Annotated in this window: 44 protein-coding genes, 3 tRNA genes and 1 pseudogene (2 of these 48 running past the window's edge); 43 read left to right on the forward strand and 5 right to left on the reverse strand. The window is 29.4% G+C overall.

Going from position 1 to position 57,671, the window contains the following annotated elements; all coding sequences use genetic code 11:
* Both BLU40_RS12085 and BLU40_RS12090 read right to left on the reverse strand, forming a co-directional pair.
* On the reverse strand, positions 1 to 780 hold the 5' portion of the coding sequence (locus BLU40_RS12085; RefSeq protein WP_090123828.1) for a bifunctional metallophosphatase/5'-nucleotidase. It extends 135 nt beyond the left edge of the window; only the first 780 of its 915 coding nucleotides appear in the window; it begins with the start codon at positions 778 to 780; its stop codon lies beyond the left edge, outside the window.
* Positions 781 to 786: 6 nt separating this feature from the next.
* Positions 787 to 1,536 (reverse strand): 5'-nucleotidase C-terminal domain-containing protein, encoded by a 750-nt coding sequence (locus tag BLU40_RS12090; protein ID WP_090123830.1) that lies wholly within the window; start codon positions 1,534 to 1,536, stop codon positions 787 to 789.
* A gap of 53 nt (positions 1,537 to 1,589) precedes the next feature.
* Here BLU40_RS12090 and BLU40_RS12095 point away from each other — a divergent pair, with 53 nt between their 5' ends.
* The 13 genes from BLU40_RS12095 (at position 1,590) to BLU40_RS12155 (ending at position 14,500) form a co-directional block, all read left to right on the forward strand.
* The gene (locus tag BLU40_RS12095; RefSeq protein ID WP_090123831.1) at positions 1,590 to 2,111 is read left to right on the forward strand and encodes a DUF6913 domain-containing protein; all 522 of its coding nucleotides are present in this window, start codon (positions 1,590 to 1,592) and stop codon (positions 2,109 to 2,111) included.
* Positions 2,111 to 2,986, forward strand: coding sequence for a 4-hydroxy-tetrahydrodipicolinate synthase (dapA, locus tag BLU40_RS12100; RefSeq protein ID WP_090123833.1), 876 nt, complete (start codon positions 2,111 to 2,113; stop codon positions 2,984 to 2,986). Before BLU40_RS12095 ends, dapA begins: the two co-directional genes overlap by 1 nt.
* Positions 2,987 to 3,029: 43 nt before the next feature.
* Positions 3,030 to 3,545 carry a ferritin gene (locus tag BLU40_RS12105; protein ID WP_090123835.1) on the forward strand — a complete coding sequence of 172 codons (516 nt, stop codon included), beginning with the start codon at positions 3,030 to 3,032 and terminating at the stop codon, positions 3,543 to 3,545.
* A gap of 110 nt (positions 3,546 to 3,655) precedes the next feature.
* Complete coding sequence (locus tag BLU40_RS12110; protein WP_090123837.1) at positions 3,656 to 4,474, forward strand: outer membrane protein assembly factor BamD; 819 nt, start codon at positions 3,656 to 3,658, stop codon at positions 4,472 to 4,474.
* Entirely contained in the window at positions 4,474 to 4,797 is a 324-nt protein-coding gene (locus BLU40_RS12115) for a DNA-directed RNA polymerase subunit omega (RefSeq protein ID WP_090123839.1), read from the forward strand. The genes BLU40_RS12110 and BLU40_RS12115 overlap by 1 nt, the downstream gene beginning before the upstream one ends.
* Before the next feature lie 3 nt (positions 4,798 to 4,800).
* The gene (coaBC, locus tag BLU40_RS12120) at positions 4,801 to 6,015 is read left to right on the forward strand and encodes a bifunctional phosphopantothenoylcysteine decarboxylase/phosphopantothenate--cysteine ligase CoaBC (RefSeq protein WP_090123841.1); all 1,215 of its coding nucleotides are present in this window, start codon (positions 4,801 to 4,803) and stop codon (positions 6,013 to 6,015) included.
* Positions 6,008 to 6,895, forward strand: coding sequence for a type IX secretion system protein PorD (gene porD, locus BLU40_RS12125; RefSeq protein WP_090123843.1), 888 nt, complete (start codon positions 6,008 to 6,010; stop codon positions 6,893 to 6,895). Before coaBC ends, porD begins: the two co-directional genes overlap by 8 nt.
* Before the next feature lie 23 nt (positions 6,896 to 6,918).
* A complete protein-coding gene (gene recN / locus BLU40_RS12130) occupies positions 6,919 to 8,571 on the forward strand; it encodes a DNA repair protein RecN (protein WP_090123845.1) in 1,653 nt (550 codons plus the stop codon).
* A gap of 45 nt (positions 8,572 to 8,616) precedes the next feature.
* Positions 8,617 to 9,456, forward strand: coding sequence for an enoyl-ACP reductase FabI (locus BLU40_RS12135; protein ID WP_090123847.1), 840 nt, complete (start codon positions 8,617 to 8,619; stop codon positions 9,454 to 9,456).
* 186 nt (positions 9,457 to 9,642) lie between these two features.
* Entirely contained in the window at positions 9,643 to 10,518 is an 876-nt protein-coding gene (locus tag BLU40_RS12140; protein ID WP_090123849.1) for an electron transfer flavoprotein subunit beta/FixA family protein, read from the forward strand.
* Positions 10,519 to 10,543: 25 nt separating this feature from the next.
* The gene (locus BLU40_RS12145; RefSeq protein ID WP_090123851.1) at positions 10,544 to 11,563 is read left to right on the forward strand and encodes an electron transfer flavoprotein subunit alpha/FixB family protein; all 1,020 of its coding nucleotides are present in this window, start codon (positions 10,544 to 10,546) and stop codon (positions 11,561 to 11,563) included.
* Between the two features lie 132 nt (positions 11,564 to 11,695).
* On the forward strand, positions 11,696 to 13,423 hold the full coding sequence (locus BLU40_RS12150; RefSeq protein WP_090123853.1) for an acyl-CoA dehydrogenase family protein: 1,728 nt from the start codon (positions 11,696 to 11,698) through the stop codon (positions 13,421 to 13,423).
* Between the two features lie 120 nt (positions 13,424 to 13,543).
* Entirely contained in the window at positions 13,544 to 14,500 is a 957-nt protein-coding gene (locus BLU40_RS12155; RefSeq protein ID WP_090123854.1) for a glycosyltransferase family 2 protein, read from the forward strand.
* Positions 14,501 to 14,559: 59 nt separating this feature from the next.
* Here the strand turns inward: BLU40_RS12155 and BLU40_RS12160 are convergent, their stop codons facing one another.
* Entirely contained in the window at positions 14,560 to 17,088 is a 2,529-nt protein-coding gene (locus BLU40_RS12160) for an ATP-dependent Clp protease ATP-binding subunit (RefSeq protein WP_175454785.1), read from the reverse strand.
* Between the two features lie 259 nt (positions 17,089 to 17,347).
* On the opposite strand from BLU40_RS12160, the gene gyrA reads away from it, so the two are divergent.
* Entirely contained in the window at positions 17,348 to 19,873 is a 2,526-nt protein-coding gene (gene gyrA / locus BLU40_RS12165; protein WP_090123858.1) for a DNA gyrase subunit A, read from the forward strand.
* Between the two features lie 11 nt (positions 19,874 to 19,884).
* Positions 19,885 to 21,162: a tetratricopeptide repeat protein gene (locus BLU40_RS12170; protein ID WP_090123861.1), complete on the forward strand. Its 1,278-nt coding sequence runs from the start codon at positions 19,885 to 19,887 to the stop codon at positions 21,160 to 21,162.
* Positions 21,163 to 21,213: 51 nt separating this feature from the next.
* Here the strand turns inward: BLU40_RS12170 and BLU40_RS12175 are convergent, their stop codons facing one another.
* Positions 21,214 to 21,984 (reverse strand): C40 family peptidase, encoded by a 771-nt coding sequence (locus BLU40_RS12175; RefSeq protein ID WP_090123863.1) that lies wholly within the window; start codon positions 21,982 to 21,984, stop codon positions 21,214 to 21,216.
* An 8-nt stretch (positions 21,985 to 21,992) separates the two neighbouring features.
* A complete protein-coding gene (locus BLU40_RS12180) occupies positions 21,993 to 23,168 on the reverse strand; it encodes an acetyl-CoA C-acyltransferase (RefSeq protein WP_090123866.1) in 1,176 nt (391 codons plus the stop codon).
* Positions 23,169 to 23,313: 145 nt separating this feature from the next.
* Between BLU40_RS12180 and BLU40_RS12185 the strand changes: the two genes are divergently transcribed.
* The 28 genes and pseudogenes from BLU40_RS12185 to BLU40_RS12315 all read left to right on the forward strand — a co-directional run.
* Complete coding sequence (locus tag BLU40_RS12185; protein WP_090123867.1) at positions 23,314 to 24,690, forward strand: NAD(P)-binding protein; 1,377 nt, start codon at positions 23,314 to 23,316, stop codon at positions 24,688 to 24,690.
* 151 nt (positions 24,691 to 24,841) lie between these two features.
* On the forward strand, positions 24,842 to 26,806 hold the full coding sequence (locus BLU40_RS12190) for an HD family phosphohydrolase (RefSeq protein WP_245729944.1): 1,965 nt from the start codon (positions 24,842 to 24,844) through the stop codon (positions 26,804 to 26,806).
* Positions 26,807 to 26,907: 101 nt separating this feature from the next.
* Positions 26,908 to 26,991: transfer RNA gene (locus BLU40_RS12195), tRNA-Ser, on the forward strand.
* Positions 26,992 to 27,012: 21 nt separating this feature from the next.
* Positions 27,013 to 27,087: transfer RNA gene (locus BLU40_RS12200), tRNA-Pro, on the forward strand.
* A gap of 11 nt (positions 27,088 to 27,098) precedes the next feature.
* Positions 27,099 to 27,172: transfer RNA gene (locus tag BLU40_RS12205), tRNA-Arg, on the forward strand.
* Between the two features lie 338 nt (positions 27,173 to 27,510).
* Positions 27,511 to 28,779, forward strand: coding sequence for a site-specific integrase (locus BLU40_RS12210; RefSeq protein ID WP_090123870.1), 1,269 nt, complete (start codon positions 27,511 to 27,513; stop codon positions 28,777 to 28,779).
* Between the two features lie 57 nt (positions 28,780 to 28,836).
* Positions 28,837 to 29,682: an RteC domain-containing protein gene (locus BLU40_RS12215; RefSeq protein WP_090123872.1), complete on the forward strand. Its 846-nt coding sequence runs from the start codon at positions 28,837 to 28,839 to the stop codon at positions 29,680 to 29,682.
* A 464-nt stretch (positions 29,683 to 30,146) separates the two neighbouring features.
* Positions 30,147 to 30,425, forward strand: a complete 279-nt coding sequence (locus tag BLU40_RS12220) for a helix-turn-helix domain-containing protein (RefSeq protein ID WP_090123874.1) — start codon at positions 30,147 to 30,149, stop codon at positions 30,423 to 30,425.
* A gap of 46 nt (positions 30,426 to 30,471) precedes the next feature.
* Positions 30,472 to 31,140, forward strand: coding sequence for a hypothetical protein (locus tag BLU40_RS12225; RefSeq protein WP_090123876.1), 669 nt, complete (start codon positions 30,472 to 30,474; stop codon positions 31,138 to 31,140).
* Between the two features lie 302 nt (positions 31,141 to 31,442).
* Positions 31,443 to 32,114: a P-loop NTPase family protein gene (locus BLU40_RS12230; protein ID WP_090123878.1), complete on the forward strand. Its 672-nt coding sequence runs from the start codon at positions 31,443 to 31,445 to the stop codon at positions 32,112 to 32,114.
* 195 nt (positions 32,115 to 32,309) lie between these two features.
* Positions 32,310 to 34,337, forward strand: coding sequence for a histidine kinase dimerization/phosphoacceptor domain -containing protein (locus BLU40_RS12235; protein ID WP_175454786.1), 2,028 nt, complete (start codon positions 32,310 to 32,312; stop codon positions 34,335 to 34,337).
* Positions 34,338 to 34,342: 5 nt separating this feature from the next.
* Positions 34,343 to 35,176: a response regulator transcription factor gene (locus BLU40_RS12240; RefSeq protein WP_090123884.1), complete on the forward strand. Its 834-nt coding sequence runs from the start codon at positions 34,343 to 34,345 to the stop codon at positions 35,174 to 35,176.
* Between the two features lie 175 nt (positions 35,177 to 35,351).
* Positions 35,352 to 36,101, forward strand: a complete 750-nt coding sequence (locus BLU40_RS12245) for a hypothetical protein (RefSeq protein WP_139170960.1) — start codon at positions 35,352 to 35,354, stop codon at positions 36,099 to 36,101.
* A gap of 196 nt (positions 36,102 to 36,297) precedes the next feature.
* A pseudogene (locus BLU40_RS17780) lies at positions 36,298 to 36,411 on the forward strand (ATPase); the annotation flags it as partial.
* A 1,417-nt stretch (positions 36,412 to 37,828) separates the two neighbouring features.
* On the forward strand, positions 37,829 to 40,747 hold the full coding sequence (locus tag BLU40_RS12250) for a type I restriction-modification system subunit M (RefSeq protein ID WP_090123889.1): 2,919 nt from the start codon (positions 37,829 to 37,831) through the stop codon (positions 40,745 to 40,747).
* Between the two features lies 1 nt (position 40,748).
* Positions 40,749 to 42,038, forward strand: a complete 1,290-nt coding sequence (locus BLU40_RS12255; RefSeq protein ID WP_090123891.1) for a restriction endonuclease subunit S — start codon at positions 40,749 to 40,751, stop codon at positions 42,036 to 42,038.
* A gap of 16 nt (positions 42,039 to 42,054) precedes the next feature.
* Positions 42,055 to 45,258 carry a type I restriction endonuclease subunit R gene (locus BLU40_RS12260; RefSeq protein WP_090123893.1) on the forward strand — a complete coding sequence of 1,068 codons (3,204 nt, stop codon included), beginning with the start codon at positions 42,055 to 42,057 and terminating at the stop codon, positions 45,256 to 45,258.
* Positions 45,258 to 45,932 carry a M48 family metallopeptidase gene (locus BLU40_RS12265; protein ID WP_090123895.1) on the forward strand — a complete coding sequence of 225 codons (675 nt, stop codon included), beginning with the start codon at positions 45,258 to 45,260 and terminating at the stop codon, positions 45,930 to 45,932. Before BLU40_RS12260 ends, BLU40_RS12265 begins: the two co-directional genes overlap by 1 nt.
* Positions 45,933 to 45,951: 19 nt before the next feature.
* On the forward strand, positions 45,952 to 46,368 hold the full coding sequence (locus BLU40_RS12270) for a KTSC domain-containing protein (protein WP_090123897.1): 417 nt from the start codon (positions 45,952 to 45,954) through the stop codon (positions 46,366 to 46,368).
* A 462-nt stretch (positions 46,369 to 46,830) separates the two neighbouring features.
* A complete protein-coding gene (locus BLU40_RS12275) occupies positions 46,831 to 48,561 on the forward strand; it encodes a DUF262 domain-containing protein (RefSeq protein WP_090123899.1) in 1,731 nt (576 codons plus the stop codon).
* Positions 48,562 to 48,564: 3 nt separating this feature from the next.
* A complete protein-coding gene (locus tag BLU40_RS12280) occupies positions 48,565 to 50,736 on the forward strand; it encodes a DUF262 domain-containing protein (RefSeq protein ID WP_090123902.1) in 2,172 nt (723 codons plus the stop codon).
* 72 nt (positions 50,737 to 50,808) lie between these two features.
* A complete protein-coding gene (locus BLU40_RS12285) occupies positions 50,809 to 51,468 on the forward strand; it encodes a uracil-DNA glycosylase family protein (protein WP_090123904.1) in 660 nt (219 codons plus the stop codon).
* A 1-nt stretch (position 51,469) separates the two neighbouring features.
* On the forward strand, positions 51,470 to 51,883 hold the full coding sequence (locus BLU40_RS12290; protein WP_090123906.1) for a GIY-YIG nuclease family protein: 414 nt from the start codon (positions 51,470 to 51,472) through the stop codon (positions 51,881 to 51,883).
* Between the two features lie 22 nt (positions 51,884 to 51,905).
* Positions 51,906 to 52,616, forward strand: a complete 711-nt coding sequence (locus tag BLU40_RS12295) for a hypothetical protein (protein ID WP_090123909.1) — start codon at positions 51,906 to 51,908, stop codon at positions 52,614 to 52,616.
* A 383-nt stretch (positions 52,617 to 52,999) separates the two neighbouring features.
* Positions 53,000 to 53,665 carry a PDDEXK-like family protein gene (locus BLU40_RS17845; RefSeq protein ID WP_262493712.1) on the forward strand — a complete coding sequence of 222 codons (666 nt, stop codon included), beginning with the start codon at positions 53,000 to 53,002 and terminating at the stop codon, positions 53,663 to 53,665.
* 159 nt (positions 53,666 to 53,824) lie between these two features.
* Positions 53,825 to 56,077, forward strand: a complete 2,253-nt coding sequence (locus tag BLU40_RS12305; RefSeq protein ID WP_090123913.1) for a hypothetical protein — start codon at positions 53,825 to 53,827, stop codon at positions 56,075 to 56,077.
* Between the two features lie 51 nt (positions 56,078 to 56,128).
* Positions 56,129 to 56,980: a viperin family antiviral radical SAM protein gene (locus BLU40_RS12310; protein WP_090123916.1), complete on the forward strand. Its 852-nt coding sequence runs from the start codon at positions 56,129 to 56,131 to the stop codon at positions 56,978 to 56,980.
* A 129-nt stretch (positions 56,981 to 57,109) separates the two neighbouring features.
* Positions 57,110 to 57,671: the 5' portion of a hypothetical protein gene (locus BLU40_RS12315; RefSeq protein ID WP_090123919.1), read on the forward strand. Its footprint extends 383 nt past the window's final position; 562 of the gene's 945 nt are visible here — the first part of the coding sequence; its start codon is at positions 57,110 to 57,112; the stop codon falls past the right edge of the window.

Here is a 57,671-nt window from a genome sequence, read left to right on the forward strand (position 1 = left end):
AGTTGGTTTAGGTAAAAACGTATGTGTATGTCCTCCAATAATTAAGTCTATGTTTTTAGTTTTAGAAGCTAGTGTTAAATCATCAATTTTAGAATGTTTTTCTGTATAGTGATATCCTAAATGCGATAAACAAATAATTAGATCACATTGTTCATCTTCTTTTAAAATTCTACTCATATCTTGAGCAATTTCAACAGGATTTAAATATTTAGTTTCCTTATATAATTTATTATCTACAAGTCCTTTTAATTCAATTCCAATTCCAAAAACTCCAATTTTAATATCGCTTTTATTGAAGATTTTATAAGGTTTTACATGTGTGTCTAGAACGGTATTTTTAAAATTGTAATTAGATGATACAAAATCGAACTTTGCATTAGGTAGTTGCGCGTATAAACCATCTATACCATTATCAAAATCGTGGTTTCCAATAGTTGCAGCATCATATTTAAGCATACTCATTAGCTTAAATTCAATTTCGCCACCGTAGTAATTAAAATAAGGTGTTCCTTGAAAAATATCACCGGCATCTAATAATAAAGTGTTTGGATTTTCTTTTCTAATATTTTCAACTAAAGTTGCTCTACGTGCTACGCCTCCCATATTTGGGTAGTTGTGGTGGTTTATATCAAACGGCTCAATATGGCTATGCGTGTCGTTTGTATGTAAAATGGTAATTTGTTTAGATGTTTTTTTAGCAAACGATTCTAACCCAAGTCCTCCAACAGTTAATAAAGCAGCAGCAGCTGATGATTTTTGAATAAAATTTCTTCTTTTCATAATATCTTATTTCATTATAAATCTACCATCAAGTTTTACCTTAACTGTATCCGTTTCTTTTAAATAATCTATAATTGCGTTTCTAACTTTGTAATCTAGTTTGTGTAATTTAATAGGGTTTTTAAAGAAAACCATATTGTCTCCACCATTTTGTAAATAATCAGATGTTAAAACAAAGTATGTTTTGGTTTTATCTATTTTTTTATTGTTTATGGTAAAAGTGTAACCACTTTTTGTGGCAACCAATTTAACTTGTTTAGATAATGGGTGTGCTGTATTGGCTTTTATAAGAAAATTGCACAGTTCAACTATTTTTTCTGAAGATAATTCTGCAACAACCAAAGTGTTTTCAAAAGGCATTAAATTAAATGCGTTTTCAGTTTTAATATTACCTTTAGTAATTCCAGCTCTTATACCTCCAAAATTGAACAAAGCAAAGTCAATATTTTTACCTGTTCTAGATTTAAAAACCGGATTTGCTCTTTCGTAACATAAATCAGCCATTAAATTTCCTAAGCTACTTTCGTTTAATGCATCTGTTCTAACCAAATCAACAGGAGTATAACTTAAAACGCTACTCATTTCGCTTTCAACCTTTTTTTTGAAAGGAGCAATGTAGTCTTCGATTTCTTTAACTGATTCAGTTTCTTTTGTAATAGGTAAAAGTTTACCTTCAATTTTAACTAATTTATTGGGTTCATTTTTACAACTAAAAAGTAGTGAAATTGCAAAAAATGATAGAATAAAATTTTTCATTGTTGAAATGCTAATGATTTTAACTAATTTTGTGAATTCAAGGGTAAATATAGATGATTTTTACAGGATTCAAACGAAAAACTAATCAAATATTTTTTAACAAGAAACTTACCGAGTTTGTTAATGAAACTAAGGAAGAATCTTCAAAAAAAATAAACAATATTATTGTAATTATTGACGCTATTAATGATGAAGAAAGTATTGTAAAGGAACTATCATCTTTGTTGAAGGTAGATAAAAGTAATATTACAACGGTAATTGCTGTAAATAAGAAGAATAAGAAAGCGCCTATAGAGAATTCATTTAGCGGTGCAGATTTTGGTTGGAGAGGAAAAGTAAAATCTGATTATTTGAAAAACATTTTAACAAAAAAATACGATTTGTTAATTAATTACAGTAAAGTTGATAATTTATATGTCAACTTGTTAATATTGCAGTGTAAATCGGTGTTTAACGCTGGTTTTACACATTTAAATAATGAATTATATCAGTTGTTGGTTGATTGTGAACCAGATGATTATACTGTTTTTAATTCTGAATTGAAAAAATACTTAACGATTTTAAAGAAATTATAATGCAAGAATTATTAGGAACCGGAGTAGCTTTAGTAACACCATTTAATAGTGATAATACTGTAGATGTTGAAGGTTTGAAGCGTTTGGTAAAATACCAAATAAACAATGGTGTAAATTATTTAGTTGTTTTAGGAACAACTGCCGAGGCAGCAACTTTAACTCTTGAAGAAAGAGAGTTAGTTAAGGCAACAATAATTAAGGCTAATAATGGTAAGCTACCTTTAGTGTTAGGTATTGGGGGTAATAATACTGTAAATGTTGTTGAAGAAATTAAGCAAACAGATTTAAGCGATTTTGATGCAATTTTATCAGTTGCACCATATTATAATAAGCCTAGTCAAGAAGGGTTGTATCAACATTTTAAAGCGGTTGCCTTAAGTACTAAAAAGCCAATAGTTTTATATAATGTGCCAAGTAGAACAGGTGTAAATATAGCTCCAGATACAATTATTAGATTGGCTAACGATTTTGAAAACGTAGTTGCTGTTAAAGAAGCAGCAGGAGATATAGTGCAGGCAATGAGCTTAATTCAGAACAAACCAAAAGATTTTATGGTAATTTCTGGAGACGATATGATTGCTTTACCAATGACATTGGCTGGAGGTTCTGGAGTTATTTCAGTAATAGGGCAAGGTTTACCAAAAGATTTTTCTCAATTAATTCAATTAGGTATAGAAGGTAAAAATACCGAAGCATTTGCTTTACATTACAAATTAGCTAATAGTATAGATCTTATTTTTGAAGAAGGAAATCCGGTAGGTATAAAAGCAATGTTACAGAAGCTAGAAATTTGTTCGGCAAATGTACGTTTACCTTTAGTTGAAGCCACACCTCAATTACAAGAAAAAATTAATAGTTTTATTGATAATTATTAGTAATTTTACTTTTTAAATCAAGTGAAATTTTAAATAAAGAATTATGTTATCAGAAAGTATGCAAGCGGCTTTAAATAAGCAAATTAGAATTGAAGCTGAATCTTCTCAAATATATTTAGCAATGGCTTCTTATTCAGAAGATAAAGGGTTAGAAGGAGTTTCTCAATTTATGTATGATGCTTCAGATGAAGAACGCCAGCACATGTTAAAAATGTTTAAGTACGTAAATGAACGTGGAGGACATGCAAAAGTTTCTGAACTAAGTCAACCAGCTTTAGAGTTTGGTTCAATAAAAGAAATGTTTGAAACACTATTTAATCACGAAGTGTTTGTTTCTAAAAGCATAAATGAATTGGTACATATAGCATTAGAAGAAAAAGATTATGCTACTCATAACTTTTTACAATGGTATGTTGCAGAACAAATTGAAGAAGAAGCACAAGCGAGAACTATTCTTGATAAAATAAACCTAATTGGAGACGATAAAGGTGGCTTATATTTATTTGATAATGATGTTAAACAACTTACTGTTGTAAGCTCTGTTATGCCAGGCGCATAATTAACAAACAATTAAGAGCTTTAAGCAATATTTATTTCCTGAGAAAGTTAAATTTGTGGACTATTAATAAAACATTTTAATAATCCATAATTAATAACTAATTTTGCCAAATGCAAAAAAATAAAATTTACATTTTAATTATTTGTGTCGCTGCTACATTTATGTCTTGTGGCGAATACCAAAAAGTATTAAACAAAGGTGCTGTAGGTGACCAATATAAAATGGCTACTGAAATGTATGAGAACCAAAAGTTCAATAAAGCAATTCAGTTATTTGAAAAAGTAACGCCATCATATAGAGGAAAACCTCAAATGGAACGTATTCAATATATGATTGCGCAAGCCCATTACAATACCAAACAATATAGCTTAGCAGCTTATTATTTCGATAAGTTTGCAAAAAACTATCCTAAAAGTTCTAAGTTAGAGGAAGCAGCATATTTATCTGCACACAGCTATTATTTAGCTTCTCCAGTATTTAGTTTAGATCAAAAAGATACAAATGAAGCTATTAATGCTTTACAAAACTTTATTTATAAATATCCAGATTCTAAAAGATTGACAGATGCTAATAAATATATTAAAGAATTAAACCATAAATTAGAGAAAAAATCTTTCGAAATTGCCAAACAATATTACTTAACAGAAGATTATATTGCTTCAATTGTAGCTTTTGATAATTTATTAGCAGACCATTTAGGTACTAGTTATAAAGAAGAAGCGTTATATACTAAGTTTTTAGCATCATACAAATTAGGTATGAAAAGTATATATAGAAAGAAAGAAGAAAGAATAAAAAATGCACTTAAATTTCAAGAGCGTTTTAAAAAGAATTTTTCTGAATCTAAATATTTAAAAGAAACAGAAAAACTGGTAAAAGAATTGAACAAGGAATTAAATGCGGTAGTTGCGCTAAAAACTGAAATATAATGGATTATAAAAATACGAAAGCTGCGAGTAGCACTATTACTTACAATAGAGATAAAATTGAAGCTCCTACAGAAAATTTGTACGAAGCAATTACAATTTTAGCTAAAAGAGCTCAGCAAATTAATGGAGATTTAAAATCTGAATTAATTGATAAGCTAGAAGAATTTGCTACTTATACAGATAGTTTAGACGAGGTTTTCGAAAATAAAGAACAAATTGAAGTTTCTAAATTTTACGAAAAATTACCAAAACCAACTGCAATAGCTGTTGAAGAATGGTTAGAAGGTAAAATTTATCATAGAAACCCAGAAGATAAAGAATAATAAATGTCTATTTTAAGCGGTAAAAAAATTCTTTTAGGCGTTACCGCCGGTATTGCTGCTTATAAAACAGCACATTTAGTACGACTATTTATAAAAGCAGGTGCACAAGTTAAAGTTGTAATGACACCTGCTTCTAAAGAGTTCGTAACTCCACTTACACTATCAACATTATCAAATAACCCAGTATATTCTTCTTTTTTTGAAAAAGGTGAAGAAGATACTGAAGAATGGAACAGCCACGTAGAACTAGGTTTATGGGCTGATTATATGTTGGTAGCACCTGCAACAGCAAATACATTGGCTAAAATGGCTAGTGGTGTTTGTGATAACTTGTTAATGGCAGTATATTTATCGGCAAAATGTAAGGTGTATTTTGCACCTGCAATGGATTTGGATATGTATAAACATCCAACCACAACAGAAAGCGTAGAGAAATTACAAACATTTGGCAACGTTTTTATTCCACCATCTAGTGGTTTTTTAGCGAGTGGTTTAATTGGTGAAGGTAGAATGGAAGAGCCAGAAAATATTGTTTCATTTATTGAAAACGATATTATTAAAGGTATGCCATTGTATAATAAACAAGTTGTAATTACAGCTGGTCCAACTTACGAAGCAATTGACCCTGTCCGTTTTATTGGAAATCATTCTTCAGGGAAAATGGGATTTGAATTAGCTAAAACAGCAGCTAGTTTAGGAGCAAACGTTAAATTAATAACTGGCCCATCTAACGAGCAAGTATCATCTAACTTAATTGAGAGAATTAATGTTGTTAGTGCTGAAGAAATGTATAACGAAGTTCATGGAAATTATGAGCAATCAACAATTGCAATTTTATCTGCTGCAGTTGCAGATTACAGACCAAAAGAAATTTCTGAACAAAAAATAAAAAAATCAACAGATGTAATGTCTATTGATTTGGTAAAAACAAAAGACATATTAGCATCGTTAGGAAAAGCCAAAAAAGACCAGTTTCTAGTTGGTTTTGCTTTAGAAACTAATAATGAATTAGAAAACGCAACGGCTAAATTAACTAAGAAAAACTTAGATTTAATTGTGTTAAATTCTCTGCAAGATAAAGGAGCAGGATTTAAAAAGCCAACAAATAAAGTAACTATAATTGATAAATTCGAAAATATTTCAGAATTTAGTCTAAAATCTAAAGCTGAGGTAGCTGAAGATATATTTAATGAAATTTTGAAACGAATTTATGCGTAAACTACTTTTTATATTTGCTTTGTTATTGGTCGCTTTTCAAGTAAAAGCACAAGAATTAAATTGTACAATTTCAGTAAATTCAGATAAAATTCCTGGTTCAAATAAGCAGGTTTTTAAAACGTTAGAAACTTCGTTAAACGAGTTTATAAATCAAAAGCGTTGGACAAATTTAAATTATAAACCTCAAGAACGTATTGGGTGTAATTTAACCTTAACATTACTAGAACGTGATGGTGATACTTTTAAAGGTCATATTCAAATTCAATCTTCTAGACCAGTATTTAATTCAACATATTTAACACCGGTTTTTAACTTTAAGGATAGTAATTTTACTTTTAATTATACTGAATACGCGCCTTTGTTATACAATGCAACAGCTTTTGAATCGAATTTAGTTTCTGTAATATCATTCTATGTGTATACTGTTTTAGGTATGGATGCAGATACGTTTACCCTAAATGGAGGAACAAGTTATTACACACAAGCACAAGATATTGTTGTACAAGCACAACAAAGTGGTTATTTAGGGTGGAATCAAAATGATGGAACAAATACAAGGTTTACTTTGATTGATAATTTACTATCACCAACATATAGTTTGTTTAGATCTACCATGTATAATTACCATATAAAAGGTTTAGATTACTTAATAAAAGATAAAAAATCTGGTAAAAACGAAATTGCTAAATCAATTTTAGATTTAAAATCTATTTACGATAATCGTCCAAATGCTTTTTTATTACGTGTATTTATGGATTCTAAAGCAGATGAAATTGTACAAACATTTTCTGATGGACCATATATGGATGTATTTAAATTAAAAGAAGACTTGTTAAAAATGTCTCCATTAAATTCATCAAAATGGAATAGCATTAAATAATTTTTTAAGATTATAACCAACAAATGCTTACAAACCTTTCTATAAAAAATTACGCGTTAATTGAAAATCTATCAGTTAGTTTTAGGGATAACTTGTCTATAATTACTGGAGAAACAGGTGCAGGTAAATCTATTTTACTTGGCGCGTTAGGTTTGGTGTTAGGAAAAAGAGCAGATTCTTCAACCTTAAAAAATCCTGAAGTTAAATGTATAATTGAAGCTGAATTTTCAATTTCTAAATATAATTTAGAACCTTATTTTAGAGATAATGATCTAGATTTTGAAGGAGAAACAATTATTAGAAGAGAAATTTTACCTAGTGGTAAATCAAGAGCTTTTATAAATGATACGCCAACAACACTTTCTGTATTACAAGGTTTAAGTGAAAAAATTATTGATGTTCATTCTCAGCATCAAACAATGCAACTTTCTACAAGTAGTTTTCAGTTTAAAGTATTAGATGCATTAGCAAAAACTGCAGCAAAAATAGAATCATACAAAAGAGGTTTAAAGTTATTTAATAAGTTAAACAAGGAGCTTACCGATTTAAAAAGTAATCAGCAAGCTGCAAAAGAACAATACGAGTATAATTTGCATTTGTTTAAAGAGTTAGATGAAGCTAAAATAGTTGTAGATGAACAAGAAAGTATTGAACAAAAGTTAGATAAATTAAATAATATTGAAGAAATAAAAACAAACCTTTTAGAAATTCAAGAAGTATCTTTTGCTGAAGAAATAGGTTTGCAATCTTTATTAAATTCAATAACATCAAAATTAGCCAACATATCTTCATATTCTAAAGAGTATCAAGAGCTTTATGAAAGATTAAATAGTGTAAAAATTGAATTTGATGATGTAGCTAATGAAGTTGAATTAGCTAATGAAAATATTCAATTGGATGCTGGTGAAATTGAAAAGTTAAACGATAGATTACAGCTAATATATAATTTACAAAAAAAGCATACAGTTGGTTCTAATAAAGAACTAATTGAAGTTTATAATAATTTATCTTTAAAAGTGGAGGCTGTTGAAAACTCTTCAGGTCAATTAACTGCTAAAGAAAATGAAGTAAATGAAGTTGCAGCAAAAATTGATGTTTTAGCACAAAAAATAAGTAACGATAGATTAAAAGCAATTCCAAAGTTGGTTAAAAAGTTAGAAAATTTACTTGCAACTTTAGGTATGGAAAATACAAGGTTTAAGTTTAACTTAAAACATACAAAACAGTATTTTCAAAATGGAAAGGATGAGTTGGAGTTATTAATTTCGGCAAATAAAGGAGCCAATTTTGGTGAATTAAAAAAGGTTGCTTCTGGTGGAGAATTATCTAGGATAATGTTATCTGTTAAAGCAATATTATCGGAGTATTTAAGTTTACCAACTATTATTTTTGATGAGATTGATACAGGAGTTTCTGGAGACGTTTCGCAAAAAATGGCTGATATTATGAAACTAATGTGCGATAACATGCAGGTAATTACAATTACTCATTTACCACAAATAGCATCCAAAGGACAACAACATTATAAAGTTTATAAAGAAGATATAAATAATAATATAGTAACAAAACTTAAGCAATTATCAGATAATGAGCGAGTTAATGAGATTGCGGAAATGTTAGGAGGGAAAAATATAACTTCTACAGCAATTGAACACGCAAAAGAGCTATTAAATTAAGAATTTACTATATTTGCCACTGAAATAAAATAAAGAAGAATTAATATGTACAACCTACTAAAAGGGAAAAAGGGAATTATTTTTGGAGCATTAGATGCTAATTCTATAGCTTGGAAAGTTGCTGAAAGAGCGCATGAAGAAGGTGCAACTTTTGTATTAACAAATGCACCTGTTGCTATGAGATTAGGAACAATATCTGAATTGGCTGAAAAAACGGGTTCTCAAGTTGTACCTGCAGATGCAACTTCAATGATGGATCTTGAAAATCTTATTGATAAATCGATGGAGATTCTAGGAGGAAAAATTGATTTTGTATTACATTCAATAGGAATGTCGGTTAACGTAAGAAGAGGAAACCACTATACAAATCAAGACTATAATTTTACAAAAACAGGTTTTGATGTGTCAGCATTATCATTTCATAGAGTAATGAGTATGTTGTATAAAAAAGATGCAATGAATGAATGGGGAAGTGTAGTTGCTTTATCATATATGGCAGCTCAACGTGTATTCCCAGATTATAATGATATGGCTGATAATAAAGCATATTTAGAATCTATTGCTCGTAGTTTTGGTTATTTCTTCGGAAGAGATAAAAATGTAAGAGTAAATACTATATCTCAATCACCAACACCAACAACTGCTGGTAGTGGAGTTAAAGGGTTTGATGGTTTTATTGCGTATGCAGAAAAAATGTCTCCACTTGGTAATGCTACAGCATTAGAATGTGCTGATTATACAATTTCATTATTCTCAGATTTAACAAAAAAAGTAACTCTTCAAAATTTATTTCATGATGGTGGATTCTCAAATATGGGAGTAAGTACTGCAATTATGAGTGATTTTATGGAAAGAGAATTTCCAGAAGAAGAAAAAGGTGAGTAACACACACACTTTTAATAAAATATAAAAAAGCAGCAATTTAAAATTGCTGCTTTTTTTTTGTCTTTTTTTTAATGAAGTGGTTAATCTTTACGTGTCTTTTTTTTGAAGTATGAGTATTATCAGTATTTACGTGGTTTAATTCCTTTAATTTTAAGAAATCAAATATCTAAATAGTAAAAATATTTTATGAGACCACTTAAAATTGTTGTACTTGCAAAGCAAGTACCGGACACACGTCATGTGGGTCCTGATGCCATGAAACCAGATGGTACAGTAAATAGAGGTAAATTGGCAACTGTTTTTAACCCGGACGATTTACATGCGCTAGAACTGGCATTAAACATAAAAGATCGAATTCCAGGAACAGAAGTAACTATATTAACAATGGGGCCACAAAAAGCTGCAGATATTGTTCGTGAAGGTTATTATCGTGGAGTTGACAATGGTATTATGATCTCCGATCGAAGATTTGGAGGTGCAGATACTCTTGCAACTAGTTACACCATAGTTCAAGGAATTAAAAAAATATCTGATTATGATTTAATTGTTGGAGGAAGACAAGCCATTGATGGAGATACAGCTCAAGTAGGACCACAATGTGCAGATAAGTTAAACATTCCTCAAGTAACTTATGTTGAAGAAATTTTAGAAATCGAAGAAGATAAAATTATTGCTAGACGAAGATTGTCTAAAGGAATTGAAACAGTAGCTGCTCCATATCCTTGTTTAATGACCGTACATGGCTCTTCTCCAAAATGCAGATCTAGAATTGCAAAAAATGTAATGAAATATAAATATGCAAGAACTAAATCAGAGCTAAGATCTGCCGATGAGGTGTTACTTAATCTACATAAAAAACGCCCTTATTTAACAATTCCAGAATGGAGTGTTGAAGATATTGAGGCTGATGCTTCAAAAATTGGATTGGCAGGCTCGCCAACTAAAGTTAAAAGCGTTTCAAGTATTGTGTTAACTGCAAATGAATCTAAAATTTTAACAGATTCGGATAGTGACATTGAAGGAATGATTAAAGAATTAATTGAACATCACACCATTGGGTAGTTGATATAACTTAAAATTAGTAAAAATGAAAAGTGTTTTTGTTTATTGCGAAGTAGAAAATAAAAAAGTCGCAGAAATTAGTCAAGAGTTATTATCAGCAGGAAAACGATTAGCTCAAAAATTAGGTTGTCCATTAGAAGCAATGGTTTTTGGAAATAGTTTAAAAGGAATTGAAAGTCAAATTTCACCTTATGGAGTTGATAAATTATTTGTTGCAGATGATGCAAGATTAGAACCTTACACAACATTACCTCACGCAGCTTTGGCTTATAAAGTGTTAAAACAGCAAGATCCTCAAATTGTTTTGTTCGGCGCAACCTCAATAGGAAGAGATTTAGCACCTAGATTAGCTTCAAAATTAAATTGTGGTTTAACAGCAGATGCTACAATATTAGATATTGGAGATCATTTTGTTAAAAAAGAAAAGAAAGAATATACAGATTTGTTGTATGCAATTCGTCCTGCTTTTGGAGGAAGCATTATGGCAAATATTATAAACTGGGATATGCACCCTCAAATGGCAACGGTTAGAGAAGGTGTAATGAAAAAAGAGATTATTGATGAGAATTATAGCACAGAGGTTATTACTGTTGAAGTAAATGGTGTTGTAAAAGATGAAGACTTTGTTGTGGAAGTAATTGACCGTCATATTGAAGAATCTGGTGTAAACTTAAAAGAATCACCTATTATTGTGGCTGGTGGATACGGAGTTGGTTCAAAAGAAAACTTTGACTTACTAAAAAATCTCGCTAATATTTTAGGAGGTGAAGTTGGAGGTTCTAGAGCAGCAGTAGATGCAGGCTTTATTGATCATAACCGTCAAATTGGACAAACCGGAACTACGGTTAGACCTAAATTATATATTGCTGCAGGTATTTCAGGTGCAATCCAACATACTGCTGGTATGCAGGATGCCTCTATGATTATTTCAATAAATAATGATCCTGAAGCGCCAATAAATGATATTGCAGATTATGTAATTACGGGTGATTTAGGAGTTGTTCTTCCTAAAATGATTAAATATTATAAGGAGAACGCAAAATAGTTAAACAATAAAATAAATAGAAGTTTTGAAATAGAATGTAATCGTTATGCTGAATTTGTTTTAGCATCTCATTAAAAAAATAACGAATGGCGCATTTTTAGAATTTCTATAAATAATATAAAATAGAAAAAAATGGATAATTTTTTCAAAGATACACCGGATTTTAAGTTTCACCTTAAAGATCCAATTGTAAAAAAAGTTGTACAATTAAAAGAAGATAATTTTGAGCAATCTGAAAAGTTTGATTATGCTCCTTTGAATCATGAAGATGCAATAGATTCATATGAGAAAGTACTAGAAATAGTAGGAGATATTTGCGCAAATACAATAGCTAATAATGCAGAATCTATAGATATTGAAGGTCCACATATTGAAAATAACGAAGTAATTTATGCTAAAGGAACTACTGAAGATTATAAAGCATTGTATGATGCTGGTCTTGTTGGTATGGCATTACCTCGAGAATATGGTGGTTTAAATTTTCCTTTATTGCCATATGTAATGGCTGCGGAAATGGTAGCACGTGCTGATGCTGGGTTTGCAAATATTTGGGGACTTCAAGATTGTGCCGAAACTATTTACGAGTTTGGTTCAGAAGAACAAAAAGAAAAGTTTTTACCTAGATTTAATAGAGATGGAGCAACAGCAGCAATGGTTTTAACAGAACCAGATGCAGGATCGGATTTACAAGCAGTAAAACTAAAAGCTGTTTTTGATGAAGAAAAAAATACTTGGGTTTTAAATGGCGTTAAGCGTTTTATTACTAATGGTGATGCTGATATTTCGTTAGTGTTAGCTCGTTCTGAAGAAGGAACTAGTGATGCTCGTGGATTATCTATGTTTATTTACGATAGAAATGATCACGCAGTTGAAGTTCGACATTTAGAAAAAAAACTAGGAATTAAAGGTTCTCCAACTTGTGAATTAGTGTTTAAAGATGCTCCTGCTGAATTAGTAGGGAAAGAGCGTTTTGGTTTAATTAAATACGTAATGTCTTTAATGAACTCTGCGCGTTTAGGTGTTGGTGCGCAATCTGTAGGTATTGCAGACGCTGCTTATAGAGAAGCTTTAAAATACGCTGAAGAAAGAGCGCAGTTTGGGAAAGAAATTGTGAATTTTCCAGCGGTTTACGAAATGTTAACCAATATGAAAGTTAAAGTAGATGCACTTCGTTCTTTATTATATGAAACTACACGTTTTGTAGATCTTTTAAAAGCTTATGAGGAAGTTATGAAAGATAGAAAGCTAGAGAAAGAAGAACGTATGGAAATGAAACACTATGCTAAACTTTCTAACGTGTTTACACCTCTTATTAAATTAACTGCAAGTGAGGCTTGTAATAAAATTGCTTACGATTCTTTGCAAATTCACGGAGGTACTGGTTTTATGAAAGATTTTCCGATAGAACGTATTTATAGAGATGCTAGAATTACTTCAATTTACGAAGGAACATCTCAATTACAAGCAGTAGCTGCAATTAAAGGTGTAACTACTGGAGTTTTCTTCGATCAAATTAAAGAGTATGATGCGTTAGTATCAGATAAAAACTGTGAAGTAAGAACAAAACTTCATAAAATGGCAGAAAAATATCAAACTATTGTAAAAAGAGTTGTAGATCAAGATAGTGCTGAATTGATAGACTTTCATTCAACTAGGCTAGTAGAAATGGCCGGTAATATTATTATGGGGTATTTATTAGTATTGAATAGTCAAAAAGATGAGAAATTTGTGAAGACTGCAAGGTTGTTTGTAAATTTAGTACGATCTGAAAACAAAGAGAGATTTGATTATATGAGAGGGTTTAGTTTAGAAAATTTAGAGATGTACAAAGATGTAGATTTAGAGGTTTTACAGAACTAATTCTATTAAAATAATTATAAAAATTGTCATTTTAAGTGAGGCGAAAAATCTTTTTTTAGATGCTGAATTTCATTTAGAATGACAATTTTTTAGTTTAAATTTGCTTCAAATCAAAAAATAGTGAAGTTACTTTTTTCAATAATAATTCCAGTTTACAATAGACCTCAAGAAATTGACGAATTATTGCAAAGTTTAACAACCCAAACTTATACTAAAAAGTTTGAAGTTATTATTGTTGAAGATGGATCAGAAAATATTTCAAAAGAAATTGTTGAGAGTTACCAAGAGAAACTTCAATTAAAATATTTTTTAAAAAATAATACTGGAGCAGGAGCAAGTCGAAATTATGGAATGCAAAAGGCCTCTGGAAATTACTTTATAATTTTTGATTCAGATTGTATAATTCCGCCTAACTATTTAAATGAAGTAGAAAAAGCTTTAATTAATAATTATACAGATGCTTATGGAGGTGCAGATGCTGCGCACGAATCTTTTACAATTATTCAAAAAGCAATAAATTATAGTATGACTTCCTTTTTTACAACCGGTGGAATTCGAGGAAGTAAAAAAGCAGTAGATAAATTTCAACCAAGAAGTTTTAATTTGGGAATTTCAAAAAAGGCTTTTGAAGCAACTGAAGGTTTTTCTAAAATGAAAATAGGAGAGGATATTGACTTAACTTTTAGAATTTGGGAGCATAAATTTGATACTCAATTTATTGAAGGTGCTTTTGTGTACCATAAACGAAGATCTACTTTTAAGCAGTTTTTTAAACAAACTTTTGCCTTTGGAAAAGGAAGGCCATTTTTGAATGCAAAATTTCCTGGAACTGCCAAAATTACCTATTGGTTTCCTTCAGTTTTTTTAATAGGTTTATTATTTTCAATAGTAGCTTTTATTACAGGTATTAATTTATTTATTGGTTTGGTAGGGTTATATTTTGCCGTAATTTTTATTGATTCATTATTAAAAAATAAAAGTATTCTAGTTGCTGCGGCAAGTATTGTTACAACGCTAATTCAGTTTTGTGGTTACGGTTCTGGTTTTATAATCGGTTACTTAAAACCTAGAAGTTAAGTTTTGAGCAAAAAAAAAGGTTGATTGCTCAACCTTTCTTTAATTATGTTTTTTGTTGATTACTCAACTTTGTCTTTTTCTATACTAATTGTAAGCTCATCCTTATCTTTATCAAGTTCCATAGTTATGGTGTCGCCTTCTTTTAATTTAGAGTTTACAATTTCTTCAGCCAATGCATCTTCAATATATTTTTGAATTGCACGTTTTAAAGGTCTAGCTCCATATTGCTTATCAAAACCTTTATTGGCAATGTAATCTTTAGCTTCATCACTTAAGTTTAAGTTGTAACCTAAATCTTCAATACGAGAAACTAATTTTTTCAATTCAATATCAATAATTGAATGAATATCTTCACGCTCTAATGCATTAAACACAATTACATCATCAATTCTATTTAAAAATTCTGGAGCAAACGATTTTTTTAAGGCATTTTCAATTACACTTTTAGCATTTGCATCTGCTTGTGCTTTTTTAGATGAAGTACCAAAACCAACACCAGAACCAAAATCTTTTAATTGACGTGATCCAATATTAGATGTCATAATAATAATTGTATTTCTAAAATCTATTTTACGACCTAAACTATCTGTAATATGCCCATCATCTAAAACTTGAAGTAACATATTAAAAACATCTGGATGCGCTTTTTCAATTTCATCTAGTAAAACTACTGCGTAAGGTTTACGTCTAATTTTTTCAGTTAGCTGCCCACCTTCTTCATAGCCAACGTATCCTGGAGGTGCACCAACTAAACGAGAAATGGCAAATTTCTCCATATATTCACTCATATCAATTCTAACTAAAGAATCTTCATTGTCAAATAATTCGGTAGCTAAAACTTTGGCTAACTGTGTTTTTCCAACTCCAGTTTGCCCTAAAAATATAAATGAACCAATTGGCTTATTTGGATCTTTAAGTCCAACACGGTTACGCTGAATAGCTTTAACAACCTTTTTAACAGCTTCATCTTGACCAATAACTTTACCTTTAATTAATTCAGGTAAATCGTGTAATCTATTCGTTTCTGCTTCTGCAACTCTGTTAACAGGAATTCCTGTCATCATAGAAACTACTTCGGCAACATTATCTTCAGTTACAATTTCTCTATTTAATTTTGAAGCTTCTTCCCATTTAGTTTGTTCGGTTTGTAATTGACCTTCAACTCTTTTTTCATCATCACGTAAACGAGCGGCTTCTTCATATTTTTGACCATTTACAGCAGCTGTTTTATTAGTTTTAATTTGTTCTAATTCAGCTTCTAAATGTAAAACCTCTTTTGGAACCACAATATTTGTTATATGTATTCTAGAACCAGCTTCATCTAAAGCATCAATAGCTTTGTCTGGTAAAAAACGATCTGTCATATAACGGTTTGTTAATTTTACACAAGCTTCAATAGCTTCATTAGTAAAATCTACATTATGGTGTTCTTCATATTTTTCTTTTATATTATGAAGTATTTGTATTGTTTCTTCAACAGATGTTGGTTCTACAATTACCTTTTGAAAACGACGCTCTAAAGCTCCATCCTTTTCAATATTTGTTCTGTACTCGTCTAAAGTTGTGGCACCAATACATTGAATTTCTCCACGAGCCAATGCAGGCTTTAACATATTTGAAGCATCTAAAGATCCAGTTGCTCCACCAGCACCAACAATGGTATGAATTTCATCAATGAATAAAATAATATCTTCATTTTTCTCTAATTCATTCATTAGAGCTTTCATTCTTTCTTCAAACTGACCACGGTATTTAGTACCTGCAACTAAACTAGCAAGGTCTAATGATATTATACGCTTGTCAAATAAAATTCTAGAAACCTTACGTTGAACAATTCTTAAAGCTAAACCTTCGGCAATGGCAGATTTACCAACTCCTGGCTCACCAATAAGCATTGGATTGTTTTTCTTTCTTCTACTTAATATTTGAGAAACTCGTTCAATTTCTTTTTTACGTCCAACAACAGGGTCTAATTTGTCTTCTTCAGCCATACGAGTTAAGTCTCTACCAAAATTATCTAGAACAGGAGTTTTAGATTTTTGTTGTGGAGATTTTCCACTTTTTGGTTGCTCAAAAGGATTAGATTTTGGAGCTTCAAAATCGTCATCAGAAGGAGTGTCAGCTCTTGGAGTATCAATTTCTTCATCAGTAAATAACTGTTTAAATACAGTTTTTACATCTTCATAGTTTGCTTCGAAGTTATTTAAAAGCTTTGTGGTTGGATCATTTTCGTTTCTAAGAATGCAAAGTAACAAGTGAGCAGTATTTACAGAATCGTTTTGATACAGTTTAGCCTCTAAAAAAGTTGTCTTTAAAGCTTTTTCTGCTTGCTTTGTTAAATGCAGACTTTTTTTACCGTTAGAAAGTAACGCAGAAGGATTGCTAGGACTAAGTCCTTCAATCTTTTTTCTTAAATGATCTAGGTTAATATCTAATGAATTTAATATTTCTATTGCTTTGCCGTCTCCTTTTCGTAAAACTCCTAGCATAAGATGTTCTGTACCTATAAAATCGTGTCCCAATCTTATAGCTTCTTCCTTACTGTATGCTATTACATCTTTAACTTTTGGTGAAAAATTATCGTCCATAACTATGTGTTTATATGGTAAAATTAACTGATTTTTTTTGTTTTTTAGTACAAAAATAAAGCCACTTTAAAATATTTTGAAATTTTGTCAGTTTTAATTCTTTAAAAACAGTTGTAAATCAGCGGTTTAATAAGCTTGCTTTTCAACTAGATATTGTTAATAAGTAATATAAAAACAACGTAATTAATAATTTGTAAAAATTCGAAAAGTTGTATATTGCTTTGTTAAAATTTGACATAAAAAAATTAAAAAAAAATATATGGCAGACGGAGAAAAACTGATACCAATTAACATAGAAGATGAAATGAAATCAGCTTACATTGATTATTCAATGTCAGTGATTGTTTCAAGAGCATTACCAGATGTTCGCGATGGTTTAAAACCGGTACACAGAAGGGTTTTATACGGAATGCACGAATTAGGAATAAAAGCAACAGGGTCTTATAAAAAGTCAGCCAGAGTTGTTGGGGAAGTATTAGGTAAGTATCACCCGCACGGAGATACATCTGTATACGACTCAATGGTACGTATGGCACAAGACTGGAGTGTAAGATATATGATGGTAGATGGTCAAGGTAACTTTGGTTCTGTAGATGGTGACAGCCCGGCAGCAATGCGTTATACTGAGGTGCGTATGCAAAAAATATCAGAAGAAATGTTATCTGATATTGAAAAAGATACTGTAGATCACAAATTAAACTTTGATGATACTTTAAATGAACCAACAGTATTACCAACTCGTATACCAAACTTATTGGTAAACGGAGCTTCTGGTATTGCAGTTGGTATGGCTACAAATATGGCACCGCATAACTTAACTGAGGTTATTAACGGTACTGTAGCTTATATTGAAAATAGAGATATTGAAATATCTGAACTAATGCAGCACATTAAAGCTCCTGATTTTCCAACTGGTGGGATTATCTATGGTTATGAAGGTGTAAAAGATGCATTTGAAACAGGTAGAGGTAGAATAGTAATGCGTGCTAAAGCCACTATTGAAGAGGTAAAAGGACGTGAGTGTATTATTGTTACTGAAATTCCTTATCAAGTTAATAAAGCAGAAATGATTAAAAAAACTGCTGAATTAGTTAATGATAAAAAATTAGAAGGTATTGCAAACATTCGTGATGAATCGGATAGAAATGGTATGCGTGTAGTGTACGTTTTAAAACGTGATGCAATTCCAAACATTGTTTTAAATAAATTATTTAAATATACAGCTTTACAAACTTCTTTTAGTGTAAATAATATTGCATTAGTAAACGGAAGACCAGAGCAATTAAACTTAAAGCAATTAATTCATTATTTTGTAGAGCATAGACACGAAGTTGTTGTTAGACGTACACAATATGAATTAAAGAAAGCGGAAGCAAGAGCACATATTTTAGAAGGTTTAATTATTGCGAGTGATAATATTGATGAAGTAATCAAAATTATTAGAGCATCTTCTAATGCAGACGAAGCAAGAGAAAGTTTAATTGAGCGTTTTGGATTAACAGAAATTCAAGCAAAAGCTATTGTTGAAATGCGTCTACGTCAATTAACAGGACTAGAGCAAGATAAACTAAGAGCTGAGTATGACGAAATAATTAAACAAATTGCAGATTTAAAAGATATTTTAGATAACGAAGAACGTCGTTACCAAATTATTACTGATGAATTAGTTGCTATTAGAGATAAATATGGTGATGATCGTAGATCTGTAATTGAGTATGCTGGTGGAGACTTATCTATTGAAGATATGATTCCTAATTCAGAAGTTGTAGTAACAATTTCACACGCAGGTTACGTTAAGCGTACAAACTTAGACGAATATAAAGTTCAGAATAGAGGTGGTAGAGGACAAAAAGGAGTTGCTACTAGAAATGAAGATTTCTTAGAGCACTTGTTTGTTGCTACAAATCATCAATACATGTTATTCTTTACTCAAAAAGGAAAAGTATTCTGGATGCGTGTTTATGAAATACCAGAAGGTGGTAAAAACACAAAAGGTAGAGCAATACAGAACTTAATAAATATTGAGCAAGACGATAAAGTAAAAGCATTCTTAGTTACCGAAGACCTAAAAAATGAAGAGTATGTAAATAATCATTATGTGATTATGGCAACTAAAAGAGGTCAAGTTAAAAAAACATCTTTAGAGCAATATTCTAGACCAAGAACAAATGGTATTAATGCTATTACTATTAAAGAAGGTGATGAGTTATTAGAGGCTAAATTAACTACTGGTAACAGTCAAGTTATGATGGCGTTAAGATCTGGTAAGTCTATTCGTTTTGAAGAAAGTAAAACTAGACCAATGGGTAGAAATGCTTCAGGGGTAAGAGGTATTACTTTACAAAATCCACAAGATGAGGTTATTGGAATGATAGCTGTAAACGACCAAGAAAGCAATGTGTTAGTTGTTTCAGAAAATGGTTACGGTAAACGTTCAAGTTTAGAAGACTATAGAATTACAAATCGTGGTGGTAAAGGTGTAAAAACAATAAATGTTACTGATAAAACAGGTGGTTTAGTTGCAATTAAAAATGTAACTGACGAAAATGATTTAATGATTATTAACAAATCGGGGATTACTATTCGATTAGCTGTTGCGGATCTACGTGTTATGGGTAGAGCTACACAAGGAGTTAAGTTAATAAATATTAAGAATAACGATTCAATTGCATCTGTTGCAAAAGTAATGCATGAAGAAGAAGAGGAGATAGAAGTTAATGCTTCAGAAACGGAGAATGGCACGGATATTGAATCTAGTACAGAAGAAAATAACAATCAAGAATAAATCAATCTAAAATGAGAAAACAAATATTAGTATTGTCAGCTATAGTAATGAGTATGACAGTATTTGGACAGAAAAACGAGCTTAAAACAGCAGAAAAAGCAATTAAAGCTAATAATGTTGAAGCAGCTCTTGCAGCAATTGGTCAAGCGGAAGGTTTGATTGAAAATGCAGATCAAAAAACAAAAGCAAAATTTTATTATTTAAAAGGTAAAGCTTTATACAATAATGGAAAAGTAAAAAATATTGGTAAAACTGCTGCTGCTTTAAAAAAATTAATTTCATTTGAAAAGCAAACTAACAAGCCAAAATACTCTAAAGAGTTTAAAGAAATTCAGGGAAAACTAGTACAAAGATTTTCAACTAAAGCTAATGATAGTTATAAAAAAGCTGTTGAAACAAAGAGCCCAGATGATTATAAAGCTGCTGCAAAAGGATTTCATAACATATATGTTTTAAGTCCAAGAGATACATCTTATTTAGACAATGCTGCATTACTTTATAGTATGGCTAAAGACAATAAGAATGCTATTAAATTGTATGAGCAATTGTTAAAAAAAGGTTATACAGGAATTACAACTGTTTATACTGCAGTTAGTAAAGCTGATGGTAAAAAGGTAACTTATGCAGATAAGTCTAGTAGAGATACTCAAGTAAAATTGAAGTTGGCTTCAAACCCAGGAAAAGAGGTTAAAGAATCTAGAAAAGCAATGATTTATAAAAACTTAGCTTCTAGTTATTCTGCAGATGGTAACGCTGAAAAAGCTAAAGAAATTTTAGCTAAAGGTAGAGAAGAGTTTCCTAATGATTATATTTTGTTAATTGAGCAAGCTAACTTAGCTTTTAAAGCTGGTAATAATGCTAAATTTAAAGAGTTGTTAGAAATGGCAATTGAATTAAACCCAACAGAACCTTCTTTATACTATAATGTTGGTGTTATGAGTTTAAATCAAAAAGATGTTGAAGGGGCAATTGCAAACTTTAAAAAGGCAATTGAATTAAAGCCAGATTATGCAGATGCTTATAACAATGTTGGTGCTGCAATTTTAGAGAAAGCTGAGCCAATTATTGAAGAAATGAATAAAAGCTTAAATGACTTTGATAAGTATGATAAGTTGCAAAAAGAGCAATTTGAAGTTTATAAAGAAGCTGTACCATATTACGAAAGTGCATACAAGTATGACAAAAGTAATATCGCAATAGTTCAAACATTAATGGGGTTATATGAAAACCTTGATATGGGAGATAAATTAAATGAAATAAAAGCTGTTTACGAAGAAATGAAGCAGTAATAAATATTTACTAATATAAAAAAAAGCTCACTATTTAATAGTGAGCTTTTTTTATATTATTTTTTTAATAACTCGAAGTTTGTGAGTGTGTTTTTGATTATCTACATTAAAAATTCCGCTATGGTCAATTCTATCAATTCTAACCTTTCCGTGAGCGTGAATTATATAGTTGTCTTTCATAACAATACCAACATGAATAATATCTCCTTCAGCATTGTCGAAAAATGCTAAATCTCCAGGTTCACTTTCTTCAATAAAGCTTAAAACTTCACCTTGGGTTGCTTGTTGTGAGGCATCGCGTAACAATTTGTAGCCACAAAGTTTATAAACCATTTGAGTAAAACCAGAGCAGTCTATACCAAAAGGTGTTTTACCACCCCATAAATAAGGTGCGTTTAAAAATTTATAAGCCATTTCAACAATACTTTCTTTAGGTAGTTTAGCTCCTAAAACTTCACCTTCGTATTTGTAAGATGTATTGTTAATTTCTAATCCTTTTTCGTTGTAAAATGGTAGATTAGAACCAATAACTATAGTAGAAAAGTTATGTTTCTCATCTGTAGCAAAATCAATTAATTCAGCAGATAAATGAGGTTTTATTGTTTTAAGTTCAAAATATTTTTCTTCAGTAATTTCTTCAAACTGTTTATTGTCTATCCAGCCTTCGTAATTATCAAATGTTAATCGGATTTTACTCCATTTTTTTTGCTTATTCAATATTTTAAATTGCTCTCCAAAAAGCACTTGTGTAACCATTTCGCTGGCATCACTTGCTTCAATCCTTAATGGGACAATACTTAAATTGCAAATTCCGTATAACATAAATCTGGTTATATTCTTTCAATTACTATTGCACTTGCGCCACCACCACCATTACAAATACCTGCGGCTCCTATTTTAGCATTATTTTGTTCTAAAATACTAGTTAATGCAATAACTATTCTTGCGCCAGACATACCTAATGGATGTCCTAAAGAAACAGCACCACCATTTACATTTACTTTATTATTGTCTAAACCTAGTAGTTTAATATTTGCTAAACCAACAATTGAAAAGGCTTCATTTAGTTCAAAATAATCAACATCTTTAATATCGATTTTTGCTTTATCAAGAGCTTTAGGTAATGCTTTTGCTGGAGCAGTTGTAAACCATTTTGGTTCTTGAGCTGCATCTGCATAACTAACAATTTTAGCTAAAGGTTTTAAGTTTAATTCTTTAGCTTTATTTGAACTCATAAGTACTAACGCAGCAGCACCATCATTTAATGTTGAAGCATTTGCAGCTGTTACTGTTCCTGTTTTACTAAAAACTGGTCTTAGTGTAGGTATTTTATCTAGTTTAACATTTTTATATTCTTCATCTTCAGAAAAAATAATTGGATCTCCTTTTCTTTGAGGAATTTCAACAGGAACTATTTCGTTAGAAAAGTTTCCTTTTTTCCAAGCTTCTGCAGAACGAGAATATGACTGTATAGCATAATTATCTTGATCTTCTCTAGTAAAATTGTGTTCTTCGGCACATAAATCACCACAAGTACCCATATGTTGCTGGTCGTAAACATCTGTTAAGCCGTCAAGTAATAACCCATCTTTAACATTAAGGTTTCCTAGTTTTGTTGCTTTTCTTCCTGGAATATAATGAGGTATAGAGCTCATATTTTCCATTCCACCAGCAACAACAATATCAGCATCTCCCAATTTAATTGCTTGCGCTGCTAACATAATCGATTTCATTCCAGAAGCACAAACTTTATTAATTAAAGTACAAGGTACAGAGTCTGGAATTCCTGCAAAAATAGCGGCTTGTTTGGCTGGTGCTTGACCTAAACCTGCAGAAATTACATTACCTAAAAAAACTTCATCAACCTTATTAGGCGATAAATTAATTTTATCTAAAGCTCCTTTTATAGCTACAGCACCTAATTTTGGTGCTGGTATATTGGATAGGCTTCCAAGAAAACTTCCAATTGGAGTTCTTGCTACTGATACTATAACAACGTCTTTCATTTATAAATCAATTATTTTAAATGCGAATTTAAACATTTTTAAGTGAATTGTAGTTTTTATATGAGAGTTTAAAATATGTAATAAATGTAGCGTTGTTTGTTTTTAGTTTTCGTAAATTGTATTACGTATTTAAAACCAGGTAGTTATGAGTTTGAAAAGTGTAAGGGAAAAGCATCATATAGCTATAATTGGTGGAGCCGTTTCTGGTTCTGTTGCTGCTAATATTTTAGCAAATAATGGCTTTAGAGTTGTGGTTTTTGAAATGAATAATTTGCCTTATGGTAAAATTGAAGATGGTTTACCAAATTGGCATGTAAAATTGAGAAATAGACAAATAGAAAAGATAGATAAAAACTTAAATCATCCTAGTATTATTTATTTGCCAAATACTAAAATAGGAAAAGATATTTCTTTTTTAGAATTAATTAACAATTGGTCATTTTCAGGTGTTATTATTGCAAATGGAGCTTGGAATGATAGACAGTTTCCAATTCCTCAGATTGGAAAGTTTATTAATAAAGAATTGGTGTATCAGAATGACTTTATTTATTGGTTTAACCATAAACACGAACCTAATTATAATGGTAATAATTACTTTATTAAAAATAATGCTGTTGTTCTAGGAGGTGGATTAGCATCTTTAGATGTTATTAAAATTGTAATGATAGAGTTAGTGAGAAAGCAGTTATGGTTTAAAAAAGGTATTAAAGTAGATATGTTTACTCTAGAACATAAAGGTGTTAGATTTATATTAGAAACTTATAAAACGAGTTTAAAAGAGTTAGAAATTGAAAAAGCGAAGTTAGTTTACCGAAAAACAGCAAAAGATATGCCTTTGAAAACGGCAGTAGATAATTCTATTGAGAGTATTGAAGCTGCAAGGTTGGTTTCAGAAAAATTATTAAATAAGTATAAGAACAAATATATGTTCGAATTTATTCCTTTAAGCGTTCCTGTTAGCTTTGTTGAAAAAAATAATAAGTTAACTGGATTGATTTTGCAAAAAAGAAAGATTGATAATGGTAAAATTATTTTATTTGAAGGAGATCAATATAAAATAAATACAAGTTTTGTTATTTCATCAATAGGAAGTTTGCCAGAAAAAATTGAAGGTTTGCCATATGATAATACTTCATTAAAAATAGCAGAAGGAAGTAATTGCCTAGTAGATGGCTTTGACAATGTATTTGCAATAGGAAATGCGGTAACAGGGCGTGGTAATATTCAAGAATCGAGTAGACATAGTAAAAAAAGTGCTTTCGATATTATAGATGCGCAAGCTTCAAATGATAAGTTAGAGAAATGGTTAACTTCAATAAATATTGAAATAGAAGACAATGTAAATGAGCAATTACCACGAATTATAAATGGTTTAAAAGTAAAAGAGATAAAACCCAAAAAGCAAATTAATGATTTGTATGAAAAGGTAAATTTAATACATAAAAAGCAAAAATTTACGAGTTATTTAAATTGGGTATTTAAAAAAACTCCAATTAGATTAGAGGAAACCTTAAAAAAATAATAGAAGCTATTTAATGTAGGTAGATAATAATTGTTATTTTTGATTGGTAAATACCTTTTTAGTGAAGAAAACGATAAACAAATTACTTGTAAACCACTCCTTAATATATAAGATTTTCTTATATCTACTTGCAATATTTCTTGTAGTCTATATGTTTCCGAAAGGAGGTCATTTTAAATATGAATTTCAAAAAGGAAAACCATGGCAATATGAAAATTATTATGCTCCGTTCGATTTTGCAATTCAAAAAACTAAGGTAGAAATAGAGGCTGAAAAGAAAAAACTTCGAGAAAACTCAAAGTTATATTTAGAATATGATGAAGGTATAGCTATAGCTGTTAAAGATAATATTCAAAAAAGAGTTAATAAAGTTTTAAATGCTTCAGATTTAGACGCTTCAGAAAAAGAAAATATTTTAACTGTTGTTGATGGAATTGTTGCAGATGTATATGAATACGGACTTTTTAATGTAGTAAACTATCATAAAATTGATAAAGATATAGTTACTCTAAAAAGAGGTAATATGGTTCAAGATATTCAACCATATAAACTATTTAAAACTGACAATAATTTAAAATATATAAATTCTAAAATTGGAGTTCAGCCTTTAACAGAAGTCGAAAATACGCTTTTAAATATTTTATTTGAAGAGTTAAAGCCAAATGTAGAGTTAAATGAAGAACTTACCTTAAAAGCGTTAGAGGAAAGTTTAAGTGCTATTTCGTTAACCAAAGGTTTGGTTGCAGAAAAAGAGCGAATAATTTTTAAAGGAGATATAGTTGAAGGAGAGAAGCTAGCTGTTTTAGAATCGATAAAAAACGAATTCGAATCTCAAGTTTGGAGTAAATCTAATTATAATTGGATTGTTTTTGGTTACATACTTTTAGTAGCTTTAGCTTTTTTAATGCTATTACTGTTTCTTAGAAAGTATAGAGTAGAAATTTTTGAAAATAATAATAAAGTTACTTTTATCTTTTTTAATATTTTATTAGTTGTATTTCTAACTACACTTATTGTAAAGTTTAATGCAGAATTTGTTTACGCAGTTCCAATTGTAATACTTCCACTAGTTTTAAAAGCTTTTTTTGATGCTCGTTTAGGAATGTTTACACATGTTTTAACAGTGTTGCTTTTAGGATTTATTGTACCCAATAGTTTTGAATTTTTATTTTTACAAATTATTGCTGGAATTGTAACTATTTTAACAATATCTGAACTTTATAAGAGAGCAAACCTATTTATATCTGTATTGCAAATTACCATTGTGTATTTTGTGGTTTATTTCGCTTTTTCAATTATTCAAGAAGGAAACGCCTCCAATTTAGACTGGGCTAAATTTGGATATTTTGCTTTAAATGGAGCTGCAACATTGTTTGTAATTCCTTTAATTTATGTTTTTGAAATTCTTTTTAGTTTAGTTTCAGATGAATCTTTAAAAGAGCTATCGAATACAAATTCTAAACTTTTACGTGAATTAGCAGAAAAAGCCCCAGGAACATTTCAACATTCGTTACAAGTGGCAAATTTGGCTGAAGCTTGTGCAAACGAAGTACATGCAAATTCAATGTTAGTTAGAACAGGAGCTCTTTACCATGATATTGGTAAAATGGCAAATCCAATGTTTTTTACAGAAAACCAATCAACTAGTGTAAATCCACATGATGAGCTTACGCCGAGAGATAGTGGGCAAATAATTATTAATCATATAATTGATGGTGTAGAGTTAGCAAAAAAGAATAGACTGCCAGATAGAATTATTGATTTTATTAGAACGCACCACGGAACATCATTAGTTTATTATTTTTATAAAAAGGAAGAGGAAATTGAAGGGAGAGCTGTAGATAAGAAATATTTTCAATACCCTGGTCCAATACCTTTTTCAAAAGAAACTGCAATATTAATGATGTGTGACTCTGTAGAGGCAGCATCTAAGAGTTTAAAAGAACCATCTGCACAAGTAATTGATGGTTTGGTAGAAAAGGTTGTAAACTCTCAAATGGAGAATGGTCAATTTATGAATGCAGATATTACTTTTAAAGAACTTCAAACCATTAAAAAGGTGTTAAAGAAGAAGTTAAAGAATATTTATCACTTAAGAATTGAATATCCAGAATAGCTAAATAAAAAAAAGATAAAAAAAAGATCGAAAATTGTTGTGTAAAAGCAAATGGAGTCATACATTTGCAACCGCAAAAATAAGTTCAAGGACATATTTTAGGAGAGGTGCCAGAGTGGTAATGGAGCAGATTGCTAATCTGTCAACGCGTAAGTGTTGCCAGGGTTCGAATCCCTGTCTCTCCGCAAATTAAAAGATAGCCAATTCGGGGTGTAGCGTAGCCCGGTTATCGCGCCACGTTTGGGACGTGGAGGCCGCAGGTTCGAATCCTGCCACCCCGACAAAGCAAAATGGTCGCGTAGCTCAGCTGGATAGAGCATCTGCCTTCTAAGCAGACGGTCACAGGTTCGAATCCTGTCGCGATCACTTTTAAAGTGTTCAAAACGCTGCAAAACCTTGTAAACCTTATGTTTTACAAGGTTTTTTGTTTTTTAGACCATCATATTATTTAATATTAATTTATATATTGTGGTAGCAAAAAGGTAAACAGATTAAAAAAATGAATTTTGTTTACCAATTTAGGAGCTTAGCCCTTATAAATTAAGGATTTTAATATATTTATAGTATTAATATTAGCTAGTAAAAAAAACGTTTATAATCTATTAAATTATATAAAAAGGTAAACGTTTTTGATATTTGAAACACTAACTATAGTTGATTTGACTTTCGTCTTAATTAAAGTTTAACTTAAAAAGACGTCAACTATGAAGACTTCAGTATCCTTTTCTGTCCTAATATGGGCCAATGTAGCACGTGCCAAAAATAATGAGGCACCACTTTATGCTCGAATTACGGTAAACAAAAAACGAGTAAGTATTGGATTAAAAAGAAAAGTAAATCTCACTGTGTGGGACTCAAAAAAAGCAATGGTTACAAACCGTGACCAAAATGCAAGATTAACTAATAAATACATTGATCAAGTAAAAGCTCAATTATTCCAAGCTTTTCAAGAATTGAAAGGTGAAGGTAAAATGATAACTTCTGTTGCTATTAAGGAACGATATTTAGGTACTGACCAAGAATATCAATCTTTAGAAGATTTAATAGATTATCACAATACTACATTAAAGGATAAACTTCATAAAGATACAATGAGACATTATAAGTCAAGTCAAAGTTATTTAAGGAAGTTTATCAAGAAGAAATTTAAAACGAGCGATATTTATTTAAAAGATTTAAATTATTCATTTATTATTGGTTTTGAGAGTTTTCTACGTGCATATCAACCAACAGACCATCAACGGAGAATTGGAAATAATACAGTAATGAAGCATATTCAACGCCTACGTAAAATGGTAACAATGGCTTTTCATATGGAATGGATAATTAGAGATCCATTTGTAAAATTTAAATCTACATATATAAAGAGTGAAAGAACTTTTTTAACTGAAGAAGAATTAAAAAGTATTGAAGAATTAGATTCAGAAATAGAAAGAATAAACTTGGTAAAGGATTTATTTATTTTTAGTTGTTATACAGGAATCTCATATTCCGATATTGTTAAGTTAACTACTGATAATGTATTAATTGGTATGGATGGAGGTAATTGGATTGTTACCAAACGTCAGAAAACAGGAACACCGGTAAAAATTCCAATTTTAGAACCTGCTCAAAATCTAATTCTTAAATATAAAGATAATTTAAGAGCAGGGGTTACCGGAACACTATTTCCAACATTATCTAATCAGAAAATCAACACTTACTTAAAAGAAATAGCAGATTTGTGTGGTATAAAAAAGAATTTAACATTCCATATGGCTCGACATACATTTGCAACAACAATTACACTAACAAATGGAGTACCAATAGAGACCGTTTCAAAATTATTAGGACATACTAAGTTGGCTACTACTCAAATTTATGCAAGAGTAATAGAACAGAAAGTAAGCGATGATATGAATGTGTTGAAAACACTATTAAGTAATAAATCAAAGCAAAATTTAGAAGAGAATAAGAGTAAATCAAGCAGTTAACTATTATTTGGGTTTTTTTATTATTTTTAGGCAACTAAAAAAATTGAAAAACCCATTATGAAGAGAATTAACCCTACCTTTAATAGGTATAAGAAATCTATTGCTCTAATTGAAAAATCAAACTTAAACAGCTTAACAAATTTAAAACAAGGAATTAAACTCTCAAGAGAGTGTTTAAATGAGTTTAGCGATCTTGTAAGGCCAAAAAACTTTTCTTCAAAAAAGGATGAAATTACATTCTTTAAATATCAAAAACCTTATGTAGAAGGAAGACTTCAGTATTTTAAAAAATTACATAATTATCTACTTGAGAAACCAGTTTCTGGAATTTCAAAACAACAGAAGTTTATAAATATTGAACTTAACAAATTAGATAGTAAAAAATGTAAACAGCTTGAATTTGTGAAATACTATAGACTAGAAGAAAATAAATTAGATCATCTTTACTTTTTAAGAGGGGTTGATCAGTTGGAATTATTTGTCGACACATCTCATCATTTTAAAGACCCATTATTTACTACTAGCCGAGACTTATTAGTTTCAAAAATTATTGCTCATGATTTATTAATCAACTTTTATAATAATGAGCTGGAGTATCTTAAAAATAAAAAAATCAGGACAATTATTGAAGAGGTAAAACCTGAAATATTTAATGACTTAGAGTGGACTGGAACAAAAACTGAGTTAATAGAATTAATTATTGCCTTAAATGAATCTGGCTGCTTTAGAAATGGAAATGCAGATTTAAATAGAATTGTAAAAGTATGTGAAGAACTCTTTAATTTAGATTTAGGTAACATACGTAAAACATTTGACCAAATAAAATCTAGAAAAAAGGATTCAACAAAATTCTTAGATAAGTTAACTCTATCTCTATCTAATAAATTAGCTTTAGAAGTATAATATTTGATAGTATTTGTTGCTATTAAAGTTTTACTCCACTTTTTTAAAAGTTTTTAGTATTTCAAAAAAATGCTTTTATACTACTTTTTTCAAAAACAGAATACTAAAAGTGTGTTTTTATTGTTTTTAATGAAAATACACTTTTATTAGATTTTGAAATTCAGGTGTTTACGAGTTTTGTTTTTAGTATTTCTGAACAATACTAAAAGCTAAAAAAACACCCTTTTTTTTAAAAAAATAACCAGTATTTTAAAGAGAAAAAAAAGTCCAAAATACTAAAAAAACATACTATTTTACAGATCTTAAAACGTTATTGCTTTAGATATCAGTTACATGAAATTTAAGAAATGTTAATTTTTTTAGTATTCTTAGTATTTACTAAAAAAAATCAAGTAAACAATTCAGCTTTGTAGCACGAAAGTCAAATCGCTATAAAAATTTATTAATCTAAAAAAGCTGAAACAATGCCAACAGAAATTATTACAACAGATGATTTAAGAGAATTCAAAATTGAATTGTTGCAAGACATTAAAAGTTTACTTCAAAAAACGACAGCTGCACCACAAAAAAAATATTTAAAATCAAACGAGTTGATGGAGCTGTTAAAAGTAAGTCCGGGAACACTTCAAACATTACGAATCAATGGAACACTACCATACACAAAAATTGGAGGAATCATTTTATATGATGCAGATGAAATTGATAAAGTAATAAAAGAAAATAGCATTCATAACAAATTCTAAACGTGCGTCATTCCGCACTTGATGCGTAATCTCATCATACAAACATATGAATTACATAAAACACCTTAACGGTATCTTTAATCAATTTTCAAAAGATACACGTTTAAACCCAACACATATAAGCCTATATGTTGCTTTGTTTCAATTTTGGAATTACAACCGCTTTCCAAATGAATTTTATATTAATCGAGAAGAAGTAATGAAGTTTTCTAAAATTGGTTCTAACACAACATATCATCGTTGTATTAAAGAGTTAAGTCATTGGAAATATATTCTTTATAAGCCTTCTCACAATCCATTTAAAGGCAGTAAAGTGAAGTTGTTTAATTTCAGCACAAGTGATAAGCAAGCCTTGTATTTAGACTCTACCATAAATGGACAAGCAGTGGTATCTAATATAAACATTAATAAACATAATATAAACTTTATTAAACTAGAGGCAATTGCAAAAGAAAAATTGATTTTAGATTTTTTCAAAAAAGAAAATTATCCTGAATTGGAAGCAAAAAAATTTTTCAATCATTACCAGGGAATTGGATGGAAAGTTGGAGGAAAAGCAAAAATGGTTGATTGGCAAGCTACGGCCAGGAGTTGGATGCTAAAAGCTGAAGAAATGAATTTGTCTAAAAAAATAAACTCAAACAATTTACTACTAGACCAAAATCAAGACAACCTCCACACCAACCAAAATAAAAAGTACAATGAACCACTTTAGTTCGTCATTCCGAACTTGTTTCAGAATCTCATCAATAAGAAAATTCTAACTATGAAAACTTGACCTATTTAAATTTCTATAGTAATTCAAAATTGTGAAGCGTTTGAGTAAGCCAAAGAGCGTAGCGGTCTGGTGGCGAAAGCGAAACATTTGTAGAATTCAAAGAAATTAAAATCAGTCTTGATTTTTTGTCTTGGTTTATCCTGAGCGAAGTCGAAGGGTTTTGCATCAAGGCAAAATGAAAAGGATTAAAAAATATTTGAAAATCATCTTTAAAACACTACGATCAAAAGCCAAAAGCTATGAGCTCAACACCACACATAAAAATCGAAGGAAACTCAAAATTCCAAATAGGAGAAATAAGAAACAATACCGTTCACTACGAATTCGAAAAAATAAAAACCTACCTCAACATAAAAGGCCATTTATTATTTGGTAAAAACTTTAAAATCTACAAAGAAGACGAACCACTATTATTAAAACTTTGCTGCTACTTCATTCAAGACCATTTGAGCTGCGCTCAATTTGGTATAGACACAAACAAAGGTTTATTATTAACCGGACCAGTAGGCTGTGGTAAAACTTCATTGATGAAATTATTGGTACATTTAGCTCCGCACAAAACTAATTTTGAATTAATACCAACCAGGAGTATTGTTTTTAATTTTAATGCAAAAGGTTATGATGTTTTAGAAAAATACAACCAAACTCAAAACTATTGCTTTGATGATTTAGGCGTAGAACCAACCGGAAGTCATTATGCAAAAGAATGCAATGTATTGGGTGAAATTCTATTATCACGATATGAGCTTTTTTGCAATCCAGAACCAAAAAGAAAAATCTTTACCCATATTACGACAAACCTCAACGCAAAAGAATTAGAAAGACGGTATGGTAACAGAGTACGAAGTAGGTTAAGGCAAATGTTTAATTTAATTAGTTTTGATGAAAGCTCGATAGATAAAAGGAAATAATCCAAATAGTGATGATCTTCAATTGATTAATTAAAAACAAGAAGAAGTTGATTGTAATTGAAAATACTTCTCTTTAATGATAATAACCCTCTTTTGAGTGAAAATAAAATAAATACATATGAAAATATCTTAAATAATTGAATCTTAAAGTTTTGTTAAAATTTAACAGAAATTACTTATATTTATATGCAAAAAATGAAAAAGATTCTGTTATTCCTACTTGTAACCATTTCTTTCGTAGCTCATTGTCAACAGGCTAAGATTGATAGTTTAAAAATATGTTTAAACGAAGAAAAAAATACCGAACTTGAAAAGTTAAATTTATTAAAGAAATTAACTGAACTTATTCATTCAAATTCTAAATACAAGGAAAATTTTATTTATCTAAAAGAGTTTAAAAATTTATCTAATAAATATAATAATGATACTCTAATTTCAAAATCTAACATATATATATCTGAATATTATATTCTCAAAGAAGATCATAAAACTGCTGAAAATATTGTAAAAAAAACTCTTAAAAAGCAAGATAGTATTAAATACCCTGATAATCATTACCATTTATTAAATCAGTTAGCAAGAATAACTCACGCTCAAGGTAATTTTTTAGGAGCTAAGGATATTTATGAAAAAGCAATTTCTAAATATGAAAAAAATCCAACTACGTTAATAATCTATTTCTTATATAATAACCTTTCGGAAACATACCGTCAGTTAGGTAAAAAAAAACTATCTGAAGAAGCAGTTTTAAAATCTATCGAATATGCAGAGAAATTTGATGAAATAAATTTGGTGATAAGTTCAAATACTCAATTAGGTTGGCATTTAATGGAATTGAAAGAATATGAAAAAGCAGACAAGTATTTTTTATCATCTTTTAATTTAAATAAGATTCATAATTATGAAAATTTAGGTTATTCATATAGAAATCTAGCATTAAATTATTCAAGATGGGGAAAATATGGGAAAGCCATTACTCATAATGAAATAGCGTTGAAATTCCTCCAAGAAATAGGAGATAAGAGATTTTCTTTTGATGTAATGAATAGTTTAGCTGTTACATATAATAGAATGGGAAATGGTAGAAAAGGTGTTGACTATGGTAAAAAAACTTTAGACTTAGCCCTTGAACTTAATCATCCTATTGCTATAAGGGTTTCAAAACATACTTTAGCTGTGGCTTATAAAGAAAATAAAGATTACAGAGAGTCATTAGAATTATTTAATGAAATAGCTAAGGATACTGTGGTTAGTAGTTATAGTAATAATATTGACTTTAGAGTTTCTTTACTGTCAAATTTATCAGACATATACTTAGCTCAAAAGAATTATAAAAAATCATTAATTACGTTTAAACGTTTTACAGTGTTGAAAGATTCAATGGAAGCTAAACAAAAAGAGAATAGGATAACTGAGTTTGAAACCAAATACCAGACCCAAAAGAAAGAAAAAGAAAACGTTCAACTTAAAGCAGATAATGCAGAACAAGCATTATTAACACAAAAAGCCAATACAAGAAACTTGTTATTAGCTATTGGTTTATTATCAGTAATATGTATAGCATTCTTTATATGGAAACGTTATAAATCTGAAGCAAAAGCAAAACAAACCATAAGTAGTCAAAAAAATGTAATAGAAGAATTACAAAAAGAATTGCATCATCGTGTAAAAAACAATCTTAATATTATTGATGCATTTGTTGATGAAATAAAAGATGATTACCAAGATTCTGCCTTAGAAGATAAACTAGAAGAGCTTCAAAACCGAATAGCAAGTATTAATGAAGTTCATTCACAACTGTACCAAAGTACAGATGTTACCAATGTTAACCTAAAAAAATATATTGAAAGTTTGGCTAATAATGTAGCTTCTACTTATAGCAATAAAAATATATCAGTAAAGCAACAAATAAATGAAGATTTAAAATTACAGGCAGATAAATCTTCAGTACTAGGTTTAATTGTTAATGAATTTTTAACCAATTCTTATAAATATGCTTTCGAAAATGAAGGGGAAATTAAAGTGAATATGAATGAAACCGAAGATAGCTATATTTTAAAATTAGCTGATAACGGTAAAGGACTTCCAGATGATTTTGATATAAACACTATAGGTTCTTATGGATTGAGAATTATGAAACTCCTCTCAAGACAATTAAAAGGAACCTTTGAATTAAAAAATAAGAATGGAGTAAGGCTTAATATACAATTCCCAAAAGCATAAAAATTATGAAAGCACATATACTTATAGTAGAAGATGAGGCTATACTTTACGAAAAACTAAGAAAAAAATTAGTTAAAGAAAATTATTCGGTTTCAGATTATACACCTAGTGTAAAAGAAGCCATTGCAAGTATTAACCATAAAAGACCTGATATTGTATTGTTAGATATTAATTTACAAGGTGAACTCACAGGCTTAGATTTAGGTAAAATGCTATCTGAAGAATATAAAATTCCATTTATTTATGTTACTGAAAGAGAAGATAATGAAACTTTTTACGAAGGTTTACACACCAACCACGAAGATTTTGTAGTAAAAGTAAACAGAAAAATAGATGTTGAGGGGTTGATTAGAAAAATACAAACTGTTTTACATCGTAATAAGGCAAAAGCTAACAAACCAATTAAAGATGCTTTACTTGTTTATGTAGATTATATCTATAATTTAACAGATTTAGGAAATGTAGATGTTTCTCAAATCCCATTAAAATTTGAAGATGTAGCGGTAATAACTCGAAATACCACAGAAAGAGACGAAGATCAATCAAAACAAAAAGGAAAAGAAATATATAAAAAAGTAGATACAAATTATGCTCTTGTTGTTACTTGGGATGATCAAAAATTCTATATTAGGGGTAACTTGGCTTCCATATTAAACACCTTACCTCATTATTTTGTTAGAATTAGCGAACACTCCATTGTTAATATTAAGGATGGAATTTTAAATGGTAGAATTAATGGGAAACGATTAAAAATTAGAGATAAAGTTTATCAAATTTCAGAACGATATAAGCCAGAACTTGAAAAACGATTTGAATCATTATATCAGGAATATAAATAAAACGTAATTTTTAGTGTTTTGATAAAGTTGAAACGTATTTAGAAGACTTCACGATTAAATATGAAATTGCAACAAGTGAATTTTCATTAATAAAACAGTGATTTTCATTTTGGTTTTTTCATTAATTCCATTGGTGGTTATTTTGGCTTTATTAATTCAAAAAAAATAATTTACAATGAAAAAATTCATTCTACTTTTTACATTAGTTCTATTGTTTGTGTCATGTGGTTCAACCAAACAAATTGCCCCTTCAAAGTATAATCCAAAATTTAGTTACACTCCAGATCAAAGAACCCAAATCTCCGATAATAGTTTAACTGTAGCTGTAATCGACCCTGTCTTTTCAGATGGTGAAGATAACAATCTAGTAGAACCGTATGCATCCTTTGTTAGAAATATGGCTGATGACTTTGAAGAAACGTTAAATGCTAATGGCTTTAAAATAAAAGGGCCTTACAAGACTAGAGATGAAATGGTGTATGGCGATAAGTTAAATACTGATTTTGCTATAGAGCTTGAAGTAGAAATTTTAACTGAGCAAGGTGATTTTGGTAAAAAATCAGCAGATTTTGCAACGCAGATGATGTGTAAAACATGTTTTAAATTAGGTGGTACATTTTACCATAAAGGTAGAATTATATTAACTGCAACAGATCCAATGGATGGAGAAAAATTTTGGAAAAAAACTGTCGATTTAGATAGAGTTCCTGTATCAACAAATGGTAATTTAACATTTAATGGTTCAAAAGGAAAGGTTTCAGATGAAGTAATTTTTAGTGATACTGGAATATATAATCCTGTTGCTAAAGTTTTAGAAGCATATTATGCAGAAACTTTGAGCAACCTATCAAGACAAATTGATCCGAGAGAAATGGAGCAGATTTCAAAACAAATAAAAGCCAAACGTAAAAGAGTAGGTCAATAAAAATAATAAAATATTTGAGAAACTATTAATCAATTTAATTTTTATAAAACTCCAACAATTTTGTTGGAGTTTTTTTCTTATTTTAATAAATAATTCAGCCATCATTTATTGTGTTGTTTTTTCAGAGTAGTATAGGTTTTTTTTATAACTCTTGTTTCGATATAATTAAACAAAGTAGCGTTAATTCTATTAAGAAAATCTTAACGCGCAAGAAATAGAAAAACGGTATGGGAATAGAGTAAGAAGTAGGTTGAGACAAATTTTTAACTTAATTAGTTTTGATGAAAACTCAAAAGACAAAAGACAGTGAATTTAATTCGACCTCATAAAACTGAAGTAAGAATTCAAATTTTGCAAACGTCTGAGTAAGCCAAAGAATGAAATGGTCTGGCGGTGAAAGTTTCAAAATGTAGAATTCAATGAAGTTTTAAGAAGTCTAGATTTTTGGTTACTTTTCATCAATGGAAAAGTAATAAATAATCAACTTAATTCAAGAATTATAAAACCCTACTCATAGTAGTTTAAAAAAAATGGATAAACCAAAGTCCAAGTAGATCAATTTCAACAAAAACTCAAAAGACAAAAGACAGTGAATTAAATTCGACCTCATAAAACTGAAGTAAGAATTCAAATTTTGCAAACGTCTGAGTAAGCCAAAGAATGAAATGGTCTGGTGGTGAAAGTTTCAAAATGTAGAATTCAATGAAGTTTTAAGAAGTCTAGATTTTTGGTTACTTTTCATCAATGGAAAAGTAATAAATAATCAACTTAATTCAAGAATTATAAAACCCTACTCATAGTAGTTTAAAAAAAATGGATACAACCAAAGTCCAAGTAGATCAATTTCAACAAAAAAATCAAAAGATAAAAGAAAATAATTGGTGTTCAATATTTAACACTGTTCATTGTAACTGAACACGAATATTTAATGAACGCAACTGTAAAATTGGATAGGTTGGATATGGTTGTTGATTGTATGAAATATCTTCAAAAGCACTTAAAAGACTGTGTTTTGTAGAGATATCATACATAGTTACATAGATAAAGAAAGTTTTTCATAATAAAAAAACCCACCTTTTTCAGGTGGGGAAAATTGCTATGAAATAAGCTTGTACAAATTATCCTATGAATAATAATTAATAAAAGCTTATTCAAGCTACACCAATAAAAAAATAAAATGAGCGTAGCTTAAAAAGATTAGGTCTATGAAAACCTAACAATTCAAATATAGTAATTATACCTATTAGCTATACTCTTTTTTACAACTTTAACAATGCGTGCATAGAACTTATTAAATGATATTATAAAATTAAATATGCCATTACATTTCTTAGTGTTTAATTTTAAATGATATTCATATTTATAATTGCTTACAACTAGTTTTCTTATTTTTTTTAAAATTCAGTTACTACACTACGGATTCCCGTAATAAAATCGAATGCTATTTACTTTAATTTGTTTAATATGGAATGTTTAAAAAATGAACCTTTTAAATCTCAAGAAACAATCAATAATAATCTATCTAAAAAAGTAAGTTTATCATAAAACACCTCATAAATTTTAAGTACTTTTAACCTCGTTTGGTATTTTTGAATTATTTAAAAATGTCTAGATAAATATTTTTTTAAACATAAAATTTGTGTTGCTTTTGTTTACTTTAGTGAGAAATTTGCTAAAAGAATATTCATTACAAAATACAAGGGCTAAAAGCCTAACCTACAACTATAATGAAAAGAAATTTAATAAAATTATCCAAGCTTGAATCCTTTTTAATGAAAGCTGCCGATATCTTAAGAGGAAAAATTGACCCATCAGAATACAAAGAGTACATATTTGGAATGCTTTTTTTGAAAAGAATGTCCGATGTTTTTGACCAAAAAAAGGAAGCATTACGTAAAAATGATTTTGCGCATTTACCTCAAGAAACAATAGATGAATTACTTGAAGACCCTGATACATATGGTGAATACTTTTTTGTTCCGCCACGTGCAAGGTGGAATGAAGGCTTTATTGATGAAAATGAGAACCCTCAGCCACCAATAAAACACTTACAATCAAACATTGGTGAAATGTTGAACAAGGCCTTAGATGCCATTGAAGAAGCAAATAGTGAAACCTTAGCAGGTGTTTTTAAAGGGCGTATCAACTTCAACCGTGAAGTAGATAACAAACAAATCGTTAAGAACAAGGATTTAAAGGATATGATTAATCATTTCAATGATTTCCCAGCCTTAATCAATGAAAACTTTGAATTCCCAGATTTATTAGGTGCTGCCTATGAGTACTTATTAAAATATTTCGCTGATGAAGGTGGTAAAAAAGGAGGTCAATTTTACACACCAAATCAAGTAGTACGGTTACTAGTACAATTACTAAAACCTGAAGTTGGAAATTCAATTTACGATCCAACTGCTGGTTCTGGAGGTATGTTAATTCAAGCTCACAATTATATTGAAGAACACGGTCAAGATGCAAATAACTTAGAGTTATTCGGTCAGGAATTGGAACCTTCAGTGGTAGCTATTTGTAAAATGAATATCATTTTACATAACATCAGAAAATACAAAATTGAATTTGGAGATACCTTATTAGAGCCTTTAAACGTAAAAGGTGGCCAAATTATTCAATTTGATAGAGTAATTGCAAATCCTCCATTTTCGCAAAATTACAACAGAGCCGATATGCAATACACATCGCGCTTTCCGTATGGTTTTACGCCCGAGTCGGGCAAAAAAGCCGATTTAATGTTTGTACAACATATGCTGGCTTCTTGCAAAAAAGATGGAAAAGTGGTGGTAGTAATGCCACACGGTGTATTGTTTAGAGGTGGTGCAGAGGGTGAAATTCGCGAAGCAATGTTACAACCAAATAATAGTGTAATTGAAGGCGTTATTGGCTTACCACCTCAATTATTTTATGGTACTGGTATTCCTGCTTGTATATTAATTTTAAATAAAAACAAACCTGAAGAATTTAAGGACAAAGTATTTTTTATAAATGCAGATAAAGAATATGCAGAAGGTAAAAAACAAAATAATTTAAGACCAGAAGATGTTGAAAAAATAGACTATGTATTCAATAATAAAATTGAAGAACCTAAATACAGCCGTTTAGTTGATATTAGTGAAATTGAAAAAAATGATTACACACTTAATATCAGACGTTATGTAGATAACACTCCTGAGCCAGAACCTGAAGATGTAAAAGCGCATTTAATAGGCGGTGTTCCAACCAATGAAATTGAAGCCATTCAAAACACTCAATGTCAAAAATTTAATTTTCAAGGAAACCAACTTTTTAAAGATAAGAATGAGAGATATAAGGATTTTAATTTTGAAGAAAAAACTGACATTAAATCTGTAATAGATACTGATACTAACGTTGAACAAACCCTCAAAAAATTAAGTGATCATTTAACTGATTGGTGGCAATTAGCAAAAAAGGATTTTTCAAGATTAGCACCAGTAGAAGAACCACAAGTTCACGTGCATTGTATGCCAGAAGATGTTGAAGCAACCATTGAAAAAATTAATGAAGATAATGGGTTCATACCGCAAGAGTCATTACCTAATGTAAGAGAAGGTTTACTGGCAACCATCAAAGAAAAATTCATTCCTATTGGCGTATTAGACAAGTTTCAAGTTGCGGGTGTTTTTGTAAACTGGTGGGACAATATAAAGTACGACCTTAAAACCATTATGCAAAATGGATGGGATCCTGGTTTAATTCCTGATGAATATTTAATTGCTGAATATTTTACAACCGAAGAACAAGAAATTCAACAACTGGAAATTCAACAAGCTGAAAAAGAAGGTGCGCTAGGTGAAGCTGCTGAAGAAGCTATTAATGTATTAGAATATGAGTTAGATGAAGAGAAAGAAGAAAAAATAACAACTACGCTAGCTAAAAAAGAATTAAAAACAACCATTAGTTATTTAATTGACGAAAAGAAAACACCAAAAAAAGCCATTCCTTTTCAAGAAATGGAAACAACTATAAAAGAGTTAGAAAGTGAAATTAAAGCATTAAAAGCAACTTTAAAACAAAAACAAGAGGAGTTAAATTTAAAACTAATTTTAAAGCGTTATGGTGCCGATGATGAAAAAGCAACAACAAATGCCTTGCTTAAATTTTCAAATAAAGAATTAGATACCTTAAATACAGCTATTGAAACAGCTATTGCTATTTTTAAAACTGAACTATCAAAAACCGATAGTTATGACAATATTAAAAAAGCGGTAAATGTTCTAGAAAAACAGCTTAAGAAAGATAAAAACAATCCTGAACAATTACAAGCGGTACTAAAAGCGAAAACTGCTTTTAAAGCAATTACAAAAAAGTACAATGCAACTTTAAAAAATATTGAAATATTAAACACCAAACTAAATAGCCTAGATGATGTACTTATAAGCATTGGAGGCACTATAACACCTGAAGAATCTCAAAAATTAATACTAAAAAAACATTTAGATACCATTAACAACCAATTGCAACGTTACCTGAATGCTGAAAAAAGAATGTTAGTAGGCGAATATGAAAACCTTTGGGATAAATATGCTGTGTCTGCTGAAAGTATTGAAAACAGTAGAAAAGATACAATGACCGACTTAAATGAGTTTTTAACCGCTTTAAACTATTTTGATTAAGATGGAAGTGGTTAAAAAAGAGATCCCGGGAGGTTGGGAAAAAGATTTTGGTTACAATTATTTTAATGTTCAAGGTGGATATGCGTTTAAATCTAATGATTACCAAAATGAAGGGGTTTTATTGGTGAGAATTGGAAATGTTGGAAATGGTGATTTTGTTTATAAAGATGTTATTTATGTTCCTAATAGATTTTTAAAATCTCATTCTAATTTCCTTCTAAATTCAGGAGACGTTTTAATGGGATTAACAGGTGATTTAGGTAAAATATGTATTCTTGAAAATGGAGATTTTCCATTTATCTTAAATCAAAGAGTTGGTAAGTTTAATTGTAAAAAGATTAATAATAAATATTTACAGTATCTTTTATCATCACAAGTTGTTCAAAATAATTTAGACTCATTATTTGCTGGTGGTGCTCAAAAAAATATTAGTCCCGTACAAATAGAAAAATTAGAATATATACTCCCAAAATCCAAAACCGAACAACAAAAAATTGCTGAAGTACTTTCTAAAGTGGACAGGGCAATTGAAGAAACCAAACAAATAATTGCCAAATACCAACGCATTAAAACAGGCTTAATGCAAGATTTATTAACCAAAGGTATTGATGAAAACGGTAACATTCGCAGTGAAGAAACCCACCAATTTAAAGACAGCCCTTTAGGGCGTATTCCTGTGGAATGGGAGTGCATTCAATTGGAGTATTGTAAAAGGAAAAATACAACTATTACATATGGTATTGTTCAAACCTACGAGCATATTGAAGATGGAATACCCGTCTTAAGAACTATAGATTTAAATAAAGATGGAATAAATAGCGTTGATAAACTATTGAGAACTAAAAAATCAATTTCTGATAAATTTAAAAGAACAATATTAGAAGAAAATGATATTGTTTGTAATGTTAGAGCATCTGTAGGTGATTTTAATTTAGTGGGTAAAGAATATATTGGATGTAATACTACTAGAGGTGTTGCACGTATCGTGCCTAAATCTGAAATAAACAATAGTTTTTTAACGTGGTTTCTAAAATCTTATACAAATGAGAAACAAATGGAACTATTAATAAAAGGTACTACTTTCATTGATATTAATATTGGTGATTTAAGAAAAATTTGGGTTCTCCTACCAAATTTAATTTCAGAGCAAAATGACATTTCAGATAAATTAGATAAAATTTCATCTATTATTTATGATACTGACATAGAACTCAAAAAACTCCAAAAAATAAAAACAGGTTTAATGCAAGATTTATTATCAGGTAAAAAACGTGTAACCAACCTACTTTAAAATAAAAACCAATGCTATGGCAATATTAAGTAACGATTCCAAACACCGAGGCAGTTTAGGTGAGAAATTTAAAATAAACGAACTAAAAACAGTTGAAACCCCTTTAATGGAACAACTAAAAGGTTTAGGTTGGGATAAAAACGGCAATGAGGTAATTGTATTACAAATGCAACAAGTACCTGAGCAAAGTTTTCGTACTTCATTTTCAGAAGTGATATTACAACCAAAATTAAGAGCATCCTTAAAAAAAATAAATCCTTTTCTTACAGATGGTCAAATGGATGAAGTAGTTCGTAAAATAACTACTTTTTCTAAAAATAGTTTATTAGAAAACAACCAACACGTACTTAATTTATTATTGAACAACACCACTGTAGATAGCAACAAAGAAACCGGAGAACCAAGCCCTACGGTTCGCTTTATAGATTTTGAAAACCCTGAAAACAATATTTTTACAGCAATTTCACAATTCAAAGTAAAAATACCAGGGACAGATCATCACATCATTCCAGATGTAACACTGTTTTTAAATGGTTTGCCAATTGTAGTTATTGAAGCCAAATCTCCATTGGTAAAAGAGCCTATCCCTGAGGCCATAGACCAACTAATGCGATATTCAGAACAACGTGGTGAGCGTGGAGAAGGAAATCAGGAATTATTTTATTACAATCAATTCATCCTTACTACATCGCGTATTGAAGCAAAATTTGGAACCATTACCACGCATACACCTAAATATTTTTATCGTTGGACAGATCCATACCCATATACTTTAAATGATCTAGAACACGGAGCATCTTCACCAAGCGATCAACATCGAATTGTTGCGGGTATGTTAAGCATTCGTAATTTATTAGACATTATTAGAACTTTTACCATTTTTTCAATTGATGATAAAGGGAAGAAAATAAAAATTGTTGGGCGCTACCAACAATTTAGAGCTGTAAAATTAGCCACCAACCGAATGATGGAAGGAAAGAATCCTTTAGAACGTGGTGGTATAATTTGGCACACACAAGGTTCTGGAAAATCATTAACTATGATGTTTATGGTTCGTGAAATGAAATTACATCCAGAACTAATGCCTTGGAAAGTCATTTTTGTAACCGACAGAACGCAATTAGAAGAGCAATTAGCTGAAACAGGACAAGGTATTGGGTTTACCATTAAAATGGCAAAATATATCAATCCAAAATCAAATCCCGATGGAGATAGTTTAAAAGAATTATTAGCCAATGACAATTCAGATTTGGTAATGGCAATGATTCATAAATTCCAAGAAAATGGAGAATTATCTGGCATAGACATATTTCCTGAATTAAATAAGAGTCCTAATGTATTAATAATGACCGATGAAGCACATCGTTCTCAATATTCTGTTTTAGCAGCCAATTTAGACCGTGCAATGCCAAATGCAACCTCTATAGGTTTTACAGGAACACCAACAGACAAAACAGAGAAAAAATACAAAGATTACATTGATAAATACACAATGCGTGAAGCTATTGATGATGGTGTTACATTAGAAATTGTATACCAAGGCTTCACCAACAACGCTGAAATTGAGGACAAAGATGGAATGGACAAGCGTTTTGAAGATGTGTTCAGCGAATACAATTTAACCGAGCGATTAAAAATACTGGGGTATGGTACACGCGATGCTTATTTAGAAGCAATACCAACCATATTAGAGAAAGCTAAAAGTATGGTTTCACATTATGTAGAACATATTTTCTCTAATAAATTCAAAGCACAAATTGTATCCGTTTCTCGTGAAGGAGCAGTTCGCTATAAAGCTGCTATTGATGAAGCTTTAAAAGAAAAAATTGCAGAACTTACTTTGAACAACCCAATGGGAATAGACATTGAAGTACTAAAAACGTTGGAAACTGCTGTGGTAATTTCAGGTACTCACAACAGTTTACCACATTTAAAAGCATATTCTAATAAAACCTACCATAAAAATAGTATCAAACGTTTTAAATTACCGTTTGGAAAGACAGATGAAGAAGATACTTCCTTAAATGGAAATGTAGGGATTATCATAGTAAACAATATGCTACTTACAGGTTTTGACGCACCAATTGAGCAGGTAATGTACTTAGACAAAGTAATTGTAGAACACAATTTATTACAAGCCATTGCGCGTGTTAACCGTATTGGTCCTGAAGGTAAAGAAAAAGGGTTTGTAGTTGATTATGTTGGAGTTGGACACCACTTAAAAAGAGCTTTAGATAACTATTCTAAAAAAGAAGCCGAAGATATTATTTCTTGTATTTCTACGGATGAACAAGAATTAAATGAATTAAAAGATACTCATAGAAAAGTATGGGACTTTTTGAAAAAATACGGTTTAACAGATTTAGAAGATATTGATGCTTTTTATGACCTGTTTTATGATGAGGACATCCGTTTTGAATATATAAACCTTTATAAATTATTAACCTCTGCTTTTAACAATGTACTTCCTAGAAAAGAAGCACTGGATTATTTAAAAGATTGGAAATCATTCACTCAAATAAACACCCTTATAAATGCACATTTTAGAGATGATAAATTTAGTATGAAGGGAATACCTCCAAAGCTAAGAGGAATCGCTGATGAGTTCTTAAAATCACAGGGAATAGAAGAAATAGTTGCTCCTATTTCAATTATGGCCGATGATTTTCAAAAAAATGTAAAAACAAAAACAAGAGAAAAAACAAAAGCTGCTGCAGTAGAACACGCAGTACGTCATTTCATTGATATCAATATTGACGATGATCCAGAACTATTTGCCTCTTTCTCCGAAGCCTTAGAAGAAATACTAAAAAACTTCAAAGGTAATTGGAAGAAAATTTATGAAGAATTAGAGAAGCTACGTCAAAAAATAAAAAACAGAGAAAAGGAAGAAACTTATGGATTAGACCGTAAAAAACAAATGCCTTTTTTCAGAATTTTTAAAGCTGATTTGTTTGACAACAGAAAACTTTCAGAAGATGAAATAGCTATTAACGTAAATTTAACCCAACACATATTTCAACTGGTAAGTACCGAATTAAAGTTAACAGGTTTTTGGGAAAGCCCACCAGCACAAAAAAAATTACACGCTGAAATTATAAAGTTATTTATGTCAGTGGAATTCAGTAAAATACCGGGTATAATCATTAAAAGAAAAGAACTGGCTAGTAGGGTAATGGAAGCTTCAAAAACACATCACTATAGAATTATAGCAGATTAATGGAGTTTGAATATCAAATAAAATATAGCAATCGCAGTACACTAAATATCACAGTTGAACGTGATAGAACTATCATTGTGAGAGCTCCAAAAGGTTTATCTGAAGAAAAGATAAAAGCAATAATTCTATCCAAAAAGCAATGGTTAAAGGAAAAGATAAACCACGCACAAAAGTATCCACTGGTCTATTCTCCTAAAGAATTTGTGTCTGGAGAAACTTTAATGTACTTAGGTCGAAATTATCAATTATTGGTACTTGAAGAAGATTTTGAAGGTGTAAGGTTCAATAGAAGATTTGAAATTTCAAAGTCCAATCAAAAAAATGCCAACGAATTATTCAAAAAATGGCACATAGAAAAATCAGAAGAAAAAATTAAGCCTTTAGCAAAAAAGTACAGTCAAAATTTAGGAGTTAAGTACAACGAATGTAAAGTTTCAGAAATGAAATACCGCTGGGCATCCTGTACCCCAAAAAACAATATTATATTCAATTGGCGCATCATCAAGGCTCCTATGTATGTGTTGGAATATTTAGTAGTACACGAATTAGTACATTTTATAGAGCACAACCACACACCGGAGTTCTGGAATATTGTTTCAATTCAAGTCCCAGATTACGAAAAAGCAAAAAACTGGCTCAAAATAAACGGCCACCAACTAGAAGTAGATTTTTAAACTTAAAAATGAAAAAGATATGAAAAAAGTATATTACTTAAATATATTATTAATAATAATAGTTTTATTTTCTAATAGTGTTAAAGCTCAAATACAAGGAATAGATGGTTCTTCAGCATATGATTGGAGAGATGATCCTTACGAGAAAGAGAAGTTAAAAATAGAAAAATTTAATCGAGCAGTAAGTGATATAAATATGTCATCTTGGGGTTATACTGATTATTTTGAAGAAGAATATAGTTCTTTCATAGAAGAAGGTAGTTATTACTCAAATAAAACAGGACTTGGAGGTGCCTCAACATATTTAGTTCTTAACTTTCAAGGCAATCAATATATATTCAAAAATGTGCCTTATAAGGTGTGGAAAGGTTTAAAAGAAGCATCTTCTAAAGGTGAATTTTATAATATTTACATACGAGGGAGGTATAGTCTTTAAGTGCACCGGAGTTTAATTTCTTGTTTTTTTAATGGGTTTCTGTTTTTTATGTTGAGATGTTAAATTCCTAAAGAAGGGTTTGATATCTAAAATCTATAGTGGTAGTTGAATGTAGTGACAAAAAAGTATATTTTTAAAGAATTCAGAAAAAGTATAACAACAATTCAAAACATTAGAAATTGGGTAGCTCACAATAAAGATTTAACACATAAATCTAATCCAGAGAAGAGTCAAATATTCTCGTAAAAGGGATAATGCAAAACATGATGTTTAGAGATACCAGTATTTATAAGAAATACGCGGATGACGATAATTTCAGAAATAGGTATCAAGAGTTTATTTTTGATTTGCTATGGCGAAAATCTAAAAATGAATTAAGAAAATAAATATAGAAAATTATTAAAAAAATCTAAAAGGAATAAGTAGGAGTAATCCAGATTAAAAAAAATAGAAAAACTAAATATGCTAGAAAAAGAGATACAAATAACAGAAAATGCATTGTTAGAACCAAAATTGGTTTCTAATATTAAAGGCGATTTTTTTATACCAGCCTACCAACGTGGGTATCGTTGGGAACCAGAACACGTAGAAATGTTATTAAATGATATTTGGGAAAACAAGGAGAAAAACTATTGTTTACAACCCATCGTAGTTAAAAAATTAGCAGAAGAAAAGTTTGAGCTAATAGATGGGCAACAGAGATCAACTACCTTGTTTCTTATTTATAAATATATGAAACAAATTTTACCTCATTTAGAGATTAATTTTTCATTAAGCTATGAAACCAGACCTAAAAGTGAAGAGTTTTTAAAAAATTTAAATGAAGGATTGGCAGAGGATAATATAGATTTCTTTTATATAAGTAACGCATATAAAGCTATAGAAGAATGGTTTAAAGATGATAGAACAGGAACAGTTACTCGTAAGGCTTCAAAATTCTCAATATTTTTTGATGAAAACGTAAAGGTTATTTGGTACGAAGTAAATACAAACGAAAATGCAACTAATTTATTTACACGTTTAAATATTGGTAAAATACCATTAACCAATGCAGAATTGGTAAAGGCTCAGTTTCTATCTAAATCTGGTGACGGAATTAACCACGAAAAACAATTAGAAATTGCAACCAGTTGGGATACCATAGAAAATGAATTGCGTAACAACGATTTTTGGGCATTTTTAACCAACAAATCTGCTAATGAGTATCCAACTAGAATAGAGTTGTTATTCGATTTAATGTCGGAAAAGAAAAGTGATTCTCGGGATAAATTTCATACATTTTATCATTTCTCAAATGAAATTAAAGAACATTCTGCTTTAGGTGTTTGGAAAGATATTTTAAAGTATTATTTAGTTTTAAAAGAATGGTATCAAAAAAGAGAACTATATCATAAGGTTGGTTATTTAGTGGCAATAGGTAAAAGCCTGCAGACTATTATTCAAGAATCTAAAGAATTGACAAAAACACAGTTTAAAGAAAGTTTAGATAGTCAAATAAAAGAAGAGCTTGATTTATCAGTTGATCAGGTTTTTGAGTTAAGTTATGATAACAAGAATGATTATTATAAAATAGATAAAATCCTCTTGTTATTTAATGTAGAAACGGTGCGTTTACTTCAAAATTCAACGGAGATGTACTCATTTGAAAATTATAAAAGTAACAATTGGAGTTTAGAGCATATTCACGCACAACAATCTGAAGGTTTAAATAAAAAAGAAGATCAGCAGGAATGGTTAACCTTGCATAAAAAGTCTTTAAATAGTGTACAATTTTCAGAAGAAATACAGCAGAAAGTTAACGAGTTGGTTTTAAAAATAGATGAAAATTATAACGCACTTACAAAAGAAATTTTTGATGGTTTATTTGTCGAAGTTTTTGAATTGCTTTCTGATAATTCAGATAGAAGTTATGTAGACTCTATGTCTAATATGGCCTTGTTAAGTGTTGCTAACAATGCAGCATTAAACAATGCTACGTTTGATGTAAAAAGAAACAGAATTTTAGAAATGGACAAAAATGGAGAGTACATTCCAATTTGTACACGTAGAGTGTTTCTTAAATATTACACCAATTCTTTAGACCACCAACTTCATTTTTGGGGAGAAGAAGATCGAAAAGCATATATAAATGCAATGATAGGTGAAGAAGGAGTAATTACAAAGTATTTAAAACCAAATGCAATAATTGAATAAGCTATGAACTCAATACCAACAACTTTTAGTAATATTTTTGATAAAGAATTAAACGAAGAAAAAGTAATAAGCAAAATTGAAGTTCCTATTATTCAGCGAGATTATGCACAAGGAAGAACATCAAAAGCAGTTAGTCGAATTAGAAACGGATTTATAAATGCAATTCATATTGCTTTAACAGGTACAGAGAAAGACGCTATAAAATTAGATTTTGTATATGGAAATATAGAGGATGAAAAATTAATTCCTTTAGATGGTCAACAAAGGTTAACTACATTGTTTTTAGTGCACTGGTACATCGCTAAAAATGAAAATGTAGCAACAGAGGAACAAGAATTCTTAAAGAATTTTACATATAAAACAAGGTTTAGTTCGCAACACTTTTGTGATAGTTTGGTGAATTGTGAACCTGATTATTCTTGTGAAAGTTTGTCAGCTTGGATTATAGATCAAAACTGGTTTATGTATTCTTGGGAACAAGACCCAACAATTTCAGGGATGTTAGTGATGTTAGATGAAATTCATTCAAAATTCAAAAAGGAATCAAATCTTTGGCAAAAACTAACGCATAAAGAAATTAAACCTGTAAGTTTTTATTTCCTTGCTCTGGAAGATATGGGTTTATCAGATAGTTTATATGTGAAAATGAACTCACGAGGGAAACCATTGACTCCTTTTGAGCACTTTAAAGCTGATTTTGAAAAAGTGATAAAAGAGGTATCAATTGATTTGTATGATGAGTTTATTAAAAAGGTTGATATCAATTGGGTTGATATGCTCTGGAAATACAGAGGAGATGATGATCTAATTGATGATGAGTTTATGAGGTATTATCGTTTTGTAACAGAAATTATATGCTACACACAAAAAATAGACATGGTTGAAAACGATTTTGATTTAGCAAATAAAGTATATGGTGTAGAAAATGAAAATGCGAAAACAAATTTAAAAATCTTGTTTAGATCATTTGATTGTTGGTCGGAAATGGCAAACATAGAAGAGTTTTTTAATACTATTTTTTCTGGGGTAGATTATGAAGAAAATAAGGTGAGAAACTATTCTGATACAACAGATTTGTTTTTGTTGTGTTGTAACAACTATGGTAAAACCTCTGGGAAAAGAAGAGCTTTTACATTAAACAATACAATACTACTGTATGCAGTTCTTCAATATTTATTGAACAAAGATGAAATTTCAGAAAGTGAGTTTACAGAAAGGATTCGAATAGTTAGAAACTTAGTGTTAAATTCTCCTGATGAAATACGTGAAACTAGAATGGACGCACTATTAAGTGATACGTTTAATATTATAGTAAATGGTGAAGTTCAAACAAAAAGTGGAGGTTTTAGTGGGGTTCAAAAAAACGAAGAAATTAACAAAATTGAGTGGAGAAAGAATAATATTGAATTAGTAGAAGATTTAAATCAATTAGAAGATCATAATTTATTACAAGGTAATATTGCTATTATTGGTTTGGAAGACGTTAATTTATTTAAAAACCGAGCTCAAAATTTTATTGGTTTATTTAATAATGAGATTGAATATTTAAAAATAAGTAATGCCTTATTAGCTTTAGGAGATTATTCTCAAAATATTACATGGAGATGTTTGTTTGGTAATAAAACAGATTCTTCTTGGGAAGAATTATTTAAAGTATCTCAAAAGAAGTGGTTCTTTGAGCGAACTCAAAAAGTAGTATTAGAATTACTGGATGCTATTAAAGGAAACTTTAATACTTATTTAGAAAATGTAGTAACCTCTTTTTTAAGTAATGAAGAAGTTGAAAAAGATTGGAGATATTATTTCTTAAAATATCCTGCAATGCGATCTGGTAATAGTGGAGTTTTTTGGTGGAGACAAGACGGTGAAAGAATAAAAGAAAACCAATATGAAATATTTATGATGAATACAGCATTGTCTCTAAACGGAAGGCATTGGGATCCATTTTTATACGCATTAAGTATTGACGAGGATTTAAAAGGTGCTGTTTCATTAGAAGAGTATGGTGCGCCACTTGTTTTTAAAAATGAATATATAAAATGTATGAATGATGGGTTCTATTTTTACGATTTTGAAAATAATGAAACTAGAAAAATTGAAATTCCTCAAGAAGAAGAGGTAGATAAACTAGACAGAATTGAATTGTTAAAGAATATTATCAAACTAGAATATTAAAGGAGATGTAATTAATCTGCCTATTATAATTTAATAGTTGCTTTACAACCCTAATAATAAGCTTTAAAATAAATGTTAGAAGAATTTACTGAGTTAATACCACAAGAACTAAAAGATAAATCGGGTTCTGTTTTTTACTCAGGAAAGAATGCTTTTAAAGGAAATAAAGATTTATACATATTAGGAATTAATCCAGGAGGTTCTGAGATTTTACAAGAAAATGAAACGGTTGCTTGGCACACAAAAAAAGTATTAGAAATAGACAATGCTAATTGGTCCGAATATAAAGATGAAATTTGGAAAGGAACTAAGCCTGGAAACACAGGTCTGCAACCAAGAGTACTTCATTTATTAAATCAATTAAATGTATCACCCTATGAGGTGCCTGCGAGCAATGTTTGTTTTGTTCGTTCTCCTCGGGAAAAAAATATTTCAAAATTTCTAAATACATATGCTGAATTGTGTTGGCCTTTTCATCAAAAAATAATTGATGAGTTAAACGTGAAAGTAGTTTTATGTTTTGGTCAATCGGCTGGAGATATTGTTAGAAAAAAATTAGGTGCTAGTGAAAAAATTGATGAGTTTATTGAAACCAATAGAAGAAATTGGAAAACTAGAGTGTTTAAAAATAAAAAAGGACAAATTGTAATTTCAGCTACACATCCTAGTCGTGCTGATTGGACCAACCCAGATTCAGACCCATCACCTTTAGTAAAAAAGTATTTGCGTTAAAATGAAAAAACTAAAAGACGTTATAGAGAAAGTAGGTGAATATTCTGAAAAATATAGAGCAGAAAGCCTTGAAAAATTTGAAATTAGTGGAGTGTATGATTTGTTTCCGGAAAGCATAGGTAGTAATGGGTGGCCAAGTGAATGGCCAAATAATGGAAAATATGGTGTATACCTAATAATGGATAAAGATGAAAATGTAATTTATATCGGAGAATCTAAGAATATAGGTAAAAGGCTTAGTAACTATTTTCAATATTCTAAAGACAACTCTTGTAAAATTATGCATAAGTGGAGTGTAATGCCTAAATATGTATGTACAATAGCTATTAATTCTAAAACTTGGTTTGAGCGTTTAGCTTTAGAAGAGTTTTTAATTTACTATGCGCAACCTGTAGATAATAAAAAAGGGAAATAAACATATTTTAAAAAAGTAAAAGTTGAATAAAATTAATTTAGAAGAAAATTATAAGGAAAAAGTACTTAGCATTTGGGAAAAACATAAGAATATTCCTGAGTTAAATGAAGGAGGTTTTGAATATAGAAAATCTCCAATTTTACCAAAATATATTTTGAAAAAATCAATCTTGTTTATAGGGATTAACCCTTCTTTTACACAAAAAAGTAGTATAGAAGAGAAAAATCAACAAATTGAATTTTATGATGTATTTGAAAATAATGAAAAAGACATTACTTATTTTGAGAAATTTAAAGATGTAGCTGGGTATTGTGATAATTCCAAGTGGACACACTTAGATTTGTTTTTTTTAAGAGAAACTAACCAGAAAATAATAGAAAAATTGTCATATAAATCTATTGAGTTTCTACAAGATCAACTAGATATAACATTTGAAATTATTGAAAAATCTGAACCGTTAATAATAATTGTAGCTAATTCTTTAGCTTCAGAATTTTTTGGAAAAAAGAAAAGTAAACATCATAAGTTTGACAAAATTTGGAAAGGTTTTAATCTTGACTTTAATAAGGATTTTAACTCTAAAATTGGGACTTATGAAATTAATATTGGCGGAAACAAAGTTCCAATATTATTTAGCGGTATGCTTTCTGGTCAAAGAGCTTTAGATATTGGATCTTTGGAACGATTAAAATGGCAAGTCAAGGCGATACTTAAAAAAGATAGCAAGCAATAAAGGCTAATTGAAATATAGATGGTTTGAATTTACAGAATGAAATAAAGGGCTATTTACTGCGGATAGACTGGCAAAGTAAGTAGTGATGGAATTAACTTAAAAATAAACTTAGAATGGAATTAATAAAAAGTATGAAGAAATTGCCTGAGCCAAAGAAAACATATTTAGAAATACTAGAGATACACGATAAAGAAGTTCCTATAGCTAATTAATTGGCATTCTTTTTTAGGGATAAGGAATCTCATGGTTTAGGAGATGTATTCATTAAAGCATTATTAAAAACTAAATTTTATGAATTAGATGTGAAAAAATATCCTTCTTCGAAGGATTCATTGGTTTCACAAGAAAATACCTCTGAAGAATAAAAACGAATTTTAAATTCAATAGCTAACGTAAAAGTCAAAACAGAAGTTAAAACGAGTAAAGATACTGATGAAAATAAAAGAATTGATATTCTAATTGATACTGCTAAATTTATCATATGTATTGAATTTAAGATCAATCATAAATTAAACAATCCTTTAGAAGTATATAAAAAGCATATTGTTGAAACTTATAAAGATTCTCAGAAACAAATTTTTTATATTGTATTAACACCTTCAAAAAAAGAAGCAGAGGTTCCAGATGTTAAAACTTATTTGGAGAAAAATAAAGCATTTAAGCAAGTAATCCTTAGCCATTTTATAAAAAATGTTAAAGACGAATTACCTCCGAATTTTGAAGATAATGATAGTTTTAAATACTATATTGATTTTATTCAAACCATACAGAATAGAGAGGTTAGATATAAAAGAGGTGTATTACTTAAGAGACTGAATAAATGCTTTTCAATTGGGGGAATAAAAGCTGAATATTATACAAATAATAAAGGAGGTTTTATTCAAATAGAAAAAAATAAAGACACTTTTAAAATAAGAATAGAAAACAAAAAGTTTCAAATTGAAAAATGGAGTCATAAAACAGAGAAAAAAATTATATCATATTTTGATTTGGATACTGATTTAGAGAAAATTAAAAGGAATGTTTTATCATTAAAAAATTGGAGGTAGATAATAAAACATTTAATCAAAGCTGAAATTAAACATGTTTAATGATAATTAAGAATCTTTAAATAATATTATATAAAACTATCTAATATGAAAATATTGCTATATTTGCACTATTCATTAATTAAATTAACCTTATTGGTAATATTTAAAATTTAAGAAATGAATAAAAATAAATTAAAATCAAGCTTATTAAATTTAGAAAATAGTAGTTTTTCTGAAGTAATATCTTTCATAAAAAGATCAAGTTGTTATTTATATTCAAGAAGTAACAAAAATTCTGAATTGTTTTGGCAATCTAATTTACCTGTAAAATGGTTTAATGATTTAATAAAAGAACCATTTTTAGATGATTTCTTGTTTGGCTATTTTTCAAAAGAAGAAAATGTAAATGAGCAATTTTTAAGTCTTCTAATAAATTCAAATAAAAAATCCACACTAATAAAGGTTATAAAACTCACAGAATCTTTTGCCCAATGCAATCATTGGAATAGTTTTACTGTTTTTAAAAGAGATTTTAAGCTAAAACAGTTTTATGGTGAATTAAAATATATAAAAGATTATCGTCAATATTGGAATTCAGAATTAGCCAAATATATTGTGATTATTGAAAGTATGGATTACGAGGATATTTGTATCCAAATGATTTCTTATTATGAACAATTTAAACGCTATTCAGAAAAAACAAAAGATAATAGGAGTCTAATTCTTAGTTATGAAGCTCAATTAATTTCAATATTAAATACAATTCTAAATTTAAAAAAAGAATTTGTTATAGATAGTAAGCTCGATATAGCTAATAAATATAATTCAAAAGAATTTAGTTGTAACGCAAAAGAACAGATGCCAGAAATTCGTCCTGCAGAATCTCATCAAAATTCATTTTTAATCCCTAGAGAAAAAATAAATGAACAGAAGGCAAAATTTAGAAGTGTTGTTGATTTTTTATTAGCAAAGGCTAGTAGTGAATATAAAATTAAAAATTATTTTACAGGGCTTGCTAATTTTGAATATATTGATGGTTTAGATTCAGAGTTATCTGCGAATTCAAAATTTGATTTGTATAGAAAAACATTGGAAAAAGGTACGTATGATGAAGTTTATTTTAATAATAGAATAATTGAAAATACAGATGAATTAAAAGAGATAAAAAAATCACCTAATTTATGGGTGAAACAATTTAAGCTTTCCATTGCTTCTTCAATAGAATATTTTAAGTTTTTGAAAATTCCTCTAATAATAGATGATAAGCATAGTAATTCTAAAATTGATATAGAAAAAGTTTTACTCTTATTAAATACCTTTTCAAATTTCATGATACCACAAGGTCGATTGATTATATATGATAATGACGGTTCCTTTAAAGGCTCTTTAAAGCGTGTAATACCAGAAAATTTTAAGAGATTATTTGATTCAGATTATATTGTTAGCTATGAAGAAACAGAATTAATTAGTAAATGTAAAGAGTATTTCAATTGGACAGAGGAAGAAATTATTATTATACTTAATTTCCTTACAACAGACTTAAGTTCTAGTAGGAGGTTTAATATTGATTTTACTACACGTCCAATGATTAAAATTGGAAAACAATATATTTGGCTTTCAAGTTTCTTAAGAGACTGTAGATGGGAAGTACTTTTGCATAAAAAAATAGTTACTGATAATAATAGAAATTTAATATTGCAACCTGCAAATACAGAAAAATTTATAGCTGATTTATTCAGGGAAGTAAATTTTGATTCAATTGCTAGTTATTGTTATGAACATAAAAATTTAAAGGGGGAAATTGATGTTTTAGCATTTAAAGAAAACACATTATTTTTATTTGAGTTAAAATCAACATATGTTGAAGAAGATATAATGAAAACTTCAAAATATGAAACATTGAAGTTTAATTCAAAGGCATCAGATCAACTGCATAAAGCTAAAGATTATATTCGAAGTAATTTTGAAGAAATAAAAGCAATTGAAGAACTTAATGTTAATTGTAAAAAGGAGGATTTAAAAATTGTCACACTTATCATTTCTAATATTTATCAATCTGATAATTTGATTTTTAATAACGAACACCTAAAAATTAGTCTTTTTGAATTATTAATAATACTTAAAAATGACCTTTACAATATGCTTGTTCCAAAAATTGGTAAAGCTCTTTTTGATAGTGAAATGAAAATTCCTATTGATTGGATACTTAATATGTTAAATAAATCAAATCCTAATTACACTAAGAATTCTTGCGGTATTAATGAAAAAGATTGCAATTTATGGAAAGACAAGAATAACTGCATGCCTAATGATATCTTAACAGCTATAAAAGATAATAAAGTGTGGAAACATCAAGATTTAAACAAAACATTTAAGACTGGAAACATTGAATTAACAAAATTTAATGAAGATCATAAATACCTAGTTTAGAAATAACTCAACTCTTGTGTAAGCTATTAGCTAACATTAAAACACAAGAAAATGAGGAATTTAGTAGAAAAAGGTATAATCCCTGCTGTGAATTTTCACCTTTGGAAAGCATGTAATTATAAATGTAAATTTTGTTTTGGGACATTTAATGACGTTAAAAAGAATAATTTAGAATATGAAGAAGCAAAACGAACTGTTCAAAACCTGGCAGGATTTGGTTTTGAAAAAATAACTTTTTCAGGAGGTGAGCCAACTTTATGTAAATATTTACCTAAACTATTAAAAATAGCAAAAAATGCAGGTATGACTACTTCTATTGTAACTAACGGAAGTATGCTAAATTATGATTGGTTGAATGAAAATAAAGATTATTTGGATTGGATAGCAATAAGTATTGATAGTATTAATATAGAAACGAATATTAGATCTGGTAGATTTAATAAAAATAACAGTTTTACTGAAGAAATATATATTGAATTAATTCAATTAATAAAAGAGATTGGTTTTAAATTGAAAATAAATACAGTCGTTTCTAATTTTAATAAAAATGAAGATTTTAATGAATTTATAAATTGGGTAAAACCAGAAAGGTGGAAAATATTTCAAGCATTACCTATAGAGGTTCAGAATGATAAATACAAAGATGATTTTATGGTGAATCAATTTGAGTTCAATAATTATTTAAAAAGGCATAAAAGCTCAAGTTATATAAAAGAAAGTAATTATGATATGAAAGGTTCATATATAATGGTAGATCCAATTGGAAGATTTTTTGAAAATTCAAAAGGTATTCATAAGTACAGTTCAAAAATAAATTCAGTAGGTGTGGAAAGAGCTTTATCAGAAATAAACTATTGCTTCAAAAAATTTATAAATAGAGAAGGATTATATGATTGGGAGTAATTTATTTTTGTTTAATGATAAGAGAGTTCAATTGTTTGATAAATTTAATAACATTAAATTTATCAAACAAAAAGTTATAAATAACTAAATTATCTTTATAGTTGAATTAATAAGATTGTAGTTAATTTTATGAATAAAAAAGATGGAAAATATTTTGAGCATTTAGTAGAGCTCATTGAAAGGTCTATTGATCCTGATGCTAAGATTGAACAAGATGTTCAAATGCCAATTTTGAATTCAATAAATGGTTATACTACACAATGTGATATAGTTATTACTAAAGGAAAAAAGCCCAGAGAAACAATAACTATAATTGAAGTTCAAGATAGAAATAGTAAAATAAAGCCAAATGATTATCGAGGCTGGATTCAGAAACTTGATGAAATTGGGGCACAACATTTAATATGTGTTTCAAGACAAAATTTCCCAGCAAGTATTATTGAAAAAGTTTCAATGTCTGGAAATAAAGTTAGTTTAATTAAATTATCTGAATTAGATATAGACAATATTCCAATTGATTTTTTTGGATTTAAATCTAGATACGTTGATTTTCAAATTTTAAAAGTTGTATTTAAAAAAACAATTACAAATAAGCATCAAATTAGTGCAACAAAGGTCAAGGAATATTTACTTTCAAAAGAAGCTCATCCTGACAATAAAATATTTACCTATGACAAAACAAACCTCATTA

This window comes from Lutibacter oricola (genome assembly GCF_900106565.1).
Classification (GTDB): Bacteria; Bacteroidota; Bacteroidia; order Flavobacteriales; family Flavobacteriaceae; genus Lutibacter; species Lutibacter oricola.

Bases quoted from the DNA above. Each gene is read 5' to 3' on its own strand.
- BLU40_RS12090 (WP_090123830.1), bottom strand. From the start codon at position 1,536: ATGAAAAATTTTATTCTATCATTTTTTGCAATTTCACTACTTTTTAGT.
- BLU40_RS12095 (WP_090123831.1), top strand. From the start codon at position 1,590: ATGATTTTTACAGGATTCAAACGAAAAACTAATCAAATATTTTTTAAC.
- dapA (WP_090123833.1), top strand. From the start codon at position 2,111: ATGCAAGAATTATTAGGAACCGGAGTAGCTTTAGTAACACCATTTAAT.
- BLU40_RS12105 (WP_090123835.1), top strand. From the start codon at position 3,030: ATGTTATCAGAAAGTATGCAAGCGGCTTTAAATAAGCAAATTAGAATT.
- BLU40_RS12110 (WP_090123837.1), top strand. From the start codon at position 3,656: ATGCAAAAAAATAAAATTTACATTTTAATTATTTGTGTCGCTGCTACA.
- BLU40_RS12115 (WP_090123839.1), top strand. From the start codon at position 4,474: ATGGATTATAAAAATACGAAAGCTGCGAGTAGCACTATTACTTACAAT.
- coaBC (WP_090123841.1), top strand. From the start codon at position 4,801: ATGTCTATTTTAAGCGGTAAAAAAATTCTTTTAGGCGTTACCGCCGGT.
- porD (WP_090123843.1), top strand. From the start codon at position 6,008: ATGCGTAAACTACTTTTTATATTTGCTTTGTTATTGGTCGCTTTTCAA.
- recN (WP_090123845.1), top strand. From the start codon at position 6,919: ATGCTTACAAACCTTTCTATAAAAAATTACGCGTTAATTGAAAATCTA.
- BLU40_RS12135 (WP_090123847.1), top strand. From the start codon at position 8,617: ATGTACAACCTACTAAAAGGGAAAAAGGGAATTATTTTTGGAGCATTA.
- BLU40_RS12140 (WP_090123849.1), top strand. From the start codon at position 9,643: ATGAGACCACTTAAAATTGTTGTACTTGCAAAGCAAGTACCGGACACA.
- BLU40_RS12145 (WP_090123851.1), top strand. From the start codon at position 10,544: ATGAAAAGTGTTTTTGTTTATTGCGAAGTAGAAAATAAAAAAGTCGCA.
- BLU40_RS12150 (WP_090123853.1), top strand. From the start codon at position 11,696: ATGGATAATTTTTTCAAAGATACACCGGATTTTAAGTTTCACCTTAAA.
- BLU40_RS12160 (WP_175454785.1), bottom strand. From the start codon at position 17,088: ATGGACGATAATTTTTCACCAAAAGTTAAAGATGTAATAGCATACAGT.
- gyrA (WP_090123858.1), top strand. From the start codon at position 17,348: ATGGCAGACGGAGAAAAACTGATACCAATTAACATAGAAGATGAAATG.
- BLU40_RS12170 (WP_090123861.1), top strand. From the start codon at position 19,885: ATGAGAAAACAAATATTAGTATTGTCAGCTATAGTAATGAGTATGACA.
- BLU40_RS12175 (WP_090123863.1), bottom strand. From the start codon at position 21,984: ATGTTATACGGAATTTGCAATTTAAGTATTGTCCCATTAAGGATTGAA.
- BLU40_RS12180 (WP_090123866.1), bottom strand. From the start codon at position 23,168: ATGAAAGACGTTGTTATAGTATCAGTAGCAAGAACTCCAATTGGAAGT.
- BLU40_RS12185 (WP_090123867.1), top strand. From the start codon at position 23,314: ATGAGTTTGAAAAGTGTAAGGGAAAAGCATCATATAGCTATAATTGGT.
- BLU40_RS12190 (WP_245729944.1), top strand. From the start codon at position 24,842: ATGTTTCCGAAAGGAGGTCATTTTAAATATGAATTTCAAAAAGGAAAA.
- BLU40_RS12210 (WP_090123870.1), top strand. From the start codon at position 27,511: ATGAAGACTTCAGTATCCTTTTCTGTCCTAATATGGGCCAATGTAGCA.
- BLU40_RS12215 (WP_090123872.1), top strand. From the start codon at position 28,837: ATGAAGAGAATTAACCCTACCTTTAATAGGTATAAGAAATCTATTGCT.
- BLU40_RS12220 (WP_090123874.1), top strand. From the start codon at position 30,147: ATGCCAACAGAAATTATTACAACAGATGATTTAAGAGAATTCAAAATT.
- BLU40_RS12225 (WP_090123876.1), top strand. From the start codon at position 30,472: ATGAATTACATAAAACACCTTAACGGTATCTTTAATCAATTTTCAAAA.
- BLU40_RS12230 (WP_090123878.1), top strand. From the start codon at position 31,443: ATGAGCTCAACACCACACATAAAAATCGAAGGAAACTCAAAATTCCAA.
- BLU40_RS12235 (WP_175454786.1), top strand. From the start codon at position 32,310: ATGAAAAAGATTCTGTTATTCCTACTTGTAACCATTTCTTTCGTAGCT.
- BLU40_RS12240 (WP_090123884.1), top strand. From the start codon at position 34,343: ATGAAAGCACATATACTTATAGTAGAAGATGAGGCTATACTTTACGAA.
- BLU40_RS12245 (WP_139170960.1), top strand. From the start codon at position 35,352: ATGAAAAAATTCATTCTACTTTTTACATTAGTTCTATTGTTTGTGTCA.
- BLU40_RS12250 (WP_090123889.1), top strand. From the start codon at position 37,829: ATGAAAAGAAATTTAATAAAATTATCCAAGCTTGAATCCTTTTTAATG.
- BLU40_RS12255 (WP_090123891.1), top strand. From the start codon at position 40,749: ATGGAAGTGGTTAAAAAAGAGATCCCGGGAGGTTGGGAAAAAGATTTT.
- BLU40_RS12260 (WP_090123893.1), top strand. From the start codon at position 42,055: ATGGCAATATTAAGTAACGATTCCAAACACCGAGGCAGTTTAGGTGAG.
- BLU40_RS12265 (WP_090123895.1), top strand. From the start codon at position 45,258: ATGGAGTTTGAATATCAAATAAAATATAGCAATCGCAGTACACTAAAT.
- BLU40_RS12270 (WP_090123897.1), top strand. From the start codon at position 45,952: ATGAAAAAAGTATATTACTTAAATATATTATTAATAATAATAGTTTTA.
- BLU40_RS12275 (WP_090123899.1), top strand. From the start codon at position 46,831: ATGCTAGAAAAAGAGATACAAATAACAGAAAATGCATTGTTAGAACCA.
- BLU40_RS12280 (WP_090123902.1), top strand. From the start codon at position 48,565: ATGAACTCAATACCAACAACTTTTAGTAATATTTTTGATAAAGAATTA.
- BLU40_RS12285 (WP_090123904.1), top strand. From the start codon at position 50,809: ATGTTAGAAGAATTTACTGAGTTAATACCACAAGAACTAAAAGATAAA.
- BLU40_RS12290 (WP_090123906.1), top strand. From the start codon at position 51,470: ATGAAAAAACTAAAAGACGTTATAGAGAAAGTAGGTGAATATTCTGAA.
- BLU40_RS12305 (WP_090123913.1), top strand. From the start codon at position 53,825: ATGAATAAAAATAAATTAAAATCAAGCTTATTAAATTTAGAAAATAGT.
- BLU40_RS12310 (WP_090123916.1), top strand. From the start codon at position 56,129: ATGAGGAATTTAGTAGAAAAAGGTATAATCCCTGCTGTGAATTTTCAC.